At 75.6% G+C, this 57671-nt stretch carries 49 protein-coding genes (1 of these 49 running past the window's edge); 16 read left to right on the top strand and 33 right to left on the bottom strand.

The features are described 5' to 3' along the window. The 3 genes in view from KVT14_RS04820 to KVT14_RS04810 are tightly spaced (at most 10 nt apart) and all read right to left on the bottom strand, a layout consistent with a single transcriptional unit that may run on beyond the window. Positions 1 to 228, bottom strand: partial view of a hypothetical protein gene (locus tag KVT14_RS04820; protein WP_217614623.1) — the start only. The gene continues 1773 nt to the left of window position 1, outside the view; 228 of the gene's 2001 nt are visible here — the first part of the coding sequence; its start codon is at positions 226 to 228; the stop codon falls past the left edge of the window. Beyond that, complete coding sequence (locus KVT14_RS04815) at positions 225 to 2216, bottom strand: HSP90 family protein (protein ID WP_217614622.1); 1992 nt, start codon at positions 2214 to 2216, stop codon at positions 225 to 227. The genes KVT14_RS04820 and KVT14_RS04815 overlap by 4 nt, the downstream gene beginning before the upstream one ends. A gap of 10 nt (positions 2217 to 2226) precedes the next feature. Next, entirely contained in the window at positions 2227 to 2724 is a 498-nt protein-coding gene (locus KVT14_RS04810; protein WP_217614621.1) for a YbjN domain-containing protein, read from the bottom strand. A gap of 194 nt (positions 2725 to 2918) precedes the next feature. Here KVT14_RS04810 and KVT14_RS04805 point away from each other — a divergent pair, with 194 nt between their 5' ends. Next, the gene (locus tag KVT14_RS04805; RefSeq protein WP_147793812.1) at positions 2919 to 3491 is read left to right on the top strand and encodes a YbjN domain-containing protein; all 573 of its coding nucleotides are present in this window, start codon (positions 2919 to 2921) and stop codon (positions 3489 to 3491) included. Continuing rightward, positions 3488 to 3997, top strand: coding sequence for a YbjN domain-containing protein (locus tag KVT14_RS04800; protein WP_308160891.1), 510 nt, complete (start codon positions 3488 to 3490; stop codon positions 3995 to 3997). Before KVT14_RS04805 ends, KVT14_RS04800 begins: the two co-directional genes overlap by 4 nt. 25 nt (positions 3998 to 4022) lie before the next feature. On the opposite strand, the gene miaB is transcribed toward KVT14_RS04800, so the two are convergent. After that, positions 4023 to 5621, bottom strand: a complete 1599-nt coding sequence (miaB, locus tag KVT14_RS04795) for a tRNA (N6-isopentenyl adenosine(37)-C2)-methylthiotransferase MiaB (RefSeq protein WP_217614620.1) — start codon at positions 5619 to 5621, stop codon at positions 4023 to 4025. A 135-nt stretch (positions 5622 to 5756) separates the two neighbouring features. Between miaB and KVT14_RS04790 the strand changes: the two genes are divergently transcribed. The 4 genes from KVT14_RS04790 (at position 5757) to KVT14_RS04775 (ending at position 9195) form a co-directional block, all read left to right on the top strand. Then, positions 5757 to 6554, top strand: coding sequence for an amino acid ABC transporter ATP-binding protein (locus KVT14_RS04790; protein ID WP_217614619.1), 798 nt, complete (start codon positions 5757 to 5759; stop codon positions 6552 to 6554). Between the two features lie 102 nt (positions 6555 to 6656). Next, positions 6657 to 7535: a glutamate ABC transporter substrate-binding protein gene (locus tag KVT14_RS04785; protein WP_217614618.1), complete on the top strand. Its 879-nt coding sequence runs from the start codon at positions 6657 to 6659 to the stop codon at positions 7533 to 7535. A 104-nt stretch (positions 7536 to 7639) separates the two neighbouring features. Further along, positions 7640 to 8290, top strand: coding sequence for an amino acid ABC transporter permease (locus KVT14_RS04780; protein WP_217614617.1), 651 nt, complete (start codon positions 7640 to 7642; stop codon positions 8288 to 8290). Beyond that, on the top strand, positions 8287 to 9195 hold the full coding sequence (locus KVT14_RS04775; RefSeq protein ID WP_217614616.1) for an amino acid ABC transporter permease: 909 nt from the start codon (positions 8287 to 8289) through the stop codon (positions 9193 to 9195). Before KVT14_RS04780 ends, KVT14_RS04775 begins: the two co-directional genes overlap by 4 nt. Positions 9196 to 9315: 120 nt before the next feature. Here the strand turns inward: KVT14_RS04775 and rny are convergent, their stop codons facing one another. The 7 genes from rny to KVT14_RS04740 all read right to left on the bottom strand — a co-directional run bounded on the left by rny (position 9316) and on the right by KVT14_RS04740 (position 17688). Further along, positions 9316 to 10908 (bottom strand): ribonuclease Y, encoded by a 1593-nt coding sequence (gene rny / locus KVT14_RS04770; RefSeq protein ID WP_217614615.1) that lies wholly within the window; start codon positions 10906 to 10908, stop codon positions 9316 to 9318. 233 nt (positions 10909 to 11141) lie between these two features. After that, positions 11142 to 12524 carry a regulatory protein RecX gene (locus KVT14_RS04765; protein WP_217614614.1) on the bottom strand — a complete coding sequence of 461 codons (1383 nt, stop codon included), beginning with the start codon at positions 12522 to 12524 and terminating at the stop codon, positions 11142 to 11144. Beyond that, a complete protein-coding gene (gene recA / locus KVT14_RS04760; RefSeq protein WP_217614613.1) occupies positions 12524 to 13564 on the bottom strand; it encodes a recombinase RecA in 1041 nt (346 codons plus the stop codon). Before recA ends, KVT14_RS04765 begins: the two co-directional genes overlap by 1 nt. Before the next feature lie 247 nt (positions 13565 to 13811). Further along, complete coding sequence (locus KVT14_RS04755; protein WP_308160890.1) at positions 13812 to 14681, bottom strand: MBL fold metallo-hydrolase; 870 nt, start codon at positions 14679 to 14681, stop codon at positions 13812 to 13814. After that, positions 14678 to 16837: an alkaline phosphatase family protein gene (locus KVT14_RS04750; protein WP_217614612.1), complete on the bottom strand. Its 2160-nt coding sequence runs from the start codon at positions 16835 to 16837 to the stop codon at positions 14678 to 14680. The genes KVT14_RS04755 and KVT14_RS04750 overlap by 4 nt, the downstream gene beginning before the upstream one ends. Before the next feature lie 72 nt (positions 16838 to 16909). After that, on the bottom strand, positions 16910 to 17146 hold the full coding sequence (locus tag KVT14_RS04745) for a DUF3046 domain-containing protein (RefSeq protein WP_217614611.1): 237 nt from the start codon (positions 17144 to 17146) through the stop codon (positions 16910 to 16912). Positions 17147 to 17208: 62 nt separating this feature from the next. After that, positions 17209 to 17688: a hypothetical protein gene (locus tag KVT14_RS04740; RefSeq protein WP_217614610.1), complete on the bottom strand. Its 480-nt coding sequence runs from the start codon at positions 17686 to 17688 to the stop codon at positions 17209 to 17211. A gap of 110 nt (positions 17689 to 17798) precedes the next feature. Here KVT14_RS04740 and KVT14_RS04735 point away from each other — a divergent pair, with 110 nt between their 5' ends. Both KVT14_RS04735 and KVT14_RS04730 read left to right on the top strand, forming a co-directional pair. Further along, positions 17799 to 22883: a DEAD/DEAH box helicase gene (locus KVT14_RS04735; RefSeq protein WP_217614609.1), complete on the top strand. Its 5085-nt coding sequence runs from the start codon at positions 17799 to 17801 to the stop codon at positions 22881 to 22883. Positions 22884 to 22948: 65 nt separating this feature from the next. Next, the gene (locus KVT14_RS04730) at positions 22949 to 23767 is read left to right on the top strand and encodes an Fpg/Nei family DNA glycosylase (RefSeq protein ID WP_217614608.1); all 819 of its coding nucleotides are present in this window, start codon (positions 22949 to 22951) and stop codon (positions 23765 to 23767) included. Positions 23768 to 23977: 210 nt separating this feature from the next. Here KVT14_RS04730 and KVT14_RS04725 read toward each other — a convergent pair whose 3' ends face one another. The 4 genes from KVT14_RS04725 to KVT14_RS04710 form a co-directional block, all read right to left on the bottom strand. Continuing rightward, positions 23978 to 24313, bottom strand: coding sequence for a helix-turn-helix domain-containing protein (locus KVT14_RS04725; RefSeq protein ID WP_158373248.1), 336 nt, complete (start codon positions 24311 to 24313; stop codon positions 23978 to 23980). A 215-nt stretch (positions 24314 to 24528) separates the two neighbouring features. Then, positions 24529 to 25047 (bottom strand): CinA family protein, encoded by a 519-nt coding sequence (locus KVT14_RS04720; protein ID WP_217614607.1) that lies wholly within the window; start codon positions 25045 to 25047, stop codon positions 24529 to 24531. Continuing rightward, complete coding sequence (pgsA, locus tag KVT14_RS04715) at positions 25044 to 25661, bottom strand: CDP-diacylglycerol--glycerol-3-phosphate 3-phosphatidyltransferase (RefSeq protein WP_217614653.1); 618 nt, start codon at positions 25659 to 25661, stop codon at positions 25044 to 25046. Before pgsA ends, KVT14_RS04720 begins: the two co-directional genes overlap by 4 nt. A gap of 100 nt (positions 25662 to 25761) precedes the next feature. Continuing rightward, complete coding sequence (locus KVT14_RS04710; RefSeq protein ID WP_254630415.1) at positions 25762 to 28341, bottom strand: DNA translocase FtsK; 2580 nt, start codon at positions 28339 to 28341, stop codon at positions 25762 to 25764. 408 nt (positions 28342 to 28749) lie between these two features. Between KVT14_RS04710 and KVT14_RS04705 the strand changes: the two genes are divergently transcribed. Further along, entirely contained in the window at positions 28750 to 29934 is a 1185-nt protein-coding gene (locus tag KVT14_RS04705) for a crosslink repair DNA glycosylase YcaQ family protein (RefSeq protein WP_217614605.1), read from the top strand. A gap of 180 nt (positions 29935 to 30114) precedes the next feature. Here the strand turns inward: KVT14_RS04705 and KVT14_RS04700 are convergent, their stop codons facing one another. The 6 genes from KVT14_RS04700 to KVT14_RS04675 form a co-directional block, all read right to left on the bottom strand. Then, positions 30115 to 31800 carry a ribonuclease J gene (locus KVT14_RS04700; protein WP_217614604.1) on the bottom strand — a complete coding sequence of 562 codons (1686 nt, stop codon included), beginning with the start codon at positions 31798 to 31800 and terminating at the stop codon, positions 30115 to 30117. Positions 31801 to 31812: 12 nt separating this feature from the next. After that, on the bottom strand, positions 31813 to 32727 hold the full coding sequence (gene dapA / locus KVT14_RS04695; protein ID WP_217614603.1) for a 4-hydroxy-tetrahydrodipicolinate synthase: 915 nt from the start codon (positions 32725 to 32727) through the stop codon (positions 31813 to 31815). An 80-nt stretch (positions 32728 to 32807) separates the two neighbouring features. Next, positions 32808 to 33626 (bottom strand): glycerophosphodiester phosphodiesterase family protein, encoded by an 819-nt coding sequence (locus tag KVT14_RS04690; protein WP_217614602.1) that lies wholly within the window; start codon positions 33624 to 33626, stop codon positions 32808 to 32810. Then, on the bottom strand, positions 33623 to 34984 hold the full coding sequence (locus tag KVT14_RS04685; RefSeq protein ID WP_217614601.1) for an ABC transporter substrate-binding protein: 1362 nt from the start codon (positions 34982 to 34984) through the stop codon (positions 33623 to 33625). Before KVT14_RS04685 ends, KVT14_RS04690 begins: the two co-directional genes overlap by 4 nt. Positions 34985 to 35097: 113 nt before the next feature. Then, a complete protein-coding gene (locus tag KVT14_RS04680; RefSeq protein WP_217614600.1) occupies positions 35098 to 36030 on the bottom strand; it encodes a carbohydrate ABC transporter permease in 933 nt (310 codons plus the stop codon). After that, positions 36027 to 36983: a carbohydrate ABC transporter permease gene (locus KVT14_RS04675; protein WP_217614599.1), complete on the bottom strand. Its 957-nt coding sequence runs from the start codon at positions 36981 to 36983 to the stop codon at positions 36027 to 36029. Before KVT14_RS04675 ends, KVT14_RS04680 begins: the two co-directional genes overlap by 4 nt. A gap of 214 nt (positions 36984 to 37197) precedes the next feature. On the opposite strand from KVT14_RS04675, the gene KVT14_RS04670 reads away from it, so the two are divergent. Both KVT14_RS04670 and KVT14_RS04665 read left to right on the top strand, forming a co-directional pair. Then, complete coding sequence (locus tag KVT14_RS04670) at positions 37198 to 37965, top strand: AzlC family ABC transporter permease (RefSeq protein WP_217614598.1); 768 nt, start codon at positions 37198 to 37200, stop codon at positions 37963 to 37965. After that, a complete protein-coding gene (locus KVT14_RS04665) occupies positions 37962 to 38282 on the top strand; it encodes an AzlD domain-containing protein (RefSeq protein WP_217614597.1) in 321 nt (106 codons plus the stop codon). Before KVT14_RS04670 ends, KVT14_RS04665 begins: the two co-directional genes overlap by 4 nt. Positions 38283 to 38303: 21 nt before the next feature. Here KVT14_RS04665 and KVT14_RS04660 read toward each other — a convergent pair whose 3' ends face one another. Then, positions 38304 to 39119 carry a thymidylate synthase gene (locus KVT14_RS04660; RefSeq protein ID WP_217614596.1) on the bottom strand — a complete coding sequence of 272 codons (816 nt, stop codon included), beginning with the start codon at positions 39117 to 39119 and terminating at the stop codon, positions 38304 to 38306. 83 nt (positions 39120 to 39202) lie between these two features. On the opposite strand from KVT14_RS04660, the gene KVT14_RS04655 reads away from it, so the two are divergent. From KVT14_RS04655 to KVT14_RS04645, 3 genes are all read left to right on the top strand, one after another. Continuing rightward, positions 39203 to 40672, top strand: a complete 1470-nt coding sequence (locus KVT14_RS04655) for an NAD-dependent succinate-semialdehyde dehydrogenase (RefSeq protein ID WP_217614595.1) — start codon at positions 39203 to 39205, stop codon at positions 40670 to 40672. Positions 40673 to 40677: 5 nt separating this feature from the next. Continuing rightward, positions 40678 to 41238 carry a GNAT family N-acetyltransferase gene (locus KVT14_RS04650; RefSeq protein WP_217614594.1) on the top strand — a complete coding sequence of 187 codons (561 nt, stop codon included), beginning with the start codon at positions 40678 to 40680 and terminating at the stop codon, positions 41236 to 41238. A 141-nt stretch (positions 41239 to 41379) separates the two neighbouring features. Continuing rightward, entirely contained in the window at positions 41380 to 43149 is a 1770-nt protein-coding gene (locus KVT14_RS04645) for a bifunctional diguanylate cyclase/phosphodiesterase (RefSeq protein WP_217614593.1), read from the top strand. 146 nt (positions 43150 to 43295) lie between these two features. On the opposite strand, the gene KVT14_RS04640 is transcribed toward KVT14_RS04645, so the two are convergent. From KVT14_RS04640 to KVT14_RS04610, 7 genes are all read right to left on the bottom strand, one after another. Continuing rightward, positions 43296 to 43829: a hypothetical protein gene (locus KVT14_RS04640; protein ID WP_308160889.1), complete on the bottom strand. Its 534-nt coding sequence runs from the start codon at positions 43827 to 43829 to the stop codon at positions 43296 to 43298. Between the two features lie 5 nt (positions 43830 to 43834). After that, positions 43835 to 44590, bottom strand: coding sequence for a 4-hydroxy-tetrahydrodipicolinate reductase (dapB, locus tag KVT14_RS04635; protein WP_217614592.1), 756 nt, complete (start codon positions 44588 to 44590; stop codon positions 43835 to 43837). Positions 44591 to 44610: 20 nt separating this feature from the next. Further along, positions 44611 to 45471, bottom strand: a complete 861-nt coding sequence (locus KVT14_RS04630) for a hypothetical protein (RefSeq protein WP_217614591.1) — start codon at positions 45469 to 45471, stop codon at positions 44611 to 44613. 132 nt (positions 45472 to 45603) lie between these two features. Continuing rightward, a complete protein-coding gene (locus KVT14_RS04625) occupies positions 45604 to 46932 on the bottom strand; it encodes a pitrilysin family protein (RefSeq protein WP_217614590.1) in 1329 nt (442 codons plus the stop codon). A 1-nt stretch (position 46933) separates the two neighbouring features. After that, positions 46934 to 49168, bottom strand: a complete 2235-nt coding sequence (locus KVT14_RS04620) for a polyribonucleotide nucleotidyltransferase (RefSeq protein WP_217614589.1) — start codon at positions 49166 to 49168, stop codon at positions 46934 to 46936. Positions 49169 to 49377: 209 nt separating this feature from the next. After that, entirely contained in the window at positions 49378 to 49647 is a 270-nt protein-coding gene (gene rpsO, locus KVT14_RS04615; protein ID WP_166939714.1) for a 30S ribosomal protein S15, read from the bottom strand. A 107-nt stretch (positions 49648 to 49754) separates the two neighbouring features. Further along, positions 49755 to 50756, bottom strand: a complete 1002-nt coding sequence (locus KVT14_RS04610) for a bifunctional riboflavin kinase/FAD synthetase (protein ID WP_217614588.1) — start codon at positions 50754 to 50756, stop codon at positions 49755 to 49757. A 155-nt stretch (positions 50757 to 50911) separates the two neighbouring features. Here KVT14_RS04610 and KVT14_RS04605 point away from each other — a divergent pair, with 155 nt between their 5' ends. Beyond that, on the top strand, positions 50912 to 51352 hold the full coding sequence (locus KVT14_RS04605; protein WP_217614587.1) for a YdeI/OmpD-associated family protein: 441 nt from the start codon (positions 50912 to 50914) through the stop codon (positions 51350 to 51352). Between the two features lie 5 nt (positions 51353 to 51357). On the opposite strand, the gene truB is transcribed toward KVT14_RS04605, so the two are convergent. Both truB and KVT14_RS04595 read right to left on the bottom strand, forming a co-directional pair. Further along, positions 51358 to 52323 carry a tRNA pseudouridine(55) synthase TruB gene (gene truB, locus KVT14_RS04600; RefSeq protein WP_217614586.1) on the bottom strand — a complete coding sequence of 322 codons (966 nt, stop codon included), beginning with the start codon at positions 52321 to 52323 and terminating at the stop codon, positions 51358 to 51360. Beyond that, on the bottom strand, positions 52320 to 52952 hold the full coding sequence (locus KVT14_RS04595; RefSeq protein WP_254630404.1) for a TetR/AcrR family transcriptional regulator: 633 nt from the start codon (positions 52950 to 52952) through the stop codon (positions 52320 to 52322). The genes truB and KVT14_RS04595 overlap by 4 nt, the downstream gene beginning before the upstream one ends. A gap of 74 nt (positions 52953 to 53026) precedes the next feature. Here KVT14_RS04595 and KVT14_RS04590 point away from each other — a divergent pair, with 74 nt between their 5' ends. After that, positions 53027 to 54538, top strand: coding sequence for a DHA2 family efflux MFS transporter permease subunit (locus tag KVT14_RS04590; protein WP_217614585.1), 1512 nt, complete (start codon positions 53027 to 53029; stop codon positions 54536 to 54538). Positions 54539 to 54653: 115 nt separating this feature from the next. Here KVT14_RS04590 and rbfA read toward each other — a convergent pair whose 3' ends face one another. Beyond that, a complete protein-coding gene (gene rbfA, locus KVT14_RS04585) occupies positions 54654 to 55112 on the bottom strand; it encodes a 30S ribosome-binding factor RbfA (protein ID WP_217614584.1) in 459 nt (152 codons plus the stop codon). 98 nt (positions 55113 to 55210) lie between these two features. Beyond that, a partial coding sequence (gene infB, locus KVT14_RS04580; protein WP_217614583.1) for a translation initiation factor IF-2 occupies positions 55211 to 57671 on the bottom strand: 2461 nt, incomplete at its 5' end.

Here is a 57671-nt window from a genome sequence, read left to right as displayed (position 1 = left end):
GTCGTACCAGCGCAGCAGCCGCGCGAACGCGACGAACGACCGGTCGACCTCGCCGCCCCACTGGTACGCCTCGACCAGCGTGCCGAGCGCGTAGGCGCGAGCGGCGTCCGGGCCCTCGGCGTCGACGAGACGCACCTGGCGCTCGGCGGCCTGGGACCGGGCCAGCCCGTACGGCATCTGCCGCACGCGGGTGATCTCGCGGTTGGCCTCGTCCAGCGTGCGCGTCACGCGCGCTCCTCCCCGGCCGGTCCCCCGGCCGCCTCGTCGTCGGCGCCGGACAGCCCGCCCGGCACCCCCTCGTCGGCGCCGCCCCGCGGGCCCGCGCCGGACCCGGCCAGCCCGGCCCGCAGCAGCACCGACATCGAGCCGGTCATCAGCTCCGAGTCCCGCGCGCGCAGCGGCTCGCCGGACAGCAGGAGGGCGGACACGTACAGCGACCGCAGCCCCGCGGCGACCACCTCGCCCGGCGGCGCGTCGAGCAGGTCGCGCACCAGCGGGCTGGCGTCGTTGAGCACCAGCCGGCGCGCGGCGGCGGGCGCGGCGAAGCCCGCGAGCACGTCGCTCCACACGTCGTCGGCCTCGGCCATCGCCGCCTGCAGGTCGCGCTGGTGGTCGCCGTCCCGGTCGTGCAGCAGGACGGCGGGCAGCTCGGCGGGCTCGAACGTCCGCAGCACGAGCTCGGTGTCGAGGGGCCGCAGCACCTCGCCGCCCGCCCGCACCGCGTCGAGGGTCGCGAGCTCGCGCTCCGGCGCCACCGGTGCGAGCACCTGCGCGATGTCGCCGGCGCCGAGCGGCCGGACCTCGCCGAGCCCGCGCCCGGGCCCGCGCGCCGCGAGCCGCGCGAGCAGGTCCGCGTCGTAGACGTACCCCGCGTTCACCACGGCCAGGCCCTGCGCGCGGGCGACCGGGGCGATCCGCCGGTACTCCTCGAGCGTCGGGGCGAACACCACCTGCCCGTGCTCGGCCGCGACCTCGGCGAGGGTGAGCGTCCCGTCGGTCGTCTCGTAGGGCAGGATCCGCGCCGCGAGGTCGAGCATCGTGTCGTCGGTCAGGGCGAGCGAGCGCACCGCCAGGTGGTGCGTGCTCACGAACTGCCGCGCGAGGGCGGTCGACGACTCCAGGGTGCGCAGCGTCCAGGACCGGACCGCGTCCGCGAGCGCCTCCTGCGTCGCCAGCAGCACCTCGTCCGTGTACAGCGCCTCGCGGGAGGCGGTCGGGCGCAGGCCCGAGGCGTCGATGACGCACCGGACGAAGAACGCCCACTCGGGCAGCAGCCCGTCGACGCGCGTGCCGAGCAGCATCCGCTTGAGGTAGACCCGGTGCGAGCCGCCGCCGCCCGGCGGGACCGCGGCGGGCAGCACGAACGCCACCCCGGTGACCCCGGCCAGCGGGACCGACAGGTCGATGCTGGCGAGCGGCGTGAAGCCGAGGGTCTGCTCGCAGTACCGGGCCAGCGCCTGCGCGCGGGCGGCCTCGTCCGGGTGCTCGCGCGCCCAGGGCTCCTCGGGCGCCGAGATGCGACGCCAGACGTGCCCGGGGCGCGGACCGCCGTCGGCGGGCAGGTCGTCGGCCGGGTCAGCATCGCCCGGCGCGGCCGCGGGGGCGGTCCCCAGCGGCACCTCCACCGCCACGTCGACCGGCAGCAGCGAGCCGAACTCCGCGGCGAGCGCCGCGACCGTCTCCCCCGCCAGCCAGTGCTCGAGGTCCCGCCGCGGCCGGAGCCGCACCGTGCTGCCCGCCGGCAGGTCGGCGTCCGGCAGCTCGACGAGGTCGTACGACCCGTCGGCGTGCCCACGCCAGCGGACCGCAGGGGCCAGCGGGTCCCGGGCTGACCGGGACACCAGCTCGATCCGGTCGGCCACCATGAACGCCGACAGCAGGCCGATGCCGAACTGCCCGAGGAACTCCTCGCGACCGACGCCGAGGTCGAGGTCGCGCTTGGACGACCGGCCGACGGTCGCGAGCAGCTCCTCGGCCTCGGCGCGGGTCAGGCCCACCCCGGAGTCGGTGACGAGCAGCGAGCCGTCCGGCAGCGGCCGCAGCCGGACGGTCGCCGGGCACCCCGGGTCCTCGGCGCGGCGCGCGGTGATCGCGTCGACGCCGTTCTGCAGCAGCTCGCGCAGGTAGACCCGGGGGCCGGAGTACAGGTGCCGGGCGAGCAGGTCGACCACGCCGTGCAGGTCGACCTGGAACGCCCGCGCGGCGGGGTCCGTCATCGGCGCCGGGTCACTCCCCGGAGGCCGCGGCCTCGGCGGCCTTCGCCGCGGCGGCCTCGGCCGGGAACTGCTCGTCGAGGTGCTCGAACAGGCTCAGCGCGGTGGTGATGCCGCACGCGAGGTGCAGGTCGATCTGCTCGTCGGTCGCGCCGTGCTCGTAGTCGACCGTGTGCTCGGCGTACACGCCGACGACGTCGTCCTCGGCCCGCACGTAGCCCTTCGGCCACAGCTTCTCGGAGTTCCAGGTGTTCACCAGGTCGACCACGCGCGCGTACTGGTCGATCCCGACCTTGCGGTTCCACCGGCCGCGGGTCTGCAGGTACTCCTGCTGGCCGCCGAGCCGGAAGAAGTAGAACAGGTGGCCGTCCCAGTAGCCGCCGATGTCGCCGTCGTCGTCGACCCCGTAGTTCATCTCGCGAGCGTCGAGCACGTCGATGACCCGCTGGTGGGACAGCGGCTGCAGCGCGGGACCGGCCGCCGCGGCGTCCGGCTTGGTGAAGAAACCCATGGCGTCCTCGTGGGTGTCGCGCGGGGCGCCCGTCGGCCCCGCTGGTCGCGTCGGTGCTGGTGGTGGGCGCGCACGGCGCCGTCCGGGACGAGCCTAACCCGATCGCGCGAGCACCCAGCCGCCCGAGATGTCCGATCCGGTGAACGGAGGGTGACCACGCTGGCGGCGTCGGCGCCCGCGCGTATGGTGTGCGCATGGGTCTGTTCGGGAACCGCCGCCCCCGCCGCGGACCGGGCCGCCCGGCGAGCGGTCGCGAGGCCGCGCCGGTCCCCGCCAACCCGGGTCGGGGCGGCGCGCGCGGCTCGGAACCCGGCGGCGTGTCCGTCGACGACGGCCGGCCCACCCCGCTGAGCACCGACCGGATCGTGCGCTGGTTCGAGCGGAACGACTTCCACTACTTCACCGACGACGACGGCGACCTCGGCGGGCTGTGGCGAGGCCGGCTGTTCTACTTCTTCCTGTTCGGCGAGCACCAGGAGATCGTCCAGGTGCGCGGGCAGTGGAACCGCGAGATCGCGATCGAGCGGCTCGAGGAGGTGCTCGACGCCTGCACCGAGTGGAACGCCGAGCGCATCTGGCCGAAGGCGTACGTGCGGGTCCGCGACAACGGGATGGTGCACGTCGTCGCCGAGGTCTCCACCGACCTGGAGCACGGCGCGACCGACGAGCAGCTGAGCCAGATCCTGTTCTGCGGCCTGTCCACGTCGAGCACGTTCTTCGACGCGATCGACGAGCTCTACCCCGACCCCGCGGCGGTGGCCCCGTGACCGCGCCCCGCACGCCGGGCTGGCTGTCCCGGGTGCTCGGCGAGCGCGCCGCCGCCCCCGCGCCGCAGCGCCGGGTGCCGCTGCAGGCCCGGCCGACGCCGCTGACCCGCGACCGGGTCGCCTCGGCGCTGTCGTCCCGCGGCTACCACTTCCGCGTCGACGAGGACGGCGACCTGACCGGTGTGTGGAACGACTCCCGGTTCTGGTTCCTGCTGCTCGGCGAGCAGCGGGAGATCCTGCAGGTGCGCGGCCGCTGGCACCGGCAGCTCCCGGTCGACAGCCGCCGCGCGGTGACGCTCGCGCTCAACGACTGGAACCGCGAGCGCATCTGGCCGAAGCTCTACCTCCGCGAGGAGGAGGGCCAGCTCGCCGTGTACAGCGAGGTCTCGACGGACCTGGAGCACGGCGTGACCGCCGAGCAGCTGGACCAGCTGCTGTCCTGCGGGCTCGGCACCGGGGTGCAGAGCTTCGCCTCGTTCGACCAGCTGCTGCCGCCGCAGGTCTGAGCGGCGGTCGGCACCGGGTCGGCGGTCAGCGCCGCCCGAGGGTCGGCAGGCCGAGCAGCACCGGGGCCGCGGGCCCGCCCGAGGCTGCGCCCGTCCCGCACGCGTCCCCAGCACCGCCGTGCGCGTGGTCGTCCTCGCCCGCCTGCCGCCGCTCCCAGGCGTCGCCCGCCCGGGTCCGGCGCACCGCGAAGGTGCCGTCCTGCGCCGCCGAGTCGGCGACCAGGTGGTGCGGGGCCGCGTGCGTGACGTCGACCGTGACCAGGTCGCCGGGGCGCGGCGCGTCGGCCTCGGCCAGCCCGGCGGGCAGCGCGAGGTGCACGAGGCGGTTGTCCGCGGCGCGGCCGGACAGCCGGCGGGTCTCGCCGTCCTTGCGCCCCTCGCCCTCGGCGAGCAGCACCTCGACCGTGCGGCCGACCTGCCGCTGCGCCTCCTCGAGGCCGATCCGGTCCTGCAGCGCGATCAGCCGCTCGTACCGCTCCTGGACGACCGCCTTGGGCAGCTGGTCGGGCAGGTCGGCGGCCGGCGTGCCGGGGCGCGGCGAGTACTGGAACGTGAACGCCGACGAGAACCGCGAGGCCTCGACCACGCGCAGCGTCTCGGCGAAGTCCTCCTCGGTCTCCCCCGGGAAGCCCACGATGATGTCCGTGGTGATCGCGGCGTCCGGCAGCTGCGCGCGGACCCGGTCGAGGATGCCGAGGAACTTCTCCGACCGGTAGGAACGGCGCATCGCGCGCAGGACCCGGTCCGAGCCGGACTGCAGCGGCATGTGCAGGCTCGGCATGACGGCCGGCGTCTCGGCCATGGCGGCGATGACGTCGTCCGTGAACGCCGCCGGGTGCGGCGAGGTGAACCGCAGCCGCTCCAGGCCGTCGATCGACCCGGCCGCCCGCAGCAGCTTGGCGAACGCGCCCCGGTCGCCGAACTCGACGCCGTACGAGTTCACGTTCTGGCCGAGCAGGGTGACCTCGATCGCGCCCTGGTCCACGAGCGCCGCGACCTCGGCGAGCACGTCGCCCGGCCGACGGTCCCGCTCCTTGCCGCGCAGGTGCGGCACGATGCAGAAGGTGCAGGTGTTGTTGCAGCCGACGCTGATCGACACCCAGCCCGCGTACGCGGACTCGCGGCGGGTCGGCAGCGTCGACGGGAAGACCTTGAGGGACTCCTCGATCTCGACCTGGGCGGCCTCGTTGTGCCGGGCGCGCTCGAGGAGCACCGGGAGCACGTCGAGGTTGTGCGTGCCGAACACGACGTCGACCCACGGCGCGCGCTCGACGATGCCCGTGCGGTCCTTCTGCGCCAGGCAGCCGCCGACGGCGATCTGCATCCCCGGACGGGCGCGCTTGGTCCCGGCCAGCCGGCCGAGGTTGCCGTACAGCTTGTCGGCCGCGTTCTCCCGCACCGCGCACGTGTTGATCACGATGACGTCGGCCTCCTCGGCCGCCGCGGCCTCGGGCGACGCGGCGACGTAGCCGGCCTGCTCGAGCATGCCGGCCATGTGCTCGGAGTCGTGCACGTTCATCTGGCACCCGAGGGTCTTCACCAGGTACGTGCGCGCGGGCGCGCCGGCCGGCGACGTGGGGGCGTCGGGGGCCACGAGGACGGGGGGCGGGGTCGTCGTGCTCATCGCGGACCAGGGTACGTCCGCGGCTCGCCGCCCTCCGCAGCGATGACTCCACCCCGGTCTCCACATGACCGTCTTGTTTCCGATCTGTGACCTCAAAAGGTGGCGCGGGTAACACGAGCCTCATAGGTTCCAGGGATGGCACAGCCCGACCCGGCCCCGGCCCCCAACCCGGCGGCGTCCCCGGCACCCCACCCCGGTGCGCCCCTCGTCGTCCTCGAGCACGTGGAGAAGCACTTCGGTGCGCTGCACGTGCTGCAGGACGTCAACCTCACCGTGCGCCGCGGCGAGGTCGTCGTCGTGATCGGCCCGTCCGGCAGCGGCAAGTCCACGCTGTGCCGGACGATCAACCGGCTCGAGACGATCGAGTCCGGCACGATCACCGTCGACGGCGAGCCGCTGCCCGCCGAGGGCCGGGCGCTCGCCCGGCTCCGGGCCGACGTCGGCATGGTGTTCCAGTCGTTCAACCTGTTCGCGCACCGCACGGTGCTGCAGAACGTCACGCTCGGACTGCGCAAGGTCCGCCGGATCGGCGGTGCCGAGGCCAAGGCGCGGGCGATGACCCTCCTCGAGCGGGTGGGCGTCGCCAGCCAGGCGGACAAGCTGCCCGCGCAGCTGTCCGGCGGGCAGCAGCAGCGCGTCGCGATCGCCCGCGCGCTGGCGATGGAGCCCAAGGTCATGCTGTTCGACGAGCCGACCTCCGCGCTCGACCCCGAGATGATCAACGAGGTCCTCGACGTGATGACCTCCCTCGCGGCCGAGGGCATGACGATGGTCGTCGTCACGCACGAGATGGGCTTCGCCCGCCGGGCCGCCGACCGCGTCGTGTTCATGGACGGGGGCGCCATCGTCGAGGAGGCGGACCCCGAGACGTTCTTCACCGCCCCGCGCAGCGAGCGGGCGCGCGACTTCCTGTCGAAGATCCTCACCCACTGAGCCCGGGCGCCCCCGCGCCCGCAGCACCACGCACCACCCCGCACGAACCCCGACCGGCACCGACCGAGACGCACCGCACCCGACGCGACCCAGGAGCCCGACATGAGAACCCGCACCGCAGGCCCGATCGCCCTCGCCGCCGCCGCCGTCCTGACCCTCGCCGCCTGCGGCGGGTCCGACGACGCCGACGGCGGCTCGACCCCCGAGGTCTCCGACGTCGAGGCCTCGGACTTCCCCGAGGGCTCGACCATGGCGGCCCTCGCCGACGCCGGCTCCATCACGATCGGCACCAAGTTCGACCAGCCGCTGTTCGGCCTGGTCGGCCCCGACGGCACGCCCGAGGGCTTCGACGTCGAGATCGGCAAGATCATCGCCGGCGCGCTCGGCATCCCCGAGGACGGCATCGAGTGGAAGGAGACGGTGTCCGCCAACCGCGAGTCGTTCATCGAGTCCGGCCAGGTCGACATCGTCGTCGCGACGTACACGATCAACGACGAGCGCAAGCAGGTCGTGTCGTTCGCGGGCCCGTACTACGAGGCCGGGCAGTCGATCCTCACGCTCGCCGACAACGAGGACATCCAGGGCCCCGACGACCTCGCGGGCAAGAAGGTCTGCACGGTCTCCGGGTCCACCCCCGAGGCGAACCTGCTGGAGAACTACCCCGACACCGAGGTCGTGCCGTTCGGCGCGTACTCCGACTGCCTCGAGCCGCTGCGCGGCGGGCAGGTCGACGCCATCAGCACCGACAACGTGATCCTCGCCGGCTTCGCGGCCGACGACCCGGCGTTCGAGGTCCGGGGCGAGCCGTTCACCGAGGAGCCCTACGGCATCGGCCTGGCGCTCGACGACACCGACTTCCGGATGTGGATCAACGACGTCCTCGAGCAGTCCTACGAGGACGGCACCTGGACGGCCGCGTGGGAGGCGACCGCCGGCACCGTGCTGCCGACGCCCGAGCCGCCCGCCGTCGACCGCTACTGACGGCGCCGCGGCGCCCGGGGGCCACGGCTCCCGGGCGCCGTGCGGCCCGTCCGCGCCGTCGACGCCCGTCGACCCCGCCGTCCCCCGAAGGCAAGGACCCCCGCGTGGACCTGATCGCCGACAACCTGCCGGCCTACCTGAGCGGCTTCCGCGTGACGCTGCAGCTCACCCTCCTGTCCGGGGCGTTCGCCCTGGTCTGGGGCACGGTGCTCGCCGCCATGCGCGTCTCCCCGCTCGCGACGCTGCGCGGCTTCGCCGTGACCTACGTCGAGCTGCTGCGCAACACCCCGCTCACCCTGGTGTTCTTCTTCCTGGTGTTCGTGGCGCCGCAGTTCGGCGTGCTGCCGCCGCTGGGGTTCTGGACCGCGGTCATCGCGCTGTCCGCCTACACCTCGGCGTTCGTCTGCGAGGCCATCCGGTCCGGCATCAACGGCGTCCCCGTCGGCCAGGCGGAGGCGGCCCGGGCGATCGGGCTCACGTTCGGGCAGACGCTCGGGCTGGTCGTGCTCCCCCAGGCCGTGCGGTCGGTGATCCCGCCGCTGATCAACGTGCTGATCGCCCTCACCAAGAACACCTCCGTGGCCGCGGGCTTCGCGGTCGTCGAGCTGCTGGCCTCCGGTCGCCGGATCGCGCTGGCGAACCCGTCCGAGGCGACGCTGGCGCTCGCCGGCGTCGGGCTGTTCTACCTGGTCATCACCATCCCGGCCGGCTACCTGGCCGGGGTCCTCGAGCGGAAGGTGGCGTTCGCGCGATGAGCACCGTCCTGTACGACGAGCCCGGACCCGTCGCCCGGCGGCGCGAGCGGATCGGCTCCGTCGTCGGCGGCCTGCTGGTCGTCGCCCTGCTCGTGCTGGCGTTCCGGTACGCCGACGGCCGCGGCCTGTTCGGCGCCGACCGGTGGGACGTGCTCTACGACCCGCCGAAGAACCAGTCCGCCGAGGCCGTGTGGACCTCGATGGTGGTCCGCGGCCTGGGTGCCACCCTGCGCGCCGCGGTCGTCGCCGCCCCGCTCGCGCTCGTCCTCGGGCTGCTGCTCGCGATGTGGCGCACCACCCGGATCGCCTGGCTGCGCGCGCCCGCGACGGTCGTCATCGAGCTGTTCCGCGGTCTGCCCGTGCTGCTGATGATGCTGTTCGGCCTGCTCGGCTTCGGCTGGGACGCGTTCGCCGCCGTCGTGTTCGGCCTGACGGTCTACAACATGGCGATCATCGCCGAGATCCTGCGCGCCGGGCTGGCGTCGCTCCCGAAGGGCCAGAGCGAGGCGGCGTACGCCATCGGGCTGTCGCGGTGGCAGACGCTGCTGCTCGTCCAGCTGCCCCAGGCGGTGCGGACGATGCTGCCGAGCCTCATCGCGCAGCTCGTGGTGCTGCTCAAGGACTCCTCGCTCGGCTTCATCGTCGGGTACCCCGAGCTGCTCCGGGCGATGCAGACCAACGCGCAGTACTTCGGGCAGAAGTACTACGTGGCGCTGTTCGTCGTCGGTGCCGGGATCTACCTGGTCGTCAACATCTCCCTGACCCGGCTGGCCGTGTGGCTGCAGCGCCGCGGTGGGGCGAAGACGGCGGGGAAGGTCGCGCGGGACGTGACGATCGCTCCGGCCGGCGTCGGCGGCCCGGGCGGGCCCGGCGGGTTCGCCTCGCGCGCGGGCGGCACGGTCTGACCGCGTGCTCCCGCCGAGGTAGGACCGTTCCGCCGAGATAGGGCCGTTCCGCCGAGATAGGGCCGTCCTGGGTCCTATCTCGGCGCGGGGGTCCTATCTCGGCGAAGCCCGCGGGCCGCGTCAGCCCGCCGTGGCGCTCGCGCGGACCTCGCGGACGACGGTCACCTTGATCTCGCCCGGGTAGGACAGGTCCTGCTCGATGTGCCGGGCGATCTCCACCGCCAGCCGGCCGATCTCCGTGTCCGGCACCGCGCTCGGCTCGACCACCACCCGCATCTCGCGGCCGGCCGCCATGGCGAGCGCCCGGCGGACCCCGGCGTGGCTCGCGACGAGCTCCTCCAGCTGCTCCAGCCGCTCGACGTGCTGGTCGGTGTCCTCGCGGCGGGCGCCCGGGCGGGCCGCGGACATCGCGTCCGCGACCTGCACCAGCACCGCCTCGACGGTGTCGGCAGGCACCTCGTCGTGGTGCGCCGCGATGCCGTTCACGACGGCCTCCGACTCGCCGTGCCGCGCCGCCAGCGCCGCGCCGACCTGCGCGTGCGTGCCGGGGACCTCGCCGGTGAGCGCCTTGCCGAGGTCGTGCAGCAGGGCCGCGCGGCGGGCGACGTCGACGTCGGCACCGATCTCTCCCGCGACCTGCGCGGCGATCAGCGCCGACTCCACCAGGTGCTCCAGCACGTTCTGCCCGAACGACGTGCGCAGCCGCAGCCGGCCGAGCACCCGCACGAGCTCCGGGTCCAGCCCGCGCACGCCGGCCCGCTCGGCGGCCGCGTGCCCGGCCTCGTCGGCGCGCTCGTCCGCACCGGCCTGCGCCTCCGCGTACGCCGCCTCGATCCGCTGCGGGTTGATCCGGCCGTCGGCCATCAGCGCCTCGAGCGCCACCTGGGCGACCTCGCGCCGGTCCGCGTCGAAGCAGGACAGCACGACCGTGCCCGGGGTCTCGTCGACGAGCACGTTCACGCCGGTCAGGGCCTCGAACAGCCGGATGTTCCGGCCCTCCTTGCCGATGATGCGGCCCTTCATCTCGTCCGACGGCAGCGGCAGCAGCGTCACGGCGGCCTGGCTGCTCGTCGGGACGGCGGCGCGCTGCGCGGCGGTGGCGAGGACGCGGCGGACCCGCGCGTCGGCGGTGCGGCGCGCCTGGGCCTCGACCCGGCGGACCGTCGCGGCCGCCGCGGTCTGCGCCTCGGCGGTGAGCTGGCGGAGCAGCTCCGCCCGGGCCTCCGCCGCCGTGAGGCCGGACGTCGCCTCCAGGCGCTCCGCGGCCTCCTGGGCGGCCGCGGCGAGCCGCTCGGTCGCCTGGCGCTCGGCCGTGGCCCGCTGGTCGGCGGCCTCCCGCTCGGCCGCGGCGGCGACGCGGGCGGCCTCCCGCTCGGCGGTCGCCAGGCGCTCCGCGGCGGACGCGGCGGCGGACGCCGCCTGCTCGGCCGCCTGGCGGCGGAGGTCGGCGGCCGCCTCGTTCGCGGTCCGAGCAGCGCGTTCCTGCTCCGTCGCCGTCCGCTCGGCCGTCGCGGCGTGCTGCTCCCGCTCGGCCGCGCGGGCCTCCCGGCGCTGCGCGTCCGCGAGGGCGGTGCGGGCCTCGTCCCGGATCGACTGGACGTCGTCCTGGGCCTGACGGCGCACGGCGGCGGCCTCGCGGCGCGCCAGGAGGACGAGCACGAGCGCGACCAGGCAGGCGGCGAGCAGCCCGACGACGATCGCCACGTCCTGCATGCGTCCACGCTCCCGGTCCCTGGTGCTGCTGCTGGCCCGGGCGGCCGCGGTGCTGCGTGCCCGGGGTGCTCGCGCGCCGTGTCTCCGCCCGCGCCCGGGCGCGGCGGCCCAGGGCGGGCGGCACGCGGGTGGGTGCGGGGTCGACGGCGACGCGAGTGGCCCCATTGTTCCCCATGCGGGTGACCGCACCGGCGAGGTCGGGCGCGCGGCGCCGCGCCGAGGACGCCGGACCGTCAGGCCGGGTCGAGTCCGCCCGTCCAACCGTCGCCGGGATCGGCTGCGTCCGCGCCTTCGGCGTCGAGCTCCTCGCGCACGACCCTCGACACGAGCGACCCCCCGTACCCGCGGCGCCCGAGCGCGCCGTACGCGCGGCGCAGCCGGACCTCGCGGTCCAGGCCCCGGGTCGCGCGGAGCTTCTTGCGGGCGAGCGCGCGGGCCGCCTGCTCCTCGTCGGCGTCGTCCACCTGCTCGAGGGCCTCGCGCGCCACCTCGTCGTCGACGCCCTTGCGGCGCAGCTCCATCGCGAGGGCCCGCCGGGACATGCCCCGCTCGGCGTGCCGGCTCCGCACGAGGACCTCGGCGTAGGCCGCGTCGTCCACCAGGCCGACCTCGGTGAACCGGTCGAGCACGCGGTCCGCGACGTCCTCGGGCACGTCGCGCTTTGCCATCGCCTCCGCGAGCTGGAACCGGCTCCGCGGGGCCGCGGTGAGCTGGCGCAGCGCGATCGCGCGGGCGACGGACTCGGGGTCGGGCTCGGCGTCGGCCGCGGCGGCACCGGCCTCGGGCGGCTCGGTCGCAGGCGCTCGGCGTCGACCGGTGGTGCGGCGGCGCGCGCCGCCCCGGCGGGGGCCGAGGGCCGAGTCGGGGGCGTCGGCGGCGCCCGGGTCGACGGCGCCCGGGTCGGCGGTGCCCGGGTCGGCGGTGCCCGGGTCGACGGGGCCCGGGTCGACGGCGCCCGGGTCGACGGCACCGGGGGCGACGGCGGGCGTGGCGACGACGGGCGCCGGCCGGGCACCCCCGGACCGCGCCACGATCTCGGCGAGCCGCGCCGCCACGGCCGCGACCTCGGGCGACTGCTCCTCCGAAGTGGTCGCGCGTCCGCCGGTGCGCGGGCGACGGCGTGGCGCACGCTCCGCAGGGGCCCCGGTGGGCGCAGGAGTGCGCGAGCGTGCAGGGGTGCGGGAGCGCGCCGCGGCCCGCGGGGCGGTGCCGGAGCCGTCCCCCCACGCGTCGTCGTCCGCGGCGTCGTCGTCCGCGACAGGAGCGGGAGCCGCGGAGCGACCGCCCCGCGGCGACGCCGACCCCGCCGCGTCGTCGTCCCGCGCGGGAGCAGGGGCCGGCGCGTCGTCGTCCCACACCGTGACAGGGGCCGGCGCGTCGTCGTCCCACACCGTGGCAGGGGGCGGCGCGTCGTCGTCCCACACCGTGGCAGGGGCCGGCCCGTCGTCGTCCCAGACCGACGTCGGGGACTCCCCCGGCCCCGCCCAGGCGGACGCGTCGCCGTCGGACAGGTCGTCCCACGCCGACTCGCGCGCCGGGGCGGTGTCGAGCCATGCCGAGTCGTCCCCGGCCGCCTCCGCGTCGACGGCGGCGGCCGGGTCGTGCCGGGTCGACATCAGAAGTCGACCTTCACCTCCGCGCCGGCGGGCGCGTCGACCTTGGCACCGATGCCGAGCTTCTCGAGGATCTTCTTCTCGATCTCCGCGGCGAGGTCCGGGTTGTCGCGCAGGAACCCGCGCGCGTTCTCCTTGCCCTGGCCGAGCTGGTCGCCCTCGTAGGTGAACCAGGAGCCGGACTTCCGGATGAACCCGTGCTCGACGCCCATGTCGATGAGGCCACCCTCGCGGGAGATGCCGACGCCGTACAGGATGTCGAACTCGGCCTGCTTGAACGGCGGGGCCATCTTGTTCTTGACGATCTTGACCCGGGTCCGGTTGCCGACGGCGTCCGAGCCCTCCTTCAGGGTCTCGATGCGGCGGATGTCCATGCGGACCGAGGCGTAGAACTTGAGCGCCTTGCCACCGGTGGTGGTCTCGGGCGAGCCGAAGAACACGCCGATCTTCTCGCGCAGCTGGTTGATGAAGATCGCGGTGGTGCCGGACGCGTTGAGCGCACCGGTGATCTTGCGGAGCGCCTGGGACATGAGGCGGGCCTGGAGACCGACGTGGCTGTCGCCCATCTCGCCCTCGATCTCGGCCTTCGGCACGAGCGCCGCGACGGAGTCGATGACGATGATGTCGATGGCGCCGGAGCGGATCAGCATGTCCATGATCTCGAGCGCCTGCTCACCGGTGTCCGGCTGCGACACGAGCAGCGCGTCGGTGTCGACGCCGAGCTTCTTGGCGTAGTCCGGGTCCAGCGCGTGCTCCGCGTCGATGAACGCGGCGATGCCGCCCTGGCGCTGGGCGTTGGCCACGGCGTGCAGCGCGACGGTGGTCTTACCGGACGACTCGGGGCCGTAGATCTCGACGATGCGGCCCTTGGGCAGGCCGCCGATGCCGAGCGCGACGTCGAGGGCGACGGAGCCGGTCGGGATGACCTCGACCGGGGCGCGGCCGTCGTCGCCGAGACGCATGATCGAGCCCTTGCCGAACTGGCGGTCGATCTGGCTGAGGGCGGCCTCGAGAGCCTTCTCGCGGTCCTGGGGTGCGGGCATGGTGTTCCACCTCGTGCGTCTCGTGCAGCCTCGCGCTGCGCCGGCAGGGCTGGTCTTCTCGTGTCGTGCGCTGACGCTATGCCCGACCACCGACATGGACCCCGGCCCCGTCCACAGCCCGCGCGCCACGCCCCTCCTGGGGACGATCCCGCCGGCCGCACCCGGACCCGCGGCGCGCCAACGCAGACCACTCTACCGAACACATGTTCGACCGGCGCCGCACCGACACGCCCGGCGCGTCGGGGGGTCAGCGCGCCGCGTCGCCCGCGCCGCCCGCGCCCACGCCACCCGCTCCACCGCGCGGCACGCCGCCCACCGGCGACACCCCCGGCTCGCCGAGCCGCACCGCCTCCCCCGGCGCCAGCAGCACCGGCTCCACCTGCGCCCGCCGCGCGAGCGCCCGCGCGAACGCCGGGCCCGCCCGGTCCATCCACCCCGGCGGCAGCCGCCGGGACGCGGGCGCGTGCAGCGTCCCCCAGTGCACCGGGACCGCCCACCGCGCCCCGACCGCCTCGCACACCTCGGCCGCCTGGTGCGGGTCCATGTGCCCGCCCGACAGCCGCGGACCCCAGCCGCCCACCGGGACGAGGGCCAGGTCGATCGGGCCGCCCGCGAGGTCCGGCAGCCGCCGCATCTGCGGGTACGGCGCCGTGTCGCCGGCGAACCAGACCCGGAGCCCGGGCGCCACGACCAGGAACCCGTGCGCGGCGTTCGGGCGGTGCGGCATCGGGCGGTGCCCGTGCTCGGCGGGCACCGGGCGGACGCGGACCGCCGTGCCGGGGACGGTCCACCACTCCTGGGCCCCCAGGCCGACCGCGTGCAGCCCCTGCCGGTCGAGCCAGTGCGCGTTCGCCCGCGCGGCGAGCACCGGCACGTCACCGAGCAGCCGCAGCGAGCCGACCTCGGCGTGGTCGTGGTGCAGGTGCGAGACGAGCACCGCGCTGGCGTCGGCCCAGTCCTCGGGGTGCGGCGCCGGGGCGCGGCGGCGCAGCAGGCCGGCGTGCGGGCGCAGCAGCGGGTCCGTGACGAGCCGCGACCCGCCGACGTCGAGGACGACCGTCGCGTGCCCGAGCCAGCGCAGCGTCGCGCCCGCGCCCGCCGGGTCGCCGGCGGTCACCTCCCCGCCTCCGCGGCCTCGTCCGCCGCCTCGTCCGCTGCCCGGCGCGTCGCCGTGCGGCGCAGCCCGAGCGCGGTCGCCCAGCGGACCAGCTGCTCGTGCACCCGGTCCGCCCCGACGGGCATGCGCCGACCGTCGACGTCGGCCAGCAGGTCGTCGTCGACGACGAGGTCCACGGGGTGCAGCAGCACGGCCCGATTCTGCGCACCGCCGAGCCCGCCGTGCGACCCGACCTGCCCCTCGAACGCGTGCACGCGCCCGTCGGCGGAGACGTCCGACAGGACCACGAGGTCGCCCACGTGGTCGAGCCGCCCGAGCCGCCGCAGGTCGTCCGCCGCCCGCCCGCCGTACCGCTCGACCGGGTCCACGCCGTCGACGGCGGGCCCGCCGTCCGCCTCCTCGAGCCACGCGACGCCGCCCGGCCCGACCGCCGCGAGGCCGCGCGCCCCGGTGTCGACGACCACCAGCCCGATCCCGGGCGTGCCCGCGAGCCCGCGCACGAGCCCCGGCCATCGCTCTTCGACCTCCTCGAGCACCAGCCGACGCCCCGACCGCGGGAACCACACCATGCCGAGGTTGCCGGACCCCGCGACGGCGACGACCGGCGGGGCGACCCCGTCGCTCCCGGGCTCCGGGGCGTCGCCCTCGCGGCGGTCCCGCCCCTGCGGCCCGAGCACCCGCGACCGGTCCGCGCCGTGCCGCGCGGTGGTCGAGCTGAGGAACGCGTTGAGCGGACCCCACTGCTCGTCGTCGGTGCCCGCCTGCACCGCGTCGACCCCGCCCCCGGCCATGTGCCCGCGCACGACGTCGACCAGCGGCCGCCCGGCCACCTGCTCGAACGTGGCCCCGAGCGACTGCCCGTGGTCGGACAGCACGACCACCCGGTAGTCGCGCGGCGCGGCGGCGGCGACCCGGACGAGCGTGTCCAGCACCCGGTCCAGGCCCTCCAGCGCCCGCATCGACTCGGGCCGGGTCGGGCCGGCGTGGTGCGCGATCTCGTCGTAGTCGACCAGGTCGACGAACACCACCGGCGCCCCGCGGACGAGCTGCTCGGCGACCACCGACGTCGCGAGGTCCCGCAGCAGCACGTTCGTCACCCCGCGCAGCACCACGTACCAGCCGCGGCGGGGCACCCGGGGCCGCACGTCGCGCACCCGCTGCCGCCGCCCCTGGTACAGCTCCTTGACCATCTCGCCCACCGTCAGCGTCACCGCGCGCGCCAGCACGAAGGGGCTCGCGAAGAACCGCAGGTACGACGTGCCCGGACCGATCCCGCGCCGCGCCTGGCTCATCACGAGGTGCTGCCGCTCGGCGTCGCCGGAGAACATCGTCGCCACCGCCGCGCCGCCGTCCGCGAGCAGCCCGCGGCCGTCCGACAGCCGCCGCTCCACCAGCGCGGCGTCCTCCGGGTGGTTCGTCACCACCAGCCGGCCGACCTCGCGGTCCCACCACCGGAACGAGCAGATCGCGTCCGCGGCGCCGTGCAGCAGCCCGGCCTGGCTCGCGGGGGTCGTCGACGGCGCCTGCGCCCACCACTCCCGCACGACGTGCGTGCCGTCCGCGACCCAGCGCGCCATCGTGGGCGCCAGCCCGGCGTCGACCGCCTGGGCGAGCACCGGCGCAGCGACGCCGTCGAGCTGCACCACCAGCAGCCCCGGCGGCCGGTCGTCGGGCACGGCGCCACCGCCCTCCCCGGCGCGGCGGGCGTGCGCCCGGGCCCGCCGCAGCACGTCGCCCACCACGTAGTCCGAGTCGGAGGCGCCCCACACCCAGCGGCCGATCGCCATCACGAGCGCGGCGATGACGAGCACCTGGACGACCGCCCACGCGTTCCGCACCTGCAGGCCGGGCAGCAGCGTCAGGGCCAGCCACGCGACGAGCACCTGCGCGGCTAGACCGGCGAGCAGCGCCCCCATCGCCCCGCCCACCCGCGCGAGCAGCCGCAGCGGCGGCCGCAGCACCAGGTCGCCGACCGCGACCGCGAGCGCCGCGAGCAGCACCGACCCGGGGTTGGAGGCGCTCACCCCGTCGACGACCGCGATCGCGATGCCGAGCCCCAGCGCGGTCGTGACCAGGCCCAGCAGGGCGTCGCCGACGTCGCTGAGCGTGACCGACCACCAGCCGGGGTGCGGGCGGCGCGGGTCGTCGGGCGACACGCCCTCAGCCTGCCACGCGCGGGCGCACCGCGGGCGACCCGTTGCGGGTGGTGCCCGGCGTCGCGGCCGAGGTCAGGGGCGCGCGGGCGGCGCCTGGCGGTACTTGTCGGAGCCCCAGCGCTGCGCGTCGGGGATGTCGAGCTCGTCGCACAGGGCGTGCCAGACGTCCCGCGGGTCGATGCCGGCGTCGAGGGCCTGCTCGGGGGTGCGGTCGCCGAGGCGCTGGAGCACGAGCTCGTGGGTGAGGACGCGGCCGTGGGCGCTGCCGAGCACCTCGTCGACCAGCTGCCAGAACTCGCGGTACCGCACCTCGCGCTCCCTCCCGTCCTCGTCGTGGACCTGCGAGCGTACGCGTGCCGGGGCGCGGCCGGTCAGTCGTCCGTCGTGGGCAGCGCCAGCAGCCACCCCGACACCGGGTGCCGCACGACCACCTGCGCCCGGTACACCCGCGTCGTCTCCCCGTCGCCGACGCGGACCTCCAGGTCCGACGGCGCCGGGCTCCCGACGAGCGCCGCGAGCACGTTCCCGAGCACGCCGCGCACCCGGGGCCGCCGCCGCGCGCGGCGCCCGCCGCGGTCGAGCAGCGCGTCCACCACGGCCGCGGTGTCCCGGCGCGGGACCTCCAGCGTGGCGACGTCCTCGACCTCCACCTCGTCCTGCCCGTCCCGGTGGAGCCGCACCTGCAGGTCCGGTGTCCCCGCCAGGACCACGACGACCGGCGACCGCTCGGCGCCCTGCACCTCGTCCTCCCAGGGGTCCGCCTCGGGCACCGGCGCGGGCGCCCGGCCGTGGCGCGCACCCGCCTCCCACAGGGCACGGACCGCGGACTGCGTCGCGTCGTCGATCGGCATGCCCCGATCCTGCCGCGACCGGTCGCCCGCGCGCAGCCGTTCGCCCAGCGCGCAGCCGCGGACCCGCAGGTGGGGGCGCGCGTGTCGGTGCCCCGCGTCAGAATGGCGCGGTGACACCTCCCCCGACCGCCGGCGGCCCCACCGGCGCCGACGTCCTCGGGCGGTTCTCCGAGCCGACGCAGGACTGGTTCCGCGGCGCCTTCGCCGAGCCGACGGCCGCCCAGGCGGGCGCGTGGGACGCGGTGTCGACCGGCCGGCACGCGCTCGTCGTGGCGCCGACCGGGTCCGGCAAGACGCTCGCGGCGTTCCTGTGGGCGCTCGACCGGATCACCGCGGAGCCCGTCGACGCCGACGCCGACCCGCTGCAGCGGTGCCGGGTGCTGTACGTGTCGCCGCTCAAGGCGCTGGCCACCGACGTCGAGCGCAACCTGCGCTCCCCGCTGGTCGGTGTCCGGCAGGCCGCGACCCGCCGCGGGCTCACGCTGCCCGACGTGCAGGTGGGCGTCCGCACCGGCGACACCCCGCCCAACGAGCGGCGGCAGTTCGCGACGAAGCCGCCGGACATCCTCATCACGACGCCCGAGTCGCTGTTCCTCGTGCTGACGTCGGGCGCGCGGGCCGGGCTGTCGGGCGTGCGGACGGTGATCCTCGACGAGATCCACGCGGTCGCCGGCACCAAGCGCGGCGCGCACCTCGCGGTGTCGCTCGAGCGGCTGGACGCGCTGCTCGACCGGCCCGACGGACCCGGCCCGGCGCAGCGCATCGGCCTGTCCGCGACCGTCACGCCGGTCGACCGGGTCGCGGCATTCCTCAGCGGCGGCCGCGTCCCCGCGGACGGCGGGCGCGAGGTGGTCGTGGTGCAGCCGCCGTCGACCAAGGAGATCCGCGTCGACGTCGTCGTCCCGGTGCCCGACCTCACGGACCTCGGTGCGCCGCTGCCGGACGACGGCAAGGCGCGCGGGCCCGCGCCGAAGCCCGTCGTCGACGACGAGCTGCCCCCGCTAGCGCCGGGCGAGGCGGACCTCACGGGGCAGGCCGCCGGGTCCGGCGCTCCCCGGCCGTCCATCTGGCCGCACGTCGAGGAGCGCGTGGTCGACCTGGTTGCCGACCACCGGTCGACGCTGGTGTTCACCAACTCCCGCCGCGGCGCCGAGCGGCTGACCGCCCGGATGAACGAGGTGTGGGCCGAGCGGCAGGGCGAGGACGTCCCCGATCCCGGCACGCTGTGGGCCGCGCAGGCCAACGCGCAGTCCGGGACCGCGGTCGGCGTCGACTCCCGGGACGCGGAGACGATCATCGCCCGCGCGCACCACGGGTCCATGAGCCGCGCGGAACGCACCCGCACCGAGTCCGAGCTCAAGGCCGGCCGGCTGCCCGCCGTGGTGGCGACCAGCTCGCTGGAGCTCGGCATCGACATGGGAGCGGTCGACCTGGTCGTCCAGGTGGGCGCGCCCCCGTCGGCCGCGAGCGGCCTGCAGCGCATCGGCCGCGCGGGCCACCAGGTCGGCGCCGTGTCGCACGGCGTCGTGTTCCCGACGTTCCGCGGGGACCTCGTGCCCGCGGCGGTGACGGCGCTGCGGATGCGCGCCGGGCAGATCGAGCCGCTGCACGTCCTGACCAACCCGCTCGACGTGCTCGCGCAGCAGGTCGTCGCGATGGTCGCGCAGGAGGACTGGACCGTCACCGAGCTGGCCGCGGTCGTGCGCCGGTCCGCGCCGTTCACGACCCTCGGCGACGCGACGCTGCGCGCCGTGCTCGACATGCTGGCGGGCCGGTACCCGAGCGAGGAGTTCGCCGAGCTGCGCCCGCGCATCCTGTGGGACCGCGCGACCGACGTGCTCAGCGCCCGGCCCGGCGCCCTGCGGCTGGCCGTGACCAGCGGCGGCACGATCCCGGACCGCGGCCTGTACGGCGTGTTCCTCGCGTCCGGCTCCGAGACGGCCGACGTGCCGGTCGACCCGGAGCGGTCCGGCGGGCGCACCCGCGGCGGCAAGCGGGTCGGCGAGCTCGACGAGGAGATGGTCTACGAGTCGCGGGTCGGCGACACGTTCACGCTCGGGTCGAGCACCTGGCGGATCGAGGACATCACCCCGGACCGGGTGCTCGTCACCCCGGCCCCGGGCGTCCCCGGGCGGCTGCCGTTCTGGAAGGGCGACTCCCAGGGCCGGCCCGCCTCGCTCGGCCGCGCGATGGGTGCCTGGGCGCGGGAGGTCGCCGACCTGCCCGACGCCGACGCGCGCACCCGGGTCGCCGAGGCCGGGCTCGACCCCTGGGCCGCCGACAACCTGCTCGGCTACCTCCGCGAGCAGCGGGACGCGACCGGCACGCTGCCGAGCGACGTCACCGTGGTGGTCGAGCGGTTCCGCGACGAGCTCGGCGACTGGCGCGTCGTCGTGCACTCCCCGTACGGCGCCCGGGTGCACGCGCCGTGGGCGCTGGTGCTCGGTGCGCGGCTGCGCGAGCGGTTCGGCGTGGACGCCGCCGCGATGCACGCCGACGACGGCATCGTGCTGCGGCTGCCCGACATGCTCGCGGCGACCGCCGACCCCGTGGGCGACCTGCTCGGCTGGACTGCGCCCGACTCCTGGTCCGCCGACGGCTCCCCGTCCAGCCCCGGCGGTCTCACCGACGCGGCGCCCGTCGACGCGGCCGACCTGCTGATCGAGCCCGACGAGGTCGCCGACGCCGTCCGCGAGGAGCTCGGCGGCTCCGCCATGTTCGGCGCCCGGTTCCGCGAGGCCGCCGCCCGCGCGCTGCTGCTCCCCCGCCGCCGGCCCGACCGCCGGCAGCCGCTGTGGCAGCAGCGGCAGCGCTCGGCACAGCTCCTCAGCGTCGCGTCCCGGTACCCGGACTTCCCGATCCTGCTGGAGGCCGTGCGCGAGTGCCTGCAGGACGACTTCGACATCGACGCGCTGGTCGAGCTCATGCGGGACGTGTCCGCCGGGCGGGTGCGGGTGGTCGAGGTGACGACGACCCGGCCGTCGCCGTTCGCCCAGTCGCTGCTGTTCGGCTACACCGCGCAGTTCCTCTACGACGGCGACGCGCCGCTGGCCGAGCGCCGCGCCGCCGCCCTGACGCTCGACCCGACGCTGCTGGACGAGCTGCTGGGGGGCGGCGGCGGCTCGCAGATCGCCGACCTGCTCGACCCCGACGCGGTCGTCCGCACCGAGGCCGAGCTCACCGCCACCGACCCCGACCGGCAGGCGCGCACCGCCGAGCAGGTCGCCGACGTGCTCCGCCGGCACGGGCCCCTGCCGCTCGCGGGGGTCGAGGCGCGCGCCCGGGAGGACGTGCGGGACGACGTCGCGGGCTGGCTCGCCGACCTGGAGCACGCGCGCCGGATCATCCGGGTGCGGATCTCGGGCGTCGCGTCCGCCGACGCCGAGCAGTGGGCCGCCGTCGAGGACGCCGGCCGGCTCCGGGACGCCCTCGGCGTCGCCCTGCCGGTGGGGGTGCCCGAGGTGTTCACCGAGGTGCTGCCAGACCCGCTCGGCGACCTCATGCGCCGGCACGCCCGGACGCACGGCCCGTTCACCGCCGCCCAGGTCGCCGGCCGGTTCGGGCTCGGCACCGCCGTGGTGCAGGCGGCGCTTCGGCCGCTCGAGCGGGCCGGTGTGGTCGTCCAGGGCCGGCTCCGGCCCGACGCGCTGGGCGGGGTCGGCGACGAGTACTGCGACGCGGACGTGCTGCGCACCCTGCGCCGCAGGTCCCTCGCGGCGCTGCGCTCCGAGGTCGAGCCCGTGCCGCAGGTGGCGCTCGGCCGGTTCCTCCCGGCCTGGCAGCACGCGATCGGCCGGTCCGCGCCCGGGGCGCTGCGCGGCGTCGACGGGCTGGCGCGCGCGGTCGAGCAGCTGGCGGGCGCCGTCGTTCCCGCGTCCGCCCTGGAGTCGCTGGTGCTGCCCGCGCGGGTGCCGGACTACAGCCCGGCGCTGCTGGACGAGCTCACCGCGTCCGGCGAGGTGCTGTGGGCCGGGCACGGCACGCTCCCCGGCAAGGACGGGCTCGTCAGCCTGCACCTCGCCGCGACCGCCGACCTCACGCTGCCGCTGCTGACCGCGCCGGGCTCCGAGCCGGCGCCTCCGCCCGAGCACCTGGACACCGCGCTGCACCGCGCGCTGGTCGAGGCGCTGCGCGGCGGCGGCGCCTACTTCGTCGGCGCCCTGGGGTCCCGGGTGGCCGAGGCGCTGCCCGAGTCGCCGCCGTCGCAGGCCGCGCTGGTCGACGCGCTCTGGGACCTGGTGTGGGCCGGGCTCGTCACCAACGACGGCCTGGCGCCGCTGCGGGCGCGGCTGGCCGGCGGGAAGACGACCCACAAGACGACCGCCTCGGCGCCGCCGTCCCGGGCGCGGCAGCTCACGATGGGCGGCGGCCGGTTCGGCGGGCGGCCGAGCCTGCGCGGCAGCGGGGTGGGTCTCCGCTCCGCGGGGCTCGCAGGTGGCGGCCTGGGCGGGCTCGGCGGCGGCCTCGCGACCTCGGGCGGCGAGGCGGGCGGCCGGTGGTCGATCCTGCCGTCCCGCGAGCAGGACCCGACCCGCCGCGCGCACGCCCTGGCCGCGCAGCTGCTCGACCGGCACGGCGTGCTGACCCGCGCGGTCGCGCCCGCCGAGGGCGTCGCCGGGCAGTTCGCCCCCGTGTACCGGGTGCTCGCCGCGCTCGAGCAGCAGGGGCAGGTACGGCGCGGGTACTTCGTCGAGCACCTCGGCGGCTCCCAGTTCGCGCTCCCCGGGGCCGTCGACCAGCTGCGCGCGGAGGCCCGGCAGATCGAGCGGATCGCCGAGCAGTCCGTCCCGGCCGACGCCGACCGCTCCGTCGTGCTGCTCGCCGCGACCGACCCCGCCAACCCCTACGGCGCCGCGCTCGCGTGGCCGGTCCGCGCCGACGCGCCCACCGGGCACCGGCCCGGGCGGAAGGCCGGCGCGGTGGTCGTGCTCGTCGACGGGGTGCCGGCGCTCTACCTGGAGCGCGGCGGGCGCACGGTGCTCACGTTCACCGAGGACGAGACCGCGCTCCGGCTGGCGACCGCGCGGCTGGCCGAGACCGTGCGCGAGGGGCGGCTCGGCCGGATCACGCTGGTGCGCGCCGACGGCGAGGAGCTGCTGACCGGCGGGCTGGAGTCGACCGCGCTGGGCCGGGCGCTCGCACTGGCGGACTTCGCGCCGACGCCGCGGGGCATCCGGCTGCGGAGCGCCCGGTGACGCCGCGCGGGCGCGCGCGGCGGACCCGGGGCTGCCGAGCCGCCCGGACCGGGCGGTGACGGCCGGTGCCTGAGGGCGACATCCTGGCACGCACCGCCCGGCGGCTCGACGAGGCCCTGGCCGGCCGGGTGCTCGTCCGCAGCGACCTGCGCTGGCCCACCGCCGCCACCGTCGACCTGGTCGGCCGCACGGTCCTCGGCACGGCGTCGTACGGCAAGCACCTGCTCACCCGGTTCGACGACGGCCGCACCCTGCACACCCACCTGCGCATGGACGGGTCCTGGCGGATCGCCCGCACCGGCTCCCCCGGCGCCCGGGCCGGCGCGCCGCACGTCCGCGCCGTGCTCGCCAACGAGACGTGGACCGCGGTCGGCGAGCTCATCGGCATGCTCGACGTCGTCCCGACCCGGGACGAGCACACCCTCATCGGTCACCTGGGTCCCGACCTGCTGGCCGACGACTTCGAGACCGCCGGGCTGCCCGAGACGCTGCGCCGGTGGGCCACGCGCGGGTCCACGCCCGTGTGCGAGGTGCTGCTCGACCAGACGGTGGTCGCCGGCATCGGCACGATCTACATGGCCGACTCGCTGTTCCTCGAGAAGATCTGGCCGTGGACCCCCGCCGACGAGGTCGCCGACCCGTCCCGGCTGCTCCGCGTGGCGCGGGCGATCATGCAGCGCTCGGTCGGCTCGTCCTCGCCGTCGACCACCGGCGAGGTGTACCGGGGGCGGGAGACCTGGGTGCACGGGCGGCTCAAGGAGCCGTGCCGGCGGTGCGGCGCGCCCGTGCGCCGCGGCCTGGCCGGGCACCCGCCGACGGAGCGACCGGCGTACTTCTGCGGCGTCTGCCAGCGCCCGTCGGCCCCGGCGACCACGCCGCTCTGACGCACCCGCACCGACCGCGTCTGCCCCGGCCCTTCGGGAGCACCGCGACTGCACACGAGTGGAGCGTTCTGCCCGACACGCACCGGCGTGTCGGGCAGAACACTCCACCGTCACCCACTCGAGCCCACGCGCGACGACGCCCGGTCTCCCGCCGAGCGAAGGGCGGGACGACCGGGCGTCGTCGGTGTCTGGGGTGGGTTTCCCCCGCGGTCAGCCGACCGGGGTGAGCTCCGGGCGTCGGCGCCAGGTGCTGTCCTGGCCGCCCAGGGCCGAAGCCAGGTCGACCGGGACGGTGTCGGGGATCAGCAGACCCTCGGCGACGGCGATACGGTCGCTCACCTCGCGCAGCACGAGCGACATGGGCACGTCGAGCGCCTCGCAGATGCTCGCGAGCAGCTCCGACGACGCCTCCTTCTGACCCCGCTCGACCTCGCTGAGGTAGCCCAGCGACACCCGGGCGGCGGAGGACACCTCGCGCAGGGTGCGTCCCTGCCGCTGGCGGGCATCCCGCAGCACGTCACCGATCTCTCGGCGCAACACGACCATCTGGCGTCCCCCTCTCATGTCCCGATCCTGCTCCTGCCGCGCCGTCTGCTGACCCGCAGCAGCGGGCCGGACGACGGCGGCACCCTTGTGGCCCCGCGTGGGGAGGCTCCCACCGTACAGTGCGCTCCCCTGACGGGCAGCGCCGGGACGGCTGGTGGGCCTGGTGTTCATCACGATCTCCACAACGCCTGCACGACCCCCCGTGTTCCCGGGGGTCAGGCGGCGCCGCCGGGCCGCACCACGGACAGCGCCTCCCGGAGCACAGCGGCGCAGGTGGCGGCGCGGATCGCGGCCCGGTCGCCGGCCAGGTCGAGCGTGCGGACGACCGTCCGCTCGGGCGTCGCGACGGCCACGTGCACCGTCCCGGGTGAAAACCCGTCCTGCGGGTCCGGGCCGGCGACGCCGGTGGTCGCGAGCCCGACGTCCGACCCCACGACGCCGCGGACGCGCTCGGCCATCTGCCTCGCCACCTCGGGGTGCACCGCCCCGTGCTCCGCGAGCAGGCCGGCGTCGACGCCGAGGACGGTGCCCTTGACGTCGGTCGCGTAGGCGACGACGCCGCCGCGGAAGGACCGGGAGGCCCCGGGGACGTCGACCAGCGTGGCGGCGACCTGGCCGCCGGTGAGCGACTCGGCGGTGGCGACCGTCCAGCCGCGCCCGCGCAGCGCGTCGAGCACCGCGGCGGCCGCCTCCGCGGCGGACGCCGGGCCCGGCCCGCCGTCCCCCGCCGTCACGCCGGGTCGCCGTGCGGGGACGTCGTCCCGGTGGCCGCGGCGTGCCGGGTCGCGTCCGCGCCGCCCGCGACGTGCTCGCGGTGCACCCGCACGGCCGTCCGCACGTAGTCGGCCCCGGTGACCAGGGTGACGACCACGGCCGCGCCCATGAGCACGCTCGCGAGGACGAGCACCGCGGTCGGCAGCTCGGACAGCGGCAGCAGGAACAGCCCGACGGCGACCGACTGCAGCACCGTCTTGATCTTGCCGCCGCGCGACGCGGGCAGGACCAGGTACTTGAGGAGGAAGAACCGCATCACGGTGATGCCGATCTCCCGGACGAGGATCGCGCCGGTCACCCACCAGCTGAGGTCGCCGATCCAGGACAGCCCGACCAGCGCGGTGCCGATCAGCGCCTTGTCGGCGATCGGGTCGAGCAGCTTGCCGAGGTCCGTGACCAGGCCGAGCCGCCGCGCCAGGTAGCCGTCGAGCCGGTCGGTGGCGGCGGCGAGCGCGAAGATCCCGGCGGAGACCCAGCGCCAGCGCGGGTCCTGGCCGCCGTCGACCAGCAGGGCCCACGCGAAGAACGGCACGACGGCGATGCGCAGCACCGTCACGACGTTGGCGACGTTCATCGGCGAAGGGCGGCTCACCCCGACAGCCTACGGGCAGCGGGCGCGGACCACGGCCCGGGCGGCGCGCCCGCGCCGACCCCCACCGACCTCGGGTGGTGCGTCAGCGCAGGTCGTCGGCGTCGTCGTAGTAGTCGACGGCCTCGGGCGGCTCGCCGGGCATCCGGCCCTCCGGCGCGGCGTACCGGTCCTCGCCGCCCGACCCCGCGTCGCCGCCGCCCGAGCCACCCGGCTCCGGCTCGCCGCGCAGCATCGCCAGGGTGCCCGGCAGGTCGTCCGGCTGCACGAGCACCTCGCGCGCCTTCGACCCCTCGGACGGGCCGACGATCTCGCGGGACTCGAGCAGGTCCATGAGCCGGCCGGCCTTGGCGAACCCGACGCGCAGCTTGCGCTGCAGCATCGACGTCGAGCCGAACTGCGACGTGACGACGAGCTCCGCGGCCTGCAGCAGCAGGTCGAGGTCGTCGCCGATGTCCTCGTCCACCTGCTTCTTGGCCGCGGTGACCGTCACGTCCTCGCGGTAGATCGGCTTCAGCTGCTGCTTCACGTGCGCGACGACGGCGTGGATCTCGGACTCGGAGACCCACGCGCCCTGGGTGCGCATCGGCTTCGCGGCGCCCATCGGCAGGAATAGCGCGTCGCCCTGGCCGATCAGCTTCTCGGCGCCGGGCTGGTCGAGCACGACGCGGGAGTCGGTCAGCGACGACGTCGCAAACGCCAGCCGGGACGGCACGTTGGCCTTGATGAGGCCGGTGACCACGTCGACCGACGGGCGCTGCGTCGCGAGCACCAGGTGGATGCCGGCGGCGCGGGCGAGCTGGGTGATCCGCTGGATCGAGGCCTCGACGTCGCGCGGGGCGACCATCATGAGGTCGGCGAGCTCGTCGACGATCACGAGCAGGTACGGGTACGGCGCGATCTTCCGCTCGGACCCCGGCAGCGGCTTCACCTTGCCGGCCTTGACCGCGACGTTGAAGTCGTCGATGTGCTTGAACCCGAACATCGCGAGGTCGTCGTACCGCGCCTCCATCTCCCGCACCACCCACTCGAGGGCCTCGGCGGCCTTCTTCGGGTTGGTGATGATCGGGGTGATGAGGTGCGGGATGCCCTCGTAGATCGTCAGCTCGACGCGCTTCGGGTCGACCAGCACCATGCGGACCTGGTCCGGCGTGGCGCGCATGAGCACCGACACGATCATCGAGTTCACGAACGACGACTTACCGGCACCGGTCGCACCGGCGACGAGCATGTGCGGCATCTTCGCGAGGTTCGCCGTGACGTAGCCGCCCTCGACGTCCTTGCCGACGCCGATCACCATCGGGTGCTCGGAGCGGCGCGCCGCGCTCGACCGGAGCACGTCGCCGAGCGACACCGTCTCCCGGTCCGTGTTCGGGATCTCGATGCCGATGGCCGACTTGCCCGGGATGGGCGAGAGGATGCGCACGTCCGCCGACGCGACCGCGTAGGCGATGTTCTTGCTCAGCGCCGTGACCCGCTCGACCTTCACGCCCTTGCCGAGCTCGACCTCGTAGCGCGTGACGGTCGGTCCGCGGGTGAACCCGGTGACCTGGGCGTCGATCTCGAAGTTCTCCAGGACGCCGGTCAGCGCCTCGACCACGCGGTCGTTCGCGGCGGAGCGCACCTTGTGCGGGGCGCCCTTCGCGAGCGCGTTCTCGTCCGGCAGCGTGTAGAGCACGTCGCCGCCGAGCATCGGCTGCTCGCCGCGGGGCACGCCCGTGGTGGGCGGGGCGACGGGGTCCGGGCGCGGCGCGGGGGCCTCCGCGGCGGCGGAGGTCGCACCGACCGCCGTGACGGCCTGCGTCGGGGCGGTGCTCGGGGCCACGACGTCGTCCTCGCCGGCGTCCTCCGCGTCGAGGACCGCCGTGGCGTCCTCCTCCTCGCGACGCATCCGCTCCACGTAAGCGGCGCGCTCGAAGGCCTCGTCGCCGGCGTAGCCGTCCAGCGTGTCGGGGTCGTCGGGGTCGGCCGCCGCGCGCTTCTTGAGCCTATCCATGAGCTTGCGGCGGGACGGCTTGGCCGGGGGCTCCTCGACCGCGGTGTGCCCGGCGTTGATCACCAGCGGGGCGTCGTCGTCCTCGACCTCGTCCTCGTCGCGGTGGTTGCCGGTGAGCCGGTCGTAGAGGCCGCGAAGCCGGGGGCCGATCTGGTTGACCGGCGTCGCGGTGACGACCAGCACGCCGAAGAACGCGAGCAGCACCAGCAGCGGGACGGTCGCCCACACGGTGACCAGGCTGACCAGCGGCGTCCCGACGAGGTAGCCGACGATGCCACCCGCGTCCCGGACGGCCTCGAAGCCGCCGGACGGCGCGGGCAGGTCCTGCTGCACGTGCACCAGGCCGCAGGCCGCGAGGGTGATCGCGGTGACGCCGATGCCGATGCGGGAGTTGGCCTGGTTGCGGTCGGGGTGCCGCATGAGCCGGATCGCGATGCCGACGAGCGCGACCGGGACCGCGACGGCGACCCGGCCGAACGTGCCGGCGACGACCACGTGCACGGCGTCGCCCGCCATGCCGTCCAGGCCCCACCACTCGCGGGCGGCGACCACGATGGCGAGGGCGATGAGGAAGAACGCGGCGCCGTCGCGGCGCAGCGCGGGGTCGAGGTCGCGCGCGCCGTGGCCGACCCGGCGGGCGGCGCCGCCGACGACGTGGGCGCAGCCCATCCAGATGCCGCGCACGATCCGGATCGGCAGCGCGGGGCGGGGCGGCGGAGGCGGTGCGGCGTTCTTCGCGGAGCCGCGGGAGCCGGAGCCGGACGCGCGCGCCGCCGGTGCCGCGGTGCGGGCGCGCGACGACGGCGCAGCCGCACGGGTGGCGGTGGAGGACGGACGGGCGGCCATGGTCCTCACGGTAGCCGCCACCTGCGTGCCGGGCCGGGAGCCCGCGCCGGTGGGGTGCGTGTCGGTGTCCTCCGGCGACCTCGCCGCACATGCACGTCGTGCGGGGTTCCGGCCGCACGAACCCCGCATCTTCTGCATGCTCGGCGGTGACCGGAAGCGCGCGAGAGGGCGCGGGGCGCGCGGGCAGACCGACAGGCGACGGGTGTCGGGGTCCGGTGGGACGCTCGGTGCATGGAGCACCGCGTCAGCGCCGGCCAGGTCCGCCGGTACCGCGTCCGCGCGCAGCAGCTCGACCGCGCGCCGGACGCCGCGCGCGTCCCGACCGACGCGGCCGTGCTGGACGCCGGGGTGCAGGACACCGGGCCGGACGGGGCGCTCTGGGCGCTGGCGCTGCGCGGGGTGCCGGTCCGGGCGGGCGCGTGGCCGGAGGACCTCGCGGTGGCGTGGAGCGTCCGCGGCGCGCCCCACGCCTACCGCCGCGCCGACCTGCCCGCCGTGCAACGCGCGCTGCGGCCGTACTCCGACGCCGACGCCGGGAAGCGGATCTACGACGCCGCGAAGCCGCTGCGAGCCGCGGGGATCCGGCCGACCGACGCGCTCGGGCACGTCGCGCGCACGATGCACGCGGTCGTCGCCGCACCCACCGGCAAGGGCGCGCTCTCCACGCGCATGACCGCCGAGCTGGACGAGCCGTACCTGCGCTGGTGCCGGCCCTGCGGGGCGACCCACATGTTCGAGATGCCCTTCCGGCTCGGCGCGCTGCACGCCGGGCTGGAGCTGGAGCCGGGCACCTCTCCCCCGGTGCTGCGGCGGTCGCCGGGGTTCCCGGCCGGCCAGGTGGGGGCGGTCGACCGGGACTCGGGCGGCACGGGCGGCGCGGGCGACGCGGATCCCGCCGGGGACCCGGCGGACGACGGCGCGCACGACCTCGTCCGCGGGGTGCTGCACCTGCTCGGCCCGGCGACCGCGAAGGACGTCGCCGCGTTCCTCGACGCGCCGGTCGCCGACGTGAAGCGCCGCTGGCCGGCCGACGCCGTGCCGGTCGAGGTGGACGGCGCCGCGGCGTCGGTGCTGGCGGACGACCTTCCCGCGCTGCTCGGCGCGGCGGACGACGGCGGCACCACCCGCGCGCCCGTCGTCCGGCTGCTCGGGCCGTACGACCTGTTCCTCCAGGCCCGCGACCGGCACGTCCTCGTCCCCGAGCCCGCGCGGGCGAAGGCACTGTGGCCGGTGCTCGGCCGCCCCGGGGCCGTGCTGGCCGACGGTGCGCTCGTCGGCACCTGGCGACCGCGCGCCCGGGGCCGGCGGCTGGCGCTGGAGCTCGACCCCTGGGTGCCGTGGGACGCGGCCCTGGAGCGGGCGGTGGCGGAGCAGCACGAGCGCCTCGCGGCCTTCCGCGGCGCCGACCCCGCCTGACCGCGCGCAACGCGCCCGCGCCCGCGCGTCGGTTTCGGACCTCCGAGCCGAGTTCGGTGGCTCCTGGCACCGAACTCGGCTGGGACCACCGAACCCGCGATCCCCCGGACGCGCCGACGGCCCGGGCGCACGTACCCCGCGGGGTCGCGCGCCCGGGCCGTCCGGGCGGGGCCGGGAGGCTCAGGCCTCCACGACCACCGGGATGATCATCGGCCGGCGGCGCAGGCGGTTGGACGCCCAGCGTCCGACCACGCGCCGCACCACCTGCTGCAGCTGCTGGGTGTCGACCGCCCCGCCGCGCGCCGCGTCCTCGAGGGCCGCGGTGACGTCCGGCAGGATCGCGTCGAACACCTTGTCGTCCTCGGCCACGCCGCGGGCGAGGATCTGCGGCTTGCCGAGCACCTTGCCGTCGGTGGAGCTGATGACGGCGAAGATCGAGATGAAGCCCTCGTCGCCGAGGATGCGGCGGTCCTTGAGGTCGGCCTCGGTGATGCCGCCGACCGACGAGCCGTCCACGAACACGTACCCGCAGGGCACGGCGCCGACGACGGACGCCCGGCCGTCGACCAGGTCCACGACCACGCCGTCCTCGGCGAGCACGACGCGGTCGGCCGGGACGCCGGACTTCACGGCCAGCGCGCCGTTGGCGACGAGGTGCCGGACCTCGCCGTGCACGGGCATGACGTTGCGGGGCCGCAGGATGTTGTAGCAGTACAGGAGCTCGCCGGCGCTGGCGTGGCCGGAGACGTGCACCTTGGCGTTGCCGCCGTGCACGACGCGCGCGCCGAGCCGGGTGAGGCCGTTGATGACGCGGTACACCGCGTTCTCGTTCCCGGGGATCAGCGACGACGCGAGGATGACGGTGTCGCCGGGGCCCACCGAGATCTTGTGGTCGTTGTTGGCGATGCGGGACAGCGCGGCCATCGGCTCGCCCTGGGAGCCGGTGCACATGAGCACGAGCTCGTCGTCCCGCACGTCGTCGAGGCGCTTGGCGTCGACCAGGACGCCGTCCGGCACCTTGAGGTAGCCGAGCTCGGCGGCGATCGTCATGTTGCGGATCATCGAGCGGCCGACCAGGGCGACCTTGCGCTCGTGCGCGGCGGCGGCGTCGAGGACCTGCTGCACGCGGTGCACGTGCGAGGAGAACGACGCGACGACGATCTTGCGCGCGGAGGTGGCGAACACGTTGTCCAGCACCGGGCCGATCTCGCGCTCGGGGCTGACGAAGCCCGGGACCTCGGCGTTGGTGGAGTCGACCATGAACAGGTCGACGCCCTTCTCCCCCAGCCGCGCGAACGCGCGCAGGTCGGTGATCCGGCCGTCGAGCGGGAGCTGGTCCATCTTGAAGTCGCCGGTGTGCAGCACGGTGCCGGCGCCGGTGGTGACCGCGACGGCCAGCGCGTCCGGGATCGAGTGGTTGACCGCGACGAACTCGCAGGAGAACGCGCCGATCTGCTCGGTCTGGCCCTCCTTGACCGCGTGGGTCAGCGGGGTGATCCGGTGCTCCTTGAGCTTGGCCTCGACGAACGCGAGGGTCAGCTGCGAGCCGATCAGCGGGATGTCCTGGCGCAGGCGCAGCAGGTAGGGCACGGCGCCGATGTGGTCCTCGTGCCCGTGGGTGAGCACGATGCCGTCGACGTCGTCCATCCGGTCGGCGATGTAGCCGAAGTCCGGGAGGATCAGGTCGACGCCGGGCTGGTGGTCCTCGGGGAACAGGACGCCGCAGTCGATGATGAGCAGGCGGCCGCCGTACTCGAGGACGGCCATGTTGCGGCCGACCTCGCCGAGGCCGCCGAGGGCCACGATGCGCAGGCCCCCTTCGGGCAGGGCGGGCGGCAGGGCGAGGTCGGGGTGCGGGTGGGACATGCTTCTCCTGGATCAGGCGGACAGGACGCCGCCGACGCCCGCGGCAGTAAGGCCCGCGCGCACCGCCTCGACGTCCTCGTCCGACGCGGCGACGTTGGGCAGCCGCAGGTGTCGGGACGGGATCAGGCCGAGGGACCAGACGGCGGCCTTGGCCGCGACCGCCTGGAAACCCCGGCCGTTGAGCGCGTCGATCGCCGGTGCGATCGACAGGAAGATCTCGAGCGCGCGGGCGTGGTCGCCCGCGTCGTGGGCCGCGGTGAGCGCGGCGAGCTGCGGGCCGGCGACGTGGCCGACCACGCTGACGATGCCGGCGGCGCCGTGCGCCAGGAACGGCAGGTAGAGCGAGTCGTCGCCGGAGTACCAGGCGAGCCCGGTCGCGGCGGCGGCCTTCGCGGCGCCGTACAGGTCGCCGGTGGCGTCCTTCATCGCGACGACCCGGTCGTGCTGCGCGAGCTCGACCAGCGTCTCGTGCGCGAACCGGACGCCGGTGCGGCCGGGCACGTCGTAGAGCATCACCGGCAGCGGCGTCGCGTCGGCGACGGCGGTCACGTGCGCGACCAGGCCGGGCTGCGAGGGGCGCGAGTAGTAGGGCGCGACGACCAGCAGGCCGTCCGCGCCGGCCTCGGCGGCCTGCTCGGCCATCCGGACGGCGTGCAGCGTGTCGTTCGACCCGGCACCGGCGACGACCGTCGCCCGGTGCCCCACGGCGTCGACGACGGCCCGCACCAGGTCCGCCTTCTCGGGCGCGTGCGTGGTGGGCGACTCCCCGGTGGTGCCGTTGAGCACCAGGCCGTCGTGCCCGTGGTCCACGAGGTGCGTGGCGAGGGAGACGGCGGCGTCGAGGTCGACCGAGCCGTCCTCCCGCATGGGCGTCACCATCGCGGTGAGCACCGCGCCGAAGGGACGCGACGGGGTGGCGGGGAGCATGGCCTCCACGGTACCGCCCCGCGCCGGGGCCGGTCGCACCCGTCCGGGGTGACCGGCCCCCGCGCGGGGCGGGGGTGCGCTCAGGACGCGCGGGCCGCGAGCCAGCCGGCCAGGCGGTCGGGGCGGTCGGTGATGACCGCGTCGACGCCGAGCGCCACCGCGGCGGCCCAGTGCTCGGGCTCGTTGAGCGTCCAGACCTGGACCTGCAGGCCTGCGTCGTGCAGCCGCGCGACCAGGTCCGGGTGCTCGACCAGCAGCGGGCCGTACGGGTTGACGGTCATGACGCCGAGCTCGCCCGCGACGCGGACCACCTCGTCGACCCCGCCGTCGTCCGGCACCTGGAAGATCAGCAGCCCCCGGCGCAGGTCGGGGTCCGCCGCCGCGAGCGCCCGCACGGACTCCGGCCAGAACGACTGCCCGATGACCCGGTCCGCCAGCCCGGCCGCGCGGATCGCGTCGGTGACGGGCCGCACCTGCTCGACCGTGAAGGCGCCCTTGAGCTCGAGCAGCAGGTCGATGCCCGGGCGGCGGACCATCAGGTCCAGCACCTCGGCGAACGTCGGGACCCGCTGCCCGGCGTAGGCGGCCGCGAACCAGGAGCCCGCGTCCAGCGCGCGCACCGCGTCGAGCGTCATCTCGGTGACGACGCCCTGCCCGTCCGTGGTGGCGTCGACGGTGTCGTCGTGGATCACCACGACCTCGCCGTCGGCCGTCGGCTGGATGTCGATCTCGATGCTGTGCGCCCCGGCGCGCCACGCCGCCTCGAATGCGGCGAGCGTGTTCTGCGGGGCGACCGCGGAGTTGCCGCGGTGCGCGACGACGAGGGGCGCGGACGCCCCGGCGCCGGGGCCGCCCGGAAGGGCGACCCCGGCGACCGGACCGGTGACGGTTCCGGTCACAGGTACGGCTCGACGTTCTCGGTGTACGCCGTCTCGATCTGCGGCGTGACCGACCCGAACGCCTCGGCCGGGTCGGTGCCCTCGAGGACGATCTGCTCGATCGCGTCGGTGAGCAGCGCGTCGGCGCCCGGCACGAACACGCGGATGTAGTCCTGGGGGCGCGCCTTCTCCGCCAGCTGGTCGACCGCGGTGCGGAACTGCGGGTACTGCTCGTACACGGCCTTCATGGTGTCGGACTCGACGGCCGAGGTGCGCACGGGCATGTAGCCGGTGGCCTGGGAGAACGTCGCGGTGTTCTCGGTGTTCGTGAGGAACTCGAGGAACATCGCGGCGGCGAGCTGCTTCTCCGGGGTGCTGGAGGAGGAGATCGCGAGGCCGGTGCCGCCGGTCGGCGTGCCGCCGCCGGCCGGGCCGTCGGGCAGGTAGGCCGTGCCGACCTCGAACGACGCCGCGTCCAGCGCGCCCTTCAGCGAGCCGGTCGAGCCGATGGTCGAGGCGATGAGGCCGGACGCGAAGTCCGCCATCGAGTCGTCCGCCGAGACCGTGGCGATCGCGTCGTCGCCGTGGAACAGGCCGCGGAGGAACTCGCCGCCGGCCAGCGACTCCTCGGAGTCGAGCGTGACGTCGAACTCGTCGGAGTACTCGCCGCCCTGGCCCCAGATCATGTTCTCGAACCACCAGGCGGACCAGGAGGTGCCGAGCGACAGGCCGAAGGGCGAGCCCTCCGCGGGGACCTGGGCCTCGAGCGCGGTGCTCCACTCCTGGAGCTGCTCCCAGGACTCCGGGCCCTCGTCGGGCAGGCCGGCCGCGGCCCACATGTCCTTGTTGTAGTAGAAGAGCGGCGTGGAGCGCGCGTACGGCGCGGCCCAGTGCTGGCCCTCGTACTCGTAGTCGCCGTACAGGCCCTGCTGGAAGTCGTCCGCGTCGGCGTCGATCGCCTCGAAGACGTCGTCCAGCGGCATGATCTGGTCGTTCAGGTGGTAGCGGAACCACCAGACGTCGGACGCGATGACCAGGTCGGGCTTCTCGTCGGTCTGCGAGGCGGCCTGGAAGCGCTGGGCGACCTCGTCGTAGTTGGCGCCGGCGGTCACCAGGTTGACCTTGATGTCCGGGTTCTCGGCCTCGAAGTCGGCGATGAGCTGCTCCTCCACGGCCTGGGACTGGCCGGGGTGGTTGCTCCACCAGGTGATCTCGGACGCGGGCTCGACCTGCGACCAGTCGGTCGCCTCGGCGGCCGCGGACTCGTCGGACGAGGCGGCGGTCGACGGGCCGCCGCACGCCGTGAGCGCGAGCGTCGTGCCGGCGACGGCAGCGGCGATGGCCACGGTGCTGCGGCGGCGCCTGCGGGGGTGGGACACGGTGGTGCTCCTTCGGGGGTCTCGCGCCGCGTCGCGGCGCTCGGGGGCTGACGGGCGCGCGGGGGCGCGGCCGTCTCAGGCGGCCGGCGGACCGGCCACGTCTCGGGGGCGGGTCAGCCGGTGACGGCGCCCGCGGTGAGGCCGGCGACGAGCCGGCGCTGCAGGACGAGGAAGACGAGCAGGATCGGCAGGGTCACGACGACCGTGGCGGCCAGCAGGACGCCCCAGTTGGTGAGGCCGTCGATGTTCTGCAGCAGGGTGAGGCCGATCGGCAGCGTCATCTTGTCGGCGCGGTCGATGACCAGGAACGGCCAGAGGTAGTCGTTCCACTCGGTGACGACGGACACGAGGGTGACCGCCGCGATGGTCGGCGTGCTCATCGGGACCACGAACCGCCACAGCTTGCGCCAGTGGCCGGCCCCGTCCAGCTCCGCGGCCTCGAGGATCGAGCCCGGCAGCGTCAGGAAGTGCTGGCGGAACAGGAAGGTGCCGAACGCGCTGGCCAGGCCGGGCACGAGGATGCCCTGGTAGGTGTTCAGCCAGCCGAGCTCGGCGACCAGGGTGTAGTTCGGGATGATCGTGACCTGCGGCGGGATCATCAGGGTGGCGATGACCAGCCCGAACACGACCTTCTTGAACGGGAACTCCAGGAACACCAGCGCGTAGGCGCAGGTGAGGCCGAGGACCACCTTGAGGCCGGCGCCGACCACCGTCAGGCCGACGCTGTTCAGCAGCAGCCGGCCGAGCGGCACGGTGTCCGCGGCCTGGGCGTAGTTGTCCAGGCTGGGCGCGCCGGGCAGCCACTGCACCGGGAACTGGTACAGCTCCTGGGAGGTCTTGAGGCTGGCGAGCAGCATCCAGATCAGCGGGGCGCCGAGCACGATCGTCGCGAGGACCATCGTGACGTAGCTGCCGACGTGCGGGCGCTGCCGACGGCCCGGGCGGGACGACGCAGCCGTGGGCCGGACGTCGCGCCCGGTGGGCGCCGCGGGCGGGGTGGTCGGCGCGGCGCCCTCGGCCGGGCGACGGGGCGTCAGGACGCTCATGCGTAGTGGACCTTCCGCTGGACGAACCGCATCTGCACCGCGGTGACCGCCAGCAGCACGAGGAACAGGACGGTGGCGACGGCGGAGGCGTAGCCCGCGCGGCCGTTGACGAAGCTCTCCTGGTACACGGAGTACATGAGCGTCGTGGTCGACCCGAGCGGGCCGCCCTGGGTCATCGCCTTGATGATGTCGAACGACTGCAGCGAGGCCAGCATCATCGTGACCAGCAGGAAGAACGACGTCGGGGTGAGCAGCGGCAGGATGATCGACCGCAGCGTCCGGAACGACGACGCCCCGTCGAGGGCCGCCGCGTCCTTGAGGTCCTGCGGGACCGACTGCAGGCCGGCCAGGTAGATCAGCGCGACGTACCCGAGGTTCTTCCAGAGGTAGACGATGATCACCATCACCAGCGGCCAGGGGCGCTGGGTGTACCACTGGGGCGAGGAGGCCCCGACCCAGCTCAGCACCTCGCGCATGAGGCCGTACCGCGGGTCGAAGATGAACAGCCAGAGGATGCCGACCGCGAAGCCCGACAGCACGTACGGCGCGAACGCCACGGTGCGGGCGAAGCCGCGGCCGCGGAGCTTCTGGTTGAGCAGCACCGCCAGGCCGAGGCCCAGCAGCATGGCGCCGCCGACGGTCGCGATCGTGAACACGACCGTCGTCGTCACGACCTGCGTGAAGTTCCGCGAGGTGAACAGCTCGACGTAGTTGCCCAGCCCGATGTTGCGGGCGACGGGCGAGCCGAGGTTCCACTGCAGCGTGGACAGGTAGAACGACTGGATCAGCGGCCGGTAGACGAACACCAGCAGCAGGGCCACGTTGGGCCCGGCCAGCAGGAGGAACCACAGCAGCGCCGACCGGCGGCGGCGCGACTGGAGCGCACCGCGGTGCCGGGGGGCGCCCGAGGGGGCGGCCACCGGTGGCGGGGCGAGGACGTCGGCAGAGGTCACGGGGAGGAGTCCGCTTCACGAGGGGGCAGGTGCTGGCCCGCTCCGTCGCCGGCCCTGGACACCCTGCCCCGGCCGCGCCACCCCGGACGACCATTCCCGGGGTGCGTTCCGCAAGGCTTCCCGGGTCGTTCACCTGGGGTTCCGCGGCGTCACCGGGCGGTCAGCGGGTGGACGCCCGCCCGACCCCCCGGCCGGGACGTCCTACCCTCGTCGCGTGCCCGCACGCTCCCCCGCGGACCGGTCCGACCCCGCCGTCCGGTCGGCCGCCCGCACCGCCCTGTCCGTCTCGGTGGCCACCGGGCTGTACGGCGTCTCGTTCGGCGCGCTGTCGGTCGCCGCGGGCCTCGACGTCCCGCAGACGATGGCGCTGAGCCTGCTGATGTTCAGCGGCGGCTCGCAGTTCGCCGCGGTGGGCGTCGTGGGTGCCGGCGGGGGCATCGGGGCGGTCGTGGCGACCGCGGGCCTGCTCGGGGCGCGCAACGGGCTCTACGGGGTGCAGGTGGCCCCGCTGCTGGGCGCGTCCGGCTGGCGGCGCGTGCTCGCGGCGCACCTGACGATCGACGAGTCGACGGCGGTGGCGACCGCCCAGCCGACCCGGGCCGCGACCCGCGCGGGGTTCTGGTGGACCGGCGCCGGGGTGTTCGTGCTGTGGAACGCGTTCTCGCTGCTGGGCGCGCTCCTCGGCGACGCGCTGGGCGACCCGCGGCGGTACGGGCTGGACGCGGCGGCCGGGGCTGCGTTCCTCGCGCTGCTGTGGCCGCGGCTGTCCGGCGACGACCGGCGCGCGACCCGGACCGTGCGCGTCGTGGCCGTCGCGGCCGCCCTGCTGGCACTGGCGCTCACGCCGGTGGCGCCGGCCGGGGTGCCGGTGCTCGCGGCCGGCGCGCTGGCGGTGGTCGTGGGGGTGCTCGACGGCGGGGGCGGCGTCGGGCGCGCCCGTGGGGGCGACGAGGACGACGCGGCCCCGGTGGTGACCCCGTGAGCCGGCTCGCGGTCTGGTGGGCCGTGCTGGCCGCCTCGGTCGTCGTGCTCGCGACCAAGGTCGCCGGGCACCTGGTCCCCCGCGCGCTGCTCGAGCGGCCCCGGGTCGTCCGGACCGCCGCGCTGGTGACGGCGGCGCTGCTCGCCGCGCTGGTCGCGGTGCAGACGGCGACGACCGACGGCGCCCTCGTGCTGGACGCGCGGCTGGCCGCGCTCGCGGTGGCCGCGATCGCCCTGCTGCTGCGCGCGCCGTTCGTGCTGGTGGTGCTGCTGGCCGCCGCGACGGCGGCCCTGCTCCGCTGGCTCGGGGTCCCCTGACGCGCCGGGCGGCCGGGGGCGTCAGACCGCGACCGGGGCCTTGATCGCCGGGTGGTGCTGGTAGTTCTCGATCGTCACGTCGGCGTAGCTGTACTCGAACAGCGACGGCGCGCGCTCCAGGCGCAGCGTCGGCGCGGGGAACGGGTCCCGGGTCAGCTGCTCGCGCACCTGGTCGACGTGGTTGTCGTAGATGTGGCAGTCGCCGCCGGTCCACACGAAGTCCCCGACCTCGAGGTCGACCTGCTGCGCCACCATGTGCGTCAGCAGCGCGTAGGACGCGATGTTGAACGGCACGCCCAGGAACAGGTCGGCGGACCGCTGGTAGAGCTGGCAGGAGAGCTTCCCGTCTGCCACGTAGAACTGGAAGAACGCGTGGCAGGGCGCGAGCGCCATCGACGGGATGTCCGCGACGTTCCACGCCGAGACGATGTGCCGCCGGGAGTCGGGGTCGCGGCGCAGGCCGTCGAGCACCTGCGCCAGCTGGTCGATCGTCCCGCCGTCGGGGGTCGGCCAGGACCGCCACTGCACCCCGTACACCGGGCCGAGGTCGCCGTCCTCGGCGGCCCACTCGTCCCAGATGTGCACGCCCTTCTCCTGCAGCGTGCGGGCGTTGCGCTCGCCGCGCAGGAACCAGAGCAGCTCCTCGGTCAGGCCGCGCATGAACACGCGCTTGGTGGTGACGAGCGGGAACCCCTGCTGCAGGTCGAACCGCATCTGGTGCCCGAACACGCTGCGGGTCCCGGTGCCGGTGCGGTCCGCCTTGGGGGTGCCGGTCTCCAGCACCAGGCGGAGCAGGTCCTCGTACGGCGTCTCGATCGGTCCGGCGGGCGTCGTCATGGGGCCATCGTAGGGTTCCGGCCCGCGGATCTTGGGCTCCGCGCCGCTCGCCCGCGGCGAGGTCCGGGTCGACACTGGGCCCCATGACCTCGCCGCTGCCGCCGTACGTCGCCGCCCACACGCCCACCGGCCTGCTGATCGACGGCGAGTGGCGGCACGCCACCGGCCGGGGCACGTTCGCCGTGGCCGACCCGGCGACCACCGACGTGCTGTTCGAGGTGGCCGACGCCGCGCCCGAGGACGGCCGCGCGGCGCTCGACGCGGCCCACCGCGCGTTCCCGGCCTGGCGGGAGGTCGCCCCGCGCACCCGGTCCGACGTGCTGCGCGCCGTGTTCGACGCGATGGTCGCCCGCGCCGAGGACCTGGCGGCGCTCATCACCGCCGAGGGCGGCAAGCCGCTGGCGGAGGCGCGCGCCGAGGTGCAGTACGCGGCCGAGTTCGTGCGCTGGTACTCCGAGGAGGCGGTGCGCCTCGACGGCCTGACCCGCCGGGCGCCCGCGGGCACGCACCACCAGCTGGTGCTCCGGCGGCCCGTCGGCCCGGCGCTGCTCATCACGCCGTGGAACTTCCCGATCGCGATGATCACCCGCAAGGTCGCGCCGGCGCTCGCGGCCGGCTGCCCGGTCGTCATCAAGCCGGCGCAGCTGACCCCGCTGACCACCGCGTACTTCGCCGAGATCGTCCGGGCCGAGCTCGACGCCCGCGACCTGCCGGCCGGCGTGATCAACGTGCTGCCCACGTCGTCGTCCCGCGCGCTCACCGAGCCCGTGATCGCCGACCCGCGGCTGCGCAAGCTGTCGTTCACCGGGTCGACGGAGGTCGGGCGGTCGCTGCTCAAGCAGGCGGCCGACAACGTGCTGCGCACCTCGATGGAGCTCGGCGGGAACGCGCCGTTCCTGGTGTTCGCGGACGCCGACCTGGACGCCGCGGTCGAGGGCGCCGTGGCGGCCAAGATGCGCAACGCCGGGCAGACCTGCGTCGCCGCGAACCGGTTCCTGGTCCAGGAGCCCGTCGCGGCGGAGTTCGCCGACCGGCTGACGACCGCCTTCGAGCGGCTGGTGATGGGCCCCGGCACGGCCCCGGACGTCGCGGTCGGCCCGCTCATCGAGAAGGCCGCGGTCGACCGGGTGGAAGAGCTGGTCACGGAGGCGGCGGACGACGGGGCCCGGGTGCGGACCGGCGGCGAGCGACCGGGCCGGCGCGGGTACTTCTACCCGCCGACCGTGCTCGACCGGGTGCCCGAGGACGCCCGCGCCGTGCGGGAGGAGATCTTCGGCCCCGTGGCCCCGGTCGTGACGTTCGGCGACGAGGCCGACGGCCTCCGGCTGGCGAACGCGACCGAGTTCGGCCTGGTCGCCTACGCGTACACGAAGGACGTCGACCGGGTCATGCGGCTGGCCGAGGGCGTCGAGGCGGGGATGCTCGGCGTCAACCGCGGGATGGTCTCCGACGCCAGCGCGCCGTTCGGCGGCGTGAAGTCGTCCGGCATCGGGCGCGAGGGCGGCGAGGCCGGCATCGAGGAGTACCTGGAGCCGGTGTACGTGGCATTGTGACCGGCATGGACCCCCTGCTCGCCGCCACGTCCGACGTCTCCGTCCGCCCCGCCGTCCCCGGGGACGAGGGCGCCGTCGCGGCCGTGCAGCTCGCCGCGTGGCGGGCGACGCTCGGGGACCTCGTCGGCGAGGAGGTCCTGGACCGCGTCGACCTCGCGCGGATCACGGACCAGTGGTCCGCGGCGATCGCCTCGCCCCCGGGCCGCGGCTACCGCGTGCTGGTCGCGATGCACGGGCCGCGGCTCGTCGGCTTCGCCTCGGTCGCGCCCGTCACCGCCCCGCCCGGGTCCGGCGACGACACCCCGGGCGGCGAGATCCTCGCGCTCGAGGTCGACCCCGCCGAGCGGCGGCTGGGCCACGGCTCCCGGCTGCTCGCGGCCGTCGTCGACCTGCTGCGCGACGAGGACCGGGCGACCAGCGTGCAGACCTGGGTCGTCGCCGGGGACACCGCGCGCGAGCAGTTCCTCGGGTCGGCCGGCCTCGGCGACGTCGGCGCGACCCGCGTGCTCGGCGAGCAGGACGACCCGCGGGAGATCACCGAGCACCTCTGGGGCGCCAGCATCTGACCCGGCGTCGCGTGGTCGGCCGCGCCCGTCCGGGTGGCGGCGTCACCCGGACGGGCGGCCCGCGGTGAACGGCGCGCGAACAGCCGACGACGGGGCGCGGCGACGCCTCAGGTCACGGCCGCGCCGGGCGATCGTGCGGGCGTGTCCCCCCAGACCCGCGCGCCCTGGCGGCGCGCCGACCGCGGCCGGCTGCTGTCCGACCTGGTCTCCGCGCCCGTCGTCGTCGCCCCGACCGACTCCTGCGAGGCGGTGGACGTCGGCTTCCGCACCCGGTGGACGGGCTCGTCCGTCCTCGTCGCCCCGCGCGAGGTGGGCGGCCCCTACGGGATGGTCGCCCGCAAGGACTTCCTCACCACCATGACCGGCAGGTACGGCTTCGGCCGGTCGCTCTGGGGGCGGCGGCCGGTCGCGGACGTCGCGCGCTGGGAGGTGCCCTGGGTCGACGTCCGCGCCTCGCTCACGGAGGCGGCCGAGCGGCTGGTCGGCGGCGACGGCTACCAGGACATGATGGTCACCGGCGCGGACGGCGGCCCGGTCGGGATCCTCGACCCGACGACGCTGATGGAGGCGCTGGCCGCGGAGCTCGCGCACGAGGCCTCGCACGACCACCTCACCGGCGTGACCTCGCGGGCCCGGTTCGTCGACGGCCTCCGGGAGCTCTGCGCGGCCGCGCGCGAGGACGGCGGCGCCGTCGTCCTGGCGTTCCTCGACCTGGACCGGCTCAAGGAGGTCAACGACACCCTCGGCCACTCGTTCGGGGACGCGCTGCTGCACTCCGTCGCGACCCGGCTGGCGGCCTCGGCGGAGCCCGGCGACGTGGTCGGGCGGCTGGGCGGCGACGAGTTCGCGCTCGCCCGCCTGCTGCCCCCGCAGACCCCCGACGACACCTGGCGGGTGCGCGCGCTGGACCTCGGCGAGGTGCTGCGCTCCGCGATCGCGGCCCACGACCCGGGCCTCCCGGTGCCCGCGCACTCCCGGGTGTCCGTCGGCCTGGCGCTCGGCGCCGGTGCGCTCGTCGACCACGACCGGCTGCTGCGCGAGGCCGACCTGGCGATGTACGGCGCGAAGAAGGCGGGCGGCGACCGGGTGCGCCTGGCCGGCGCGGACGCGGGTCCGGGTGCCGGTCCGGGCGCGGGGCCGGTCGGGCTCGCCGGGCTCGCAGCGCTGCCGGGGCTCGACCTGGCGGCCCTCGAGGTGCACTACCAGCCGATCGCGGGCACGGCCGACGGCTCGGTGCGCGAGGTCGAGGCGCTGCTGCGGTCCCGGGACGCCGACGGCCGACTGGCCGGCCCGGTGGTGCCGCTCGACCGCGCCGCCCGGTCGGGCCTGGCGCTCGAGCTCGACCTCTGGGTCCTGGAGCGCGCGTGCGCCGACCGGGCCGCGTGGCGCGCCGAGCTCGGCGACGACGCCCTGGCCGTGGTGAACGTGAACCTGTCCCCCGCCGCCCTGGAGGAGCCGCTGCTCGCCGACCGGGTGCTCCGGGTGCTGGACGCGTCGGGCACGCCGCACGACGGCGTGCGCCTCGAGCTGTCCGAGGCCGCGACTGAGGCGCAGGTCGCCGGGGCGCTCGGCGCCCTCGACGCGCTGCGGGACGCCGGGGTGCCGATCGCCCTCGACGACCTGGGCGGCGCCATGTCGGGGCTGCGGCAGGTGTCGCGCCTGCCGGTCGACGTGCTCAAGATCGACCGGTCGGTGGTGGCGGGGATGCTCGACGACCCGCTGGACGCGCTGCTGGTCGAGCTCGTGCACCGGATGGCCGTGGAGCAGGGCATGACCGTCGTCGCCGAGGGCGTCGAGTCGGACGCGCAGCTCGACGCGCTGCGGGCCGCGGGGGTGCCGCTGGTGCAGGGGTTCCTGGTGGCGCGCCCGATGCCGGCGGACGCGCTGCGCGCGTACCTGACCCCGGCCTGAGGCCGCGGCACGGTGCGGCGGGCGGATCCCCGTCAGCCCCCGACCGGAGACGAGTGGAGCGTTCTGCCCGACACGCCGGGGTGTGTCGGGCAGAACGCTCCACTCGAGGGCCGCGACGGCCCGGGGGACCACGGGGCGGCCCAGGGTCAGGACAGGCCGCGGGGCTCCTCGCCCGCCCGCGCGCGGCCGCGGTGCACGCGGGACGCGTGGCGCAGCGCGGCGCGGGCGCGCTTGCGGTCGCCGGCCGCGTCGTAGGCGAACGCCAGCCGGTACCAGGTGCCCCAGTCGTCGTCGGGCGCCGCCTCCGCCTCCGAGCGGGCCGCCTCGAACTGGCCGGCGGCCGCGGCGCGGTCGATCCGGCCGCCCGGGCTGCGCGGCAGGTCGTCGACCGGCAGCTCCCCGCGGGCGGCGAGCGTGTCGGCCATGCGCTGGACGTCGACGGCGAGCAGCCACTCGCGCGCCACCAGGCCCAGCACCAGCAGCGGCAGCAGCGCGAACGCCGCGCCGAGGCCGACGCCGACCGGCTCGCCGGTGCGGATCAGCGCGACGGCCCGGCCCGCGACCAGCCAGAGGTAGAGGCCGAGCAGCGCGGTCAGGGCGATCGCCGCGACCAGGCCGGTGCGGCGCCGCGCGGGCGACGCCGGCGCGGGCGTGCCGGCGGGCTCCCGGGGCTCCTCCACCGCGGTCAGCCCAGGTCCAGGTAGTGCTCGAGCCCGACCGTCAGCCCCGGGCGGGACCCGATCTGCCGGACCGCGTGCAGCACTCCGGGCATGAACGACACCCGGTCGAACGAGTCGTGCCGGATGGTCAGCTGCTCCCCCGCGTTGCCGAGCAGGATCTCCTCGTGCGCGACGAGCCCGCGCAGCCGCACCGCGTGCACCCGGACGCCGTCCACGTCCGCGCCCCGCGCGCCGTCGAGCGCCGTCGTGGTGGCGTCCGGCACCGGCCCCAGCCCGGCCTCGCGGCGGGCGGCCGCGATCGCGTGGGCCGTGTGCCGGGCGGTGCCGGAGGGGGCGTCGACCTTGTCGGGGTGGTGCAGCTCGACGACCTCGACCGACTCGAACCACCGGGCGGCGCGCGCGGCGAACGCCATCGCCAGCACCGCGCCGAGCGCGAAGTTGGGGGCGATCAGCACGCCCACGCCCGGACGCCCCGCGAGGTCGGCCTCGACCCGCGCCAGCGACTCGGGCGTCCAGCCGGTGGTGCCGACGACCGCGTGCACGCCCTGCGCCACGAGCGACCGCACGTTGGCCTCGGCGACCGACGGGACCGTGAAGTCGACCGCGACCCGCGCGCCGGTCGCGGCCACCGCGCCGACGTCGTCGCCGTGCTCCAGGGCGGCCACCAGCTCCAGGTCGGGCGCCGCCTCCACGGCGTCGACGACGGTCCGTCCCATGCGGCCGGCCGCGCCCAGCACGGCCACCGTGATCGCTTCGCTCACCCCGGCACCCTATGCGAGCCTCACGCGGTCGCGAGCACGTCCTCCATGCCGCGGACCGCCCGGCGCAGCTCCAGCGCGTGCAGGCCGGTGAACCGCTCCACCTCGCGCTGCGGGTAGCCGGCGTCCGCGTAGGCGCGCAGCACCCGCACCACCCCGACGGCGTCGCCGCGGTCGTCGACGCCGAGCTCGCGCACCGCGCAGGACAGCCGGACCGTCGACAGGAACGCCGACGGGCTCAGGCCCACGTGCGCGGCGAGCAGCGCGTGCAGCCCGGCGAGCGACCGGTCGACCTCGCGCGCCAGGTCGACGGGGCGGACCAGGCCGCGCTCGGCGTCGGCGTACCGGGCGACCCGGTCGACGGCGTCCCGGTCGGCCGCGGGCACCGGGCGCCGGACCGCGGCGGCCAGGGCGTCCTCGAGGACGGCGACGCAGGCTGCGGCCGCGGCGCCCTCGCCGAGCCCGGCGGCGGCGTCCCACGCGGCGCGCATGCCGGCGGCGAGCGCGGGCTCGTCCAGGCCGAGCGCCTCGCCCAGCGGCCGGTGCTCGTCGACGAGGAAGCCCGCCGGGTGCAGCGCGGACAGCGCCCAGGGCGCGAGCCGCGCGCCGACCTCCCAGGACTCGGCGTCCCCGGCGGGCAGCACGACGCCCGGGACGACGCGCGGGCCGCGCAGCACGCTGCCGATCGACTCCGCCTCCCGGGTCAGCGGGTCGACCCAGCGCACCGGGGCACCGAGCCGGACGACGGCGGACGGGCGGCCGTCGGGCAGCGCGACCCGGGGCGGGGCGGCGTGCGGCGCCCGGGCCACCCAGAACGCTTCGACCAGCCCCGGTGACCGGGGGGCGACGACGACGGAACGACGGGCGGACGTGACGGCGGCCATGCCCTCATCATCGTCCCGCGCCGCGCGCGGCGGAACGGGACCTCCGGCCCGGCCGGCGCGCCCGAGCCCGGGAACGGCAGGAGCCGGGCCCCGAGGGGGACCCGGCTCCGGTGACCAAGACCGCCGTCGGCGTCAGCCGCCGAACGGTCCCACGCGCACCACGGACCGCGGCCGTGCGGCCAGGTCGGCGGCCAGCTCCTGCACCTCGCGGGCCGTGACCGCGCGGACGCGGTCGAGCGACTCCTGCGTGGACAGCAGCTGGCCGTGCACCAGCTCGGACTTGCCCAGCCGGCTCATGCGCGACCCGGAGTCCTCGAGGCCGAGCACCAGGCCGCCGGACAGCTGCCCGACCGACCGGCGCAGCTCGGCGTCGGTGATACCGCCGTCCGCGAGCCGCTCGAGCTCGGCCACCATGAGCTCGGTGACCTCGTCGATCTTGGCGGGGGCGCAGCCCGCGTACAGGCCGAACACGCCCGTGTCGGCGTGGCCGGACGCGAACGAGTACGTCGAGTACGCCAGGCCCCGCTTCTCGCGGATCTCCTGGAACAGCCGGGACGACATCCCGCCGCCGAGCACCGCGTTCAGCACGGAGAGCGTGAACCGCCGCGGGTCGGTGGCCGTGAGGCCCGTCCCGCCGACGATGACGTTGCCCTGCTCGGTCGTGCGGCGCACGGTGACCTCGGAGGCGCCCGCCGTGACCGGCTCCGCCTCGGCGGCACCGCGCCGCGCGGCCGGGGCGGCGCCCGCCGCGAGGTCCCAGCCGCCGTCCTCCAGCGCCCGGGCGACCTGCGCGGCCAGGGCGTCGTGGTCGACGTTGCCCGCCGCGGTCACGACCAGCGTGTCCGGGCGGTAGTGCTGCCGGTAGTGCTCCCAGACGGCGTCCCGCGGCACGGCCCGGATCGTGTCCGGCGTGCCGCCGATCGGCCGGCCGAGGGCGTGCTCGCCCAGGACGACCGTCGCGAACCGCTCGTGCACGACGTCGCTCGGGTCGTCGTCGTTCATGGCGAGCTCCTCGAGGATCACGCCGCGCTCGGTCTCGAGCTCGTCGCGGTCCAGGCGGGCCGAGGTCACCATGTCGGCGATGACGTCGACCGCCATCGGCAGGTCCTCGTCGAGCACCCGGGCGTAGTAGCAGGTGTGCTCCTTGCCCGTCGCGGCGTTCGCCTCGCCGCCGACCTCGTCGAACGCCTCGGCGATGTCCATCGCCGTGCGCCGCGCGGTGCCCTTGAACAGCAGGTGCTCGAGGAAGTGCGTCGAGCCGTGGTGCCCGTCGGACTCGTCCCGCGAGCCGACGCCGACCCACGCCCCGACGGACGCGGACCGCACGCCGGGGACGTGCTCGGTGAGCAGGCGGACCCCGCCGGGCAGGACGGAGCGACGGACGGATCCGTCACCCGCCTGCCCGGCGGTCAGGTCGCTGCCCGGCTGACCGGGCGCGACCAGGGGGAGGTCCAGCGGCACGTCAGGCGTCGGCCGGCTCAGCGGCGGCGGACTCGTCCGAGCCCTCCGCCGACTCCTCGACCACCGCGTGCAGCGACAGCTTGCCGCGCGGGTCGATCTCGCCGATCTCGACCTGGACCTTCTGGCCCACGCCGAGGACGTCCTCGACCTTCTCGACGCGCTTGCCGCCGACGAGGCGACGGATCTGCGAGATGTGCAGCAGGCCGTCCTTGCCCGGCGAGAGCGAGATGAACGCGCCGAAGGTGGTCGTCTTGACGACGGTGCCCACGAAGCGCTCGCCGATCTCCGGCATGTGCGGGTTGGCGATCGCGTTGATCGCCGCCCGCGCGGCCTCCGCCGACGGACCGTCGGTGGCGCCGATGTAGACCGTGCCGTCGTCCTCGATCGAGATGTCGGCGCCGGTCTCCTCCTGGATCTGGTTGATCATCTTGCCCTTCGGGCCGATGACCTCGCCGATCTTGTCGACCGGCACCTTCACCGTGATGACGCGCGGGGCGTTCGGCGACATCTCGTCCGGGACGTCGATCGCCTCGTTCAGGACGTCGAGGATCGCGAGACGCGCCTCCTTCGCCTGGGTCAGCGCGTCGGCCAGCACGGAGGCGGGGATGCCGTCGAGCTTGGTGTCGAGCTGGATGGCCGTGACGAACTCGCGGGTGCCGGCGACCTTGAAGTCCATGTCGCCGAACGCGTCCTCGGCGCCCAGGATGTCGGTCAGCGCGGCGTACTTGGTCTCGCCGTCGACCGTGTCGGACACGAGGCCCATGGCGATGCCGGCGACGGGGGCGCGCAGCGGCACGCCCGCGTTCAGCAGCGACAGGGTCGACGCGCAGACGGAGCCCATCGAGGTCGATCCGTTGGATCCGAGGGCCTCGGACACCTGGCGGATCGCGTAGGGGAACTCCTCGCGCGACGGCAGCACCGGCATGAGCGCGCGCTCGGCGAGGGCGCCGTGCCCGATCTCGCGCCGCTTCGGCGAGCCCACGCGGCCGGTCTCGCCGGTCGAGTAGGGCGGGAAGTTGTAGTTGTGCATGTAGCGCTTGCGCGTCTCGGGCGACAGCGTGTCGAGCTGCTGCTCCATGCGGAGCATGTTCAGCGTGGTGACACCCATGATCTGGGTCTCGCCGCGCTCGAACAGCGCCGAGCCGTGCACGCGGGGCAGGACCTCGACCTCGGCGGACAGCGTGCGGATGTCCCGCAGGCCACGGCCGTCGATGCGGAAGCCGTCGGTCAGGATGCGCTGGCGGATGACCTTCTTGGTCACCGAGCGCACCGCGGCGGACAGCTCCTTCTCGCGACCATCGAACGAGCCGGCGAGCTGGTCCAGGACCTCGGCCTTGATCTCGTCCAGGCGGCCCTCGCGGGTCTGCTTGTCCGCGATCTGCATGGCCTCGAGGATCTTCGCCTCGGCGGCGCCCTCGACGGCCTCGTACGCGTCCGGCTGGTAGTCCGGGAACGTCGGGAAGTCGCGGGTCTCCTTGGCCGACTGCGCGGCGAGCTGCTGCTGCGCCTCGACCAGGGCCTTGATGAACGGCTTGGACGCCTCGAGGCCCTCGGCCACGACGGCCTCGGTCGGGGCGACGCCGCCCTCGTCCTTGATGAGGTTCCAGGACTTCTCCGGGGCCTCGGCCTCGATCATCGCGATCGCGACGTCGCCGCCCTCGACCACGCGGCCGGCGACGACGATCTCGAACGTCGCGCGCTCGCGCTCGGTGTACCGCGGGAACGCGACCCACTGGCCGTCGATCAGCGCGATGCGCACCGCACCGACCGGGCCGGAGAACGGCAGGCCGGAGATCTGGGTGGAGATGGACGCGGCGTTGATCGCCAGCACGTCGTACGCGTCGTCCGGGTGGATCGCCAGCACGGTGACGACGACCTGGACCTCGTTGCGCAGGCCCTTGACGAACAGGGGGCGCAGCGGGCGGTCGATCAGGCGGCAGGCCAGGATCGCGTCGGTCGACGGGCGGCCCTCGCGGCGGAAGAACGAGCCGGGGATCTTGCCCGCGGCGTACTGCCGCTCCTCGACGTCCACCGTCAGCGGGAAGAAGTCGAACTGGTCCTTGGGGTGCTTGCCGGCCGTCGTGGCCGACAGCAGCGCGGTCTCGCCGTCGAGGTACGCCATGGCCGAGCCGGCGGCCTGCTTGGCCAGGCGGCCCGTCTCGAAGCGGACGGTGCGGGTGCCGAAGCGACCGTTGTCGATCACGGCCTCGGCGAACTGGATCTCGGGACCCTCCACGGGTGCCCTCCTTTGTCTCGAAGGCGCCGGACCGGTCACGGCGGTCTTCGATCGAGGCACCCGGACACGCAGGTTCCGGGAACCACTACCGAGGACCGGACGCGTCGACCGGCGCGGAGTGAGAGTGGTGCTGAGGTGGTGCACGCCGGCCCCGGGGGCCGACGCAGGACCAGCCCGGACCCCCGCGGGGGTCCGGGCTGGTCACGCGGTCATCGGCGCAGGCCGAGCCGCTGGATCAGGCTGCGGTAGCGGTCGATGTCGACCTTCTGCAGGTAGGCCTGGAGGCGGCGACGCTGGCCGACCAGCAGCAGCAGCCCGCGGCGGCTGTGGTGGTCGTGCTTGTGCGTCTTGAGGTGCTCGTTGAGGTCGTTGATGCGCTGCGTCAGCATCGCGATCTGGACCTCCGGCGAGCCGGTGTCACCCTCGTGGGTGGCGTACTCGGCCATGATGGACTTCTTGGTGGCGCTGTCGAGGGGCACGACTCTCCTGGATTGTCTCGTTGCGCGGTGCTCCGGGGCAGGTCCACCCGGGCGCTCTCGGTCCGCGGCCGTTCTGACGGCTGTGCGAGTCTACCAGGCCCGGCTCGTCAGCCCGCGGCGCCCGCGAGCACGTCGCGGACCCCGGAGACGTCCTGGTGCATGCGGGCGACCAGGTCGTCGACCGAGTCGAACCGCAGGGTCGGGCGCAGCCGCTCGACGAACTCCAGCACGACCTCCTCGCCGTACAGGTCGAGGTCGGTCCGGTCGAGCACGTAGGCCTCGACCCGGCGCTGTAGCCCGGCGAAGGTCGGGTTGGTGCCGACCGACACCGCGGCGGGCAGCACCGCGTCCGGCGACCCGGCGGGCGCGGCGGGGCGGCGCAGCCAGCCGGCGTACACGCCGTCGGCCGGGACCATGCCGGTCGCGTCCTGGGACAGGTTGGCCGTCGGGAACCCGAGGTCGCGGCCGCGCTTGTCGCCGTGCACGACCGTGCCGCGCATCCGGTGCGGGCGGCCGAGCACCCGCGCGGCCTGGCGGACGTCGCCGGCGACCAGCAGCTCGCGGACCCACGTGGAGGACCACCGGCGGCGCAGGGGGTCGGCCAGGGCGGCGGCGGGGTCGTCGTCGGCCGGGTCGGGCGCGACGTCCTCGATCACCTCGACCGCGAACCCGAACCGCTCACCCAGCTCGACCATCGTCGCCAGGTCGCCGGCGTTTCCGCGTCCGAACCGCACGTCCCGGCCGACGACGACCGTGCGCGCGTGCAGCCCGTCGACGAGGTACCGGCGCACGAACTCCTCGGCCGTCTGCTGCGCGAAGTCCAGGGTGTACGTCAGCAGGAGCACCGCGTCGAGGCCGGTCTGCTCCAGGAGCTCGAGCCGGTCGGCGTCGCCGGTGAGCAGCGGCGGGGCGGTGTCGGGGCGGTGCACCTGCTGCGGGTGCGGCGTGAACGTCACGGCGACCGAGCGGGCCCCCACTGCGCGGGCGTCGGCCACCATCCGGGTCAGCACGCCGACGTGGCCGCGGTGCACCCCGTCGAAGTTGCCGACCGTCACCACCGACGGCCCGAAGTCCGCGGGGACCTGCGCGAGGTCCGTCCAGCGCTGCACCAGCTCTCCCGTCGGTCGGCGCCTCGCGGCGCGCTCGGCGCCGGCGGGGTCGCGGCGCGGGGACAAGCCTGCCACGGCGCGCGGGGTGCCTCGCGCGCGGCGGCGCTACGCTCGGCGCGCGGCCCGGCCGCGCCCCACGACCCCGGAGGTCCCGCATGGTCACCCTGCGCACCACCCTCGTCGCCACCGGCGGCACGACCACCGGCATCGAGGTGCCCGAGGACGTCGTCGCCGGGCTCGACCGCGGGAAGCGGGTGCCCGTCGTCGTCACGATCAACGGGCACGCCTACCGCGGGTCGATCGCCCCGTACTCGGGCGGGTACTGGGTGGGCGTCTCGGCGGCGAACCGGGCCGCCGCGGGCATCGAGGCCGGCGAGCCCGTCGAGGTCGACCTCGCGGTGGACGACGCGCCCCGCACCGTCGAGGTCCCGGCGGACCTGGCGGCCGCGCTCGCCGCGGGCGGGCCCGCGGTGGCCGAGGCGTGGACGGCGCTCTCGTACTCGAAGCAGCGCGCGCACGTGCTGGCGGTCGAGGGCGCGAAGACCGACGCGACCCGGGAGCGCCGGGTCGCGTCGGTGGTGGCGGCGCTGGGCTGAGCCCGTCAGGTGGCGGCGGCGAAGACCAGGGCCGGGCGGGCGTGCGGGCCGCGGTCCTCCAGGAGCGCCGCGAGGGCGCCCTCCGGCGTCAGCGCCGCGACCGTCACGCCCGCGCCCGTCCCCGACGCCGGGATCCGCTGGCCGTAGGACAGCGCCCGGGCCTCGTCCTCGGTCAGCTCCCGCACCGGGAACGTCGCCCGGGCGGCGTCGGCCAGCGGCAGGGTGTCGAGCGGCACGTCGGCCGGCCACGCCTCCAGCTCGTCGAGCGACCGGGCGCCGTCGATCCCGTAGCCGCCGACCCGGGTCCGTCGCAGCGCGGTCAGGTGCCCGCCGACGCCGAGTCCCCGGCCCAGGTCCCGCGCCAGCGCGCGGATGTACGTGCCCGACGAGCAGACCACGGTGACGTCGACGTCGAGCGCGGCGACGCCCGACCCGTCCGCGTCCGGCACCTCCCGGACCTCGTGCACGTCGAACCGGGAGATCGTGACCGGCCGCGCGGCCAGCTCCACGTCCTCGCCCGCCCGGACCCGGGCGTAGGCGCGCTGCCCGTCGACCTTGATCGCGCTCACCGCGCTGGGCACCTGCTGGATCGGGCCCGTCAGCGCCGCCACCCCCGCGTCCAGCGCCGCGCGGGTCACCCCGGCGGCGTCGGCGCGCGCGACGAGCTCGCCCTCCGCGTCGTCGGTCGTGGTGGTCACGCCGAGCCGGATCGTCGCCGTGTACTCCTTGTCCGCGCCGACGACGTAGGTCAGCAGGCGGGTCGCCCGGCCGACGCCCAGCACGAGCACGCCGGTCGCCATCGGGTCCAGCGTGCCGGCGTGGCCGACCTTGCGGGTGCCCGCGAGGCCGCGCGCCTTCGCGACGACGTCGTGGCTGGTCCAGCCCTGCGGCTTGTCGACGACGAGCAGGCCGTCGGGCGCCGTGGGGCGGCGGGGGCGGTCGGGGCGGCGCTGGTCGCGCGCGGGGCTCACGCGGTGGCCCCGGCGCGGTCGCCCGCCGCGGCGGCGGTCCCCGCGGCCACGACCTCGGGCGCGAAGCACCGCAGCAGCGCGTCGAACCCGGTGTCCTCGCCGGCGTGCGCGAAGCCGTCCGAGCTGAGCAGCACGTTGATCAGCATGCCGTCGGCCACGAACCGCCGGGCGGTCTCGTCGCCGTCGGCGTCGTCCGGCTCGACCCGCTGCCGGAACAGCCGGAACACCTCGCCGAGCGTGTGCCGGGCGAGCGCGGTCACCTCCGGGTCCTCCGCGGTGAAGCCGTGCATGAGGACGCGCAGCAAGTCACGGTCGGCCATGAGCTCGACGTACGCGCGCCCCGTGCGCTCCACCGCACCCGGTCCGGGCTCGACCGCGGCCATCGCGGCCAGCACCCGCTCGGTGGTGTGGCGGTAGGCCTCCAGGAACAGGCGCTGCTTCGACCCGAACAGCCGCACGACGTAGGGCTGCGACACCCCCGCGGCGCGCGCGACCTGGTCCGTCGTCGTCCCGGCGTAGCCCCCCTCGGCGAACACCTCGATCGCGGCGGCGAGGATCTGCTCGCGCCGCTGGTCCCCCGACATGCGGGGGGCGCGCGGGGCGGGCCGGGCGGCGTGCTCGAGGTCCATGGTTGACAGGTTATCAGTCGATTACTAGCGTCCGTCGTGTCGAAGTAATCAGCCGATGCTTACAGGAGCCTCCGATGTCGACGCAGACCCGCACCACCGCCCCGGGTGCCGGCGCCACCGGCGCCCCGGCAGACCCGCCGCCCGCCGCCCCGACCGGCTCCCCCGTCGCCGCCCTCACGTCCGGCCCCGCCCGCGCCGCGACCCGCGCCGTCCCGGTCGCCGTCGCCCTGCTGGCCGCCTCGCTGCCGATGTTCATGGCGACGCTCGACAACCTCGTCGTCACCAGCGCGCTGCCCGTCCTGCAGGCCGAGCTCGGCGCCACGCTCACCGACCTGCAGTGGGTGGTGAACGCGTACACGCTGGCGTTCGCGACCCTGATGATCGCCGCCGCGACGCTCGGCGACCGCTGGGGCCGCCGCCGCACGTTCCTCGGGGGGATCGCCGTGTTCACCCTCGGCTCGGTCGCCGCGGCCCTCGCGGGCTCCCCCGGCGCGCTGATCGCCGCCCGCGCGCTCCAGGGCGTCGGGGCCGCGGCCGTCATGCCGCTGTCGCTCACCCTGCTCGCCGCTGCCGTCCCGGCCTCCCGTCGCGCGATGGCGATCGGCGTCTGGGGCGGCGTCTCCGGCCTCGGCGTCGCGCTCGGCCCGGTCGTCGGCGGTGCCGTGGTCGAGGGCATCTCCTGGGAGGCGATGTTCTGGATCAACGTGCCGGTCGCGCTCGTCGCGGTGCCGCTGGTGCTGCGCGCGCTGCCCGAGGGCCGCGGGCGGGCGCAGCGGCTCGACCTGCTCGGCCTCGTGCTGGCCGCCGCGGGCGTCCTCGGCATCGTCTGGGGCGTCGTGCACGGCAACGAGGACGGCTGGACGTCGGCCGGGGTGCTCGGCCCGATCGTCGGCGGCGTCGTCGCCCTCGCGCTGTTCCTCCGGCACGAGGCCCGCACCCCGCACGCCCTGGTCCCGCTGCGCCTGTTCCGGTCGCGGAGCTTCTCGGTCGCGAACGTCTCCGGCTTCGCGTTCTCGCTCGGCGCGTTCGGCGCCGTGTTCCTGCTCGCCCAGTACCTGCAGGTCGTCCAGGGCTACTCGCCGCTGGAGGCCGGCCTGCGGACCCTGCCCTGGACCGCCGCGCCGATGGTGGTCGCCCCGCTGGCCGGGATGCTGGCGCCCCGGGTGGGCGTGCGGGTGCTGCTCACCGGCGGCCTCGTGGCGCAGGCCGCCGGGCTCGCGTGGCTCGGGTTCGCGACCTCCGACGGCGGCTACGCCGCGCTGGTCCCGGGCCTGGTGCTGGCCGGCGTCGGCATGGGCCTGACCTTCGCCCCGAGCGCCACGGCGGTGCTCTCCGGCATGGCGCCGGACGACCACGGCACCGCGTCGTCGACGAACTCGACGCTGCGGGAGGTCGGCGTCGCGCTGGGCGTCGCGGTCCTGACCGCCGTGTTCACCGCCGCCGGCGGCACGATCAGCCCGGACGGGTTCGACGCGGGCCTGCGCCCGGCGGTGCTGACGGGCGCGGCGGTCATCGCGCTCGCGGCGGTCGCGTCGCTGGCCATGCCGCGCGGGACCGGCCGCGAGGACGCCCGCGCGGACGCCTGACCCCTCGGCGGGCCCCCAGCCCGCCGACGTCGGCACAAGCCCACGAGGTGGGCACGCATGCGTGACGGCCTCGTGGGCTCGTGGCGCCCTCACGGCCGCCGGGGGGCAGGGGGGCTCAGCGCGCGGCGTCCGCCTCGTCGGCGTCCGCGTCCTCGTCCGCCGGCTTGCGGTACGGGTCCGCCTCGCCGGCGTACTGCGCCCCGGTCGCCAGGGCCGAGACCTCGCGGTCCCGGCGGGCGGCCTCGAGCAGCGCCGCGTCCAGGTGGGCGGCGGTCTCGGGCACGGCGTCCAGGTGGAACTCCAGCGTCGGGGTGAGCCGGACGCCGGTCTGCTTGCCGACCTCGGACCGGATCAGGCCCTTCGCGCTCTCGAGCGCCTGGGCTGTGCCCGTGCGGGCCTCCTCGTCGCCGAGCACCGTGTAGAACACGCTGGCGTGCTGCAGGTCGCCGGTCACGCGCACGTCGGTGACGGTGACGAAGCCGAGCCGCGGGTCCTTGATCCGGGTGTCGAGCATCTGCGCGACGATCTGCTGGATGCGGTCCGCGAGCTTGCGGGCCCGGGGGTGGTCCACCATGTCGATCTCCTCTCAGCGCCCGCGTCGGCGGGCGGACGAACGGCCGCGGGCCTGCCCCCACGCTCGACGCGTGGGGGCAGACCCGCAAGTGGGACCGGTCAGGAGCGCGGCTTCTCGCGCATCTCCCAGGTCTCGATGATGTCGCCCACCGTGATGTCGTTGTACGACCCGAGGCCGATACCGCACTCGAAGCCCTCGCGGACCTCGGTGGCGTCGTCCTTGAACCGCTTGAGCGACTCGACGGTGAGGTTGTCGCCGATGACCGCGCCGTTCCGGAGCACCCGCGCCTTGGTGTTGCGGCGGATCTCCCCGGACCGGACGATCGAGCCGGCGATGTTGCCGAACTTGGAGGAGCGGAACACCTCGCGCACCTCGGCGGAACCGAGCTGCACCTCCTCGTACTCCGGCTTGAGCATGCCCTTGAGGGCCGCCTCGACGTCGTCGATCGCCTGGTAGATGACCGAGTAGAACCGGACGTCCACGCCCTCGCGCTCGGCGAGGTCCTCCACCCGCTCCGCGTACTTGACGTTGAAGCCGATGATGATGGCGTTGTCGACCGTGGCGAGGTTGACGTCGTTCTGCGTGATCGCACCGACACCGCGGTGGATGACCCGCAGGTCGACCTCGTCGCCCACGTCGATCTTGAGCAGCGCGTCCTCCAGCGCCTCGACGGCACCGGACACGTCGCCCTTGAGGACCAGGTTGAGGGTCTCGACCTTGCCCTGCTGCAGCGCCTGCGTGAAGTCCTCGAGGCTGATGCGCTTGCGGCGCTTGGCCAGGAGGGCGGCGCGCTCGGCGGCCTCGCGCTTCTCGGCGATCTGCCGGGCGGTGCGCTCGTCCGGCGCCACCAGGAAGGTGTCGCCGGCGCTCGGCACCGACGCCAGGCCGAGGACCAGCACCGGACGCGCCGGGCCCGCCTCGGTGACGTTCGCGCCGTGCTCGTCGAACATCGCCCGGACGCGGCCGTGGGCCGTGCCCGCGACGATCGCGTCGCCGACGCGCAGCGTGCCGGACTGGACCAGGACGGTCGCGACGGCGCCGCGGCCCTTGTCCAGGTTCGCCTCGATGGCGACACCGCGGGCGTCCTTGTCGGGGTTGGCCCGCAGGTCGAGCGCGGCGTCCGCGGTCAGCAGCACGGCCTCGAGCAGGTCGTCGATGCCCATCCGCTGCTTGGCGGAGACGTCGACGAACATGGTGTCGCCGCCGTACTCCTCGGCCACCAGGTTGTACTCGGTGAGCTGTTGGCGGATCTTGGCGGGGTTGGCCCCCTCCTTGTCCACCTTGTTGACCGCGACCACGATCGGCACGTTCGCCGCCTGGGCGTGGTTGAGCGCCTCGATGGTCTGGGGCATCACGCCGTCGTCCGCCGCGACCACGAGGATCGCGATGTCCGTCACCTGCGCACCACGGGCACGCATGGCGGTGAACGCCTCGTGACCCGGGGTGTCGATGAACGTGATGGCCCGGTCCTGGCCCTCGTGCTCCGTGCGCACCTGGTAGGCACCGATGTGCTGGGTGATGCCGCCGGCCTCGCCCGCGACGACGTCCGTGGACCGGATGGCGTCGAGGAGCTTGGTCTTTCCGTGGTCGACGTGACCCATGACGGTGACGACCGGCGGGCGCGGGAACAGGTCCTCGTCGCCCTCGCCCTCGAGCTCGGCGTCCAGGTCGATGTCGAAGGCCCCGAGCAGCTCGCGGTCCTCCTCCTCGGCCGAGACCATCTCCACGACGTAGCCGAGCTCGGTGGCCAGCGTGCCGAAGGTGTCCTCGTCGAGGGACTGGGTCGCGGTCGCCATCTCACCGAGGTGGAACAGCACCGTGACCAGCGAGGCCGGGTTGGCGTCGATCTTGTCGGCGAAGTCGTTCAGCGACGAGCCGTGGCGCAGGCGGATGACGGTCGAGCCGTTCCCGCGGGGCACCTGCACGCCGCCGAGCGACGGCGCCTGCATCTGCTCGAACTCCTGGCGCTTCGCGCGCTTCGACTTCCGCCCGCGGACCGGACGACCACCGGCGCGACCGAACGCGCCCTGGGTCGAGCCACGGCCACCGGCACCGGGACGACCGCCGCCGCCCGGACGGCCGGCGAAGCCGCCGCCACCGCCGGGACGACCACCGCCGCCGCCGTAGCCGCCGCCACCACCGGGACGGCCACCGCCGCCGCCGGCACGGGCCGGACGGTCGCCGGGGCGGCCGACGCCGCTGGTGCTGCGGCCCGGCATCATGCCCGGGTTCGGACGCGGACCACCGGGACGCGGCGCCGCGGGACGGGGCCCACCGGGACGGTCGCCGGCCTGCGCGCCGGCCGAGGCGGCCGGGGCGTCGGAGCGGCGCTCGCCCGGGCGGGGCATGCCCTGCGAGGACGCGAACGGGTTGTTGCCCGGGCGCGGGCCACCGGGACGCGGACCGCCGGAGCGGGGCATGCCCTGGGACGACGCGAACGGGTTGTTGCCCGGGCGGGGACCGCCCGGACGCGGGGCGCCACCGGGGCGCGGGCCGCGGTCGCCGCCGCCCTGACCCTCCGACGCGCGGGCCGGCTGGGCCGGGCGCGGCGCCGGGGCG

Source organism: Cellulomonas sp. GbtcB1, assembly GCF_019091725.1.
GTDB lineage: Bacteria > Actinomycetota > Actinomycetes > Actinomycetales > Cellulomonadaceae > Cellulomonas.
Note: the sequence above shows the minus strand (reverse complement) of the source record. Positions and strands in the feature narration are given on the sequence as shown.

Bases quoted from the DNA above. Each gene is read 5' to 3' on its own strand.
- KVT14_RS04815 (WP_217614622.1), bottom strand. From the start codon at position 2,216: ATGACGGACCCCGCCGCGCGGGCGTTCCAGGTCGACCTGCACGGCGTG.
- KVT14_RS04810 (WP_217614621.1), bottom strand. From the start codon at position 2,724: ATGGGTTTCTTCACCAAGCCGGACGCCGCGGCGGCCGGTCCCGCGCTG.
- KVT14_RS04805 (WP_147793812.1), top strand. From the start codon at position 2,919: ATGGGTCTGTTCGGGAACCGCCGCCCCCGCCGCGGACCGGGCCGCCCG.
- miaB (WP_217614620.1), bottom strand. From the start codon at position 5,621: ATGAGCACGACGACCCCGCCCCCCGTCCTCGTGGCCCCCGACGCCCCC.
- KVT14_RS04790 (WP_217614619.1), top strand. From the start codon at position 5,757: ATGGCACAGCCCGACCCGGCCCCGGCCCCCAACCCGGCGGCGTCCCCG.
- KVT14_RS04785 (WP_217614618.1), top strand. From the start codon at position 6,657: ATGAGAACCCGCACCGCAGGCCCGATCGCCCTCGCCGCCGCCGCCGTC.
- KVT14_RS04775 (WP_217614616.1), top strand. From the start codon at position 8,287: ATGAGCACCGTCCTGTACGACGAGCCCGGACCCGTCGCCCGGCGGCGC.
- rny (WP_217614615.1), bottom strand. From the start codon at position 10,908: ATGCAGGACGTGGCGATCGTCGTCGGGCTGCTCGCCGCCTGCCTGGTC.
- KVT14_RS04765 (WP_217614614.1), bottom strand. From the start codon at position 12,524: ATGTCGACCCGGCACGACCCGGCCGCCGCCGTCGACGCGGAGGCGGCC.
- recA (WP_217614613.1), bottom strand. From the start codon at position 13,564: ATGCCCGCACCCCAGGACCGCGAGAAGGCTCTCGAGGCCGCCCTCAGC.
- KVT14_RS04740 (WP_217614610.1), bottom strand. From the start codon at position 17,688: ATGCCGATCGACGACGCGACGCAGTCCGCGGTCCGTGCCCTGTGGGAG.
- KVT14_RS04725 (WP_158373248.1), bottom strand. From the start codon at position 24,313: ATGGTCGTGTTGCGCCGAGAGATCGGTGACGTGCTGCGGGATGCCCGC.
- pgsA (WP_217614653.1), bottom strand. From the start codon at position 25,661: ATGAACGTCGCCAACGTCGTGACGGTGCTGCGCATCGCCGTCGTGCCG.
- KVT14_RS04710 (WP_254630415.1), bottom strand. From the start codon at position 28,341: ATGGGCTGCGCCCACGTCGTCGGCGGCGCCGCCCGCCGGGTCGGCCAC.
- KVT14_RS04705 (WP_217614605.1), top strand. From the start codon at position 28,750: ATGGAGCACCGCGTCAGCGCCGGCCAGGTCCGCCGGTACCGCGTCCGC.
- KVT14_RS04700 (WP_217614604.1), bottom strand. From the start codon at position 31,800: ATGTCCCACCCGCACCCCGACCTCGCCCTGCCGCCCGCCCTGCCCGAA.
- dapA (WP_217614603.1), bottom strand. From the start codon at position 32,727: ATGCTCCCCGCCACCCCGTCGCGTCCCTTCGGCGCGGTGCTCACCGCG.
- KVT14_RS04680 (WP_217614600.1), bottom strand. From the start codon at position 36,030: ATGAGCGTCCTGACGCCCCGTCGCCCGGCCGAGGGCGCCGCGCCGACC.
- KVT14_RS04660 (WP_217614596.1), bottom strand. From the start codon at position 39,119: ATGACGACGCCCGCCGGACCGATCGAGACGCCGTACGAGGACCTGCTC.
- KVT14_RS04655 (WP_217614595.1), top strand. From the start codon at position 39,203: ATGACCTCGCCGCTGCCGCCGTACGTCGCCGCCCACACGCCCACCGGC.
- KVT14_RS04650 (WP_217614594.1), top strand. From the start codon at position 40,678: ATGGACCCCCTGCTCGCCGCCACGTCCGACGTCTCCGTCCGCCCCGCC.
- KVT14_RS04630 (WP_217614591.1), bottom strand. From the start codon at position 45,471: ATGGCCGCCGTCACGTCCGCCCGTCGTTCCGTCGTCGTCGCCCCCCGG.
- KVT14_RS04605 (WP_217614587.1), top strand. From the start codon at position 50,912: ATGGTCACCCTGCGCACCACCCTCGTCGCCACCGGCGGCACGACCACC.
- KVT14_RS04595 (WP_254630404.1), bottom strand. From the start codon at position 52,952: ATGGACCTCGAGCACGCCGCCCGGCCCGCCCCGCGCGCCCCCCGCATG.
- KVT14_RS04590 (WP_217614585.1), top strand. From the start codon at position 53,027: ATGTCGACGCAGACCCGCACCACCGCCCCGGGTGCCGGCGCCACCGGC.
- rbfA (WP_217614584.1), bottom strand. From the start codon at position 55,112: ATGGTGGACCACCCCCGGGCCCGCAAGCTCGCGGACCGCATCCAGCAG.